This is a genomic window from Pseudomonas sp. Sample_20, assembly GCF_004307585.1.
GTDB classification, from domain to species: Bacteria; Pseudomonadota; Gammaproteobacteria; order Pseudomonadales; family Pseudomonadaceae; genus Aquipseudomonas; species Aquipseudomonas atacamensis.
The window spans coordinates 1-53,834 of record NZ_RCOA01000071.1 but is presented as its reverse complement, the minus strand read 5'-3'; the positions used below and the strand labels follow the sequence as shown (position 1 = coordinate 53,834).

Below are 53,834 nucleotides of genomic sequence, written 5' to 3'. Positions count from 1 at the left end.
CCGGCGTCAGCTTCAACGCCATTTGCAGCATCCCCACCACATCCGGGCCGTCTTCATTGATCCACGTTCCGTAGTGCTGACGGATCATGTTGCCGTTGGTATGTCCCATCTGCTCGGCGATCCAGTCGATTGATGCCACGCCGGTGGTCAGCAGCTGACTGGCGTAGGTGTGCCGGCATTGACCAGGTCCCCGATACCGTACGCCGGCGGCGAGCAAGTGCGCCTTGAAAAAGCGATCGCGCACGACAAAATCGTTGGCGTGCGGCAAGCCGGTTTTGGTGTTGAGGAACACAAAGTGCAGTTTGTGTTTTCGCACCGTCTTGTTGTCTCGCTCGACCACCTCCACGGTTTCCGCTTTTCGGTTGCGGTTCAGCGCATCGATTTTGCGCAGGGCATCCCATGCCGGTGCCAGCAGGCGCACCCGCCGCGTCGATCGACGGGTCTTGGTCACGCGGTAAGCCCCGCGCACTTTGGACCGCCGGAAGGTCACCGTGCCTTGCGCCAGGTCGACGTCCTCCCAGGCCAGGGCGATCGTTTCCGAGACCCGAGGGCCTGCCCATAACATGAACTGCACCATCAACAGTTCCTGCGTGCGCTGGGTCGGGGTGCTGAGGATCTGGCTGATTTCCGCGCGGGTGAACGGATCCGGTGCTTCCGGATCGGGCAGGCGCACCATCAACCCCTCGGTCGGGTCATGCGCGACTTTCATCCGCGTGCGGTACAAGCGGAACACCTGGCGCACATTGCTGATGATGTCGCGGATGGTCTTGTTCTTCAGGGTTTTGGACAGCGTGTCTTGAATCCACTCCTGCAGGTCCAAGTGATCGATGTGGTTGATCTGCACCTTGCCCCAGCGCGGGCGCACATGCACTTCGGCCTTGTTGGCGTAACCGCGGTAGCTGGAGGCGGCGACGCTGTTGGCCTTGATCTTCAGCCACAGGTCCAGGTAATGGCCAAAGGTGTTTTCCACCAGCCTGGAGGAATGCGGAAAGTGTCGCGCATAGTCAAAAGTGCCGGTCTGTATTTCGTATTCGATGATGTCGACCAGGCGTCGGGCCTGCGCCACGTTCGCCGGTGTGTTGCCGCCCGGGATCGCTTCCCGGCACTTTACCCCGTTGTATTGAAAATAGATTCTCACGGACTTTCCGCGAGCTTCGACCCCACTCATGTAAACCCCTAACGCTGTACTCGTATGTCGACAGTCTGACGATCGGAAACAAAAAGGCCCGTTTCCGGGCCAAGTATCTGCGGGTGCGTCTTCTGGTGGACGCGGCCTATGCCTTGGGCTTGGGATGGCGCAGATGAGCATTCAGCCGCTGACGCCGGCGGCTGCATTTATCGTGATTGCCCTGGGCGCGCCACTTGCCGCACTGATCGCACACGCTGGTGTAATCGATGTTCCAGGGAAAGCGGCGCACCGGTGTTACGACTGGGTCACTGGACATGGCGCGAGTCTCCCTGTGTGGCGGGGCGGGCGAGTAGCTGACTGATCACGGCGGCATCCGTCGCGCTCAGATCGCCCAAGCGGCTGGCCATCTGGCTCAGGCTTTCCAGGCGCGTACGGGCCTCGGGGGTTTTGTGCACCAGGTAGCCGATAACGGCGGCGCCGATAATCGCGGTGGCCACCAGGTGCCGCGCCGGTGTGGTAGCCTTCGCGCCGCTGCTGCTGTGGTTCTGTGCTTGCATGGTTAGGGTCCTCAGTTGTAGTCGGGTGTCGAGGAGCTGCAACTCCTCGACACTGTTTTTTTCCTCAGTCCTTACGTGCCAGGTGGATCACCAGGCCGTCGAAACGCGGCTCATGTTCAACACATGACTGCCATTCCAACACCCGCAAAATCTGTTGCCGGCTGCACTCGTCCACGAGGATTTCGCGCTGGCCAGCGGCGGCTCGAACTTCCAGCATCTGCAACAAACCGTCCTCTGCGTAAGCACCGGCCTGAATGATCGGCGCGCGTTGTCCCGCCAAATCCAAACGGTCTTGCACCGACTGGAGCTTGTTGGTGTGGCCGTTGCCGGTATGGCCCATAAACACTTGGATCTGCATCGGTCTTGCTCTCCTTTACGCCTTGAATGTCCAGCACTTGACCGTGGTCGGCCGGGGTTGGGAAACAGGGTTGCGGTGATTGAAGGCGGCGCGCACGGCGCTGTGCACGGCCTTGTTGCTGTCGAGAAATTTGCGCGAGCGCGACTCCTTAAGCAGGTCGCGCAACGTGGCCACGTCCGCCAGCTTCTGTTTGTGTTCGGCGGCGCGCTCGCAGAATTCGTTGAGGTTGATGGCAATCACCGTCGGGTCACTGCTGTGGTCGACCACCGGGTCTTCGCTCAAGGATTCGAGGTAGTCGTAGACCTCCCAAAATTCGGCGACGGCCGGATGGTCGGAACTGATCGAGGCCTGGCGCTCAATGGCCATCCGCACGATCTGCCGCTGCGTGGCGGCGACCTGCGGATCACTGAGTTTCAGCACCAGGCGCAGGCCATCCAGCAGCGCCAACAATTGCGCGTGGTTCTTGCTGATGCGCTCGACGCGGATGTAACCGCGCAGGTCGTAGCCGCAACTGCTGCAGTTGCCTTGCTCGCTCGCATAGGCCGTACCGCAGGCAAAACAGTGCGTGTGCAGGCGGCGCAGCTTGGCTTCGTGTTCGGGCATGCGCTGGGCGAACAGCTCAAGCACAGCGGACTCTTTGCCCACGGCGCGCAACAGGAAGTGACTGAGGGTGGCGCCGTCCAACGCATTCAACTGATCGGCGGCCGCACGGCTTTCCGGCGTAACGATCGGACGCACAAAGTGCAATTTAACGATGCGCGTCATGATCGCTTCGTGCGCCACCACCGCCGCGTTCTGGCTGATCGCGATCGTTCCGCGAAAGGGCGGTTCATACGTCTCGTTGCCCGCTGTCTTGACGCCTTTGGTGGCCAGCGTGCCGCCGCCGTAGAAGTCTTTCAGCTCGTCCCATTCGAAGGTTTTGGCGTGCGCCCGATCGTCGCTGTGGCGATCGGCTTCAAGAAACACCACCGGCATGCCGGACACCTGACCCATCAGGCGCGAACGCCCGGCCTTGGTCGATTTCATCGGGTCGAAACCCTCATAACCTTCGCGGCCGAGCAGTTTCCACAGCAGGTTGAGCAGGGTGGTTTTACCCGCGCCCGCTTCACCGGTGGCTTCCAAAAAAGGGAAAGACTGGTACCGCGCGCGGATCTGCTCGCAGAACAGTGAGCCGAAAAAGAACACCAGTGCGACGAAGCCCTGGGCGCCGAAACAGGTCCACAGCAACTGTACCCACTTCTCGTTGAAGTCTTTGCCATCGCGCTGCAGCTTGATTGGTACGCCTTTCTGCAGCGTTTTCAGGCGCAGCTTGCCGAACTCGAAATAGTCTTCGCTGTTGACCTTGTAAGTGGTGCCGTCCTTGATCGCGAGGTCGCCGTAGACGTAGCAGGCGTACTCCTTGCTGTAGCCGACGTAGTCGATGGTCGACACGGTTTTGATGCCAAACAGCTGATCCTTCATCAGCTTGTCGAGCTGCTGGCCGCTGCCGGTGAACATGGCGCCGGCCGCCATGCCGAGCAGGCGTTTCTTGAATTCACTCGCGGCGGACAACTGACCGCTGGTGAAGGTGTTTTTCACACTCTCGGAGTCGTGGGGGAAGTCCACACGCAGGTAGTACCAGGACTCGTCGGTGACTTCGTTGCGCTGGAAATACAGGGCTTGCGGGTAGCAGTTGGCAATCTCCACGACGCTGCCGGACTGCTGCAGTGCCTTTTCGCGCTGTTGCGCCTGGTTAAGCAATTGGTCGTCATGGTTCTCGCTGTCCTCGATGTCGGACATGGCGCGGTTGAATTTCTCCATGTCCAACTTGAACCAGTACAAACGGTTGCCAAAGCCCAGGTGAAATTCGCCGCGTTTGTTCCAGTCGTACATCAGCAAGGCTTTTTCCGCTGCGCTCTCAGCCAGCAGCAGCGCACCCTGGTGGCGAGCCTGTTTGAGATCCGTAGCAATCTGCTCGGCGCGCTTGGCGTCGTCCTGAATAAAGCTCCAGCGCTGGTGCATGTCGTTCCAATCAGCCTTGCGGCCGTCGCGTTGCGGAATCAGTGCTGATTCGCAGACGAAACCCAACGCGCGGGCATCGCGGACCCAACGTCGGGTGTAGGCGTTGGCGCTCGGTTCGTTGTCCAGCGCCCATACCAACTTGGGCAGCTTGCCGCCCTCGCGGGTCTTGATGAGGGCTTTGAGCGAGTCCGCAGGGAACGCGTTGGACGACATAGCCGACACCGCCGCGATGTCGTTATGCACCAGGGCGATGGCATCGAAGATGCCTTCGACAATCCACAGCTCCTTGACCTCAAGCAGGTCGACGCAGGGCGGGCACCACCAGACGCCGCGATAGCTGTCCTTGGATTTGAAACGCGCCTTCATCTTGCCGAAACGGTGCGGCTGATCGATCAGGCGTTCCCACCAGCCGCCTTTTTCCAGAGCAAAACGCACCGTGGCGCTGCCGGCGTTGTGTTCAGGCGAATAGAAGCTTTCTTGTGTGAACCAACCTTGGACCAGTTCGAACCGAAAGCCTCGAGCGAACTCCAGATAAGCCCGGGCAGTGGCGTTAGGGTGCTGGTCCGTCGCCGGCGCACGCTTACTCCAGTCTTCAAACAGATCGTCGTACAGCTCTTTCACGTGCAAGGTGTGGCCGCACTTTTCAGGGCGTCCACAAATCACCATCCATGGCGTATCGAACCGTGAATACAACTCCTTTTTCTTGCACTTGGGGCAGGTGCCCCCGCGCATGTAATCGGTGCCCACTCGGTGCTTGAGTCCGAAGTCGAACTGGAGGCGTTGCAGCACATCGTGGCGGAGATCTTCTTTCATGGTTACTTCACTGCTTTGAGGCTGAGGGAGAGGGCGGCCATCAGGCGTTTCTGCGCCGCCATCACCGGAGTTCTTTCGAGAATCGAGCTGTGCCGTTTTTCTTGCGGGACGTACCGGTATTCATCCGCGTACCAGTAGTCGTTGAGGCTCAAGCGGTACTGCTCGCGCATCGCAGCCAGCAGTGCTTCGGCTTCTGCGGGTGGCAGCTGGGTGGTCAGAATTACGGCGTTTCCCATCTTGAAACCTCGATTTCGGGCGCAGCTCACCCAAACCCACGGAGTGCGGGATAGGCGTTTGTTTGAGGGTTGGTGTTACGAGTTGGCTAAGCGAAAGCGGCCGATGTCTGGCGCGTTGATGATTCGCTCATAGATGACGCTGACCGGTACGGCCCACTGTCTGCCGGTGGCCGGATCAACGATTACGGTGTGCGTCGACGTGCTGTTCTGGATGTTCAAGCGTTGCCGATCGCGTACAGCGACCATCGTGGTGCCCGCCAGATGGACGATCTTTTCGGCGACCTGCGTTTTCACGTCGTAGTCTGCAACCAGGAACTGAACAGCCCGGCTGAACAGTTGCTGGTCGTCGCTCAGGTGTTCGCAGTGGTGACGCTCAAGGAACGACAGGGCAGCGTTCTGCAGAACATCTTGGTATTCCGGTACTGCAGACAAATTATTCATTGAGCTTTTCCTGCACGGTAGAGAGCGATTGCGGCCAGCACTTCTGCGTGCCTGGCTGCTACGTGGAGGTTATGCGCGTCCATGATGAATTCGGCTTCTTCATCACTGATCGATCCGTCTTCAAGAGCGGCGGCGATTGCTTGATCAACGCAACCTCGTTTTGCAGAAACTTGAACGGAGCGTGCGTAAAGTTCGACGTTGTCCAGCGTTTCAGGATCAGCCATTGGCACGAACAGTCCCCCATACATCGAGGCAATGTAGTTGGGGAAGTGGTTCGTTCCACAGTCCTGCTCGAGCATGAAAACTTGGGTATCACTCAGAGGACTGCAACCCGCATTTTCGTAGGCATGGTTGTCGAACTTTTTGAGCTTCAGACCTAAGCGTGCTGCTGCAGCTTCGCGGCCGCCGTTATAGCTGCGAATGATCTCGCTCATGACTTCTTTGCGTGTGTCTAGGATTGGAGTTTTCAACTTCTACTTTTCCCTGTTTGCCCCTGCCGTTACTGTTCGATCACACCTTGTTTAACGCCTAGTAAAACGGCGGCTCGGTGTGCCTCCCCACGGCGACATTGGCTCTGTCCACTCAGCACCGCATAGACGGTGCTGGGACTCAGGTTGTGCATAGCAGCGAAATCTTTTGCGGACTGACCGCGCTTCTCTAACGCTTCCCGTGCTTTCTTGCGGGCTTGCTCGGTGATGCTTGTGTTCGGCATAGTGCAAATCTCTGCGTTTTCGTGTGATGACAAGCGCAGGATGTGGCAAAAAACTGCCAATGTAAATATGCGAGTGGAAAAATATTGACTCTCTCCGAAGAGATCGGCGCTAGGCTGCGTGAACTTCGCGCCGGTGCTGGCCTGACTCAAGATCAACTGGCTGAAAAACTTGGCGTGTCTAAAAGAACCCAAGGTAACTATGAATCGGGCGCCAGTGATGCGCCTGCGTCCTATCTGAGTCTTGCAAACTCGCTGCTCGATTTTGACGTTGCGTACATCGTTCACGGAACGCGTAAGACCTTGCCCAACGAGGCTCTGACGGAAGTTGAAGACTGCTTGATAAACCAGTTTCGAAGCATTCCAGAAGATGACCAAAAAGCGATCCGCCGCATCCTCGAAGCCATGGCCGACGATGCCGCCAGGCATCGGTCTTAATTTGCAATGAACCGACGCCGTCATTGGGGTCGCCCTGATTCCAATGAGCCTGCTCACCCCCCATAAAGTCATTTCTGCAATGCACTTTATGGAGTAGTTAGCATGTTGGATCGCAAGAAGAACGATCAAATCAACCTCGAACAAGCCGGGTCGGAAATCGCCGTACTCACGGACATCGAGCGTCGACTGATCGATCTGTATCGCCGGCTGAGCCGCGTAGAACAGCAGCAAGTTCGCCGCGTGGCCGAGATACTGGCAATCAACCCAAAGGAGAGCGCAGAGGGCTGACCGTCATTCTTTGAATGATCCCGATCGCCGGCGCTCGTACGTCGGCGGTTTGTAACTAGGCTACCGCCTGCGATCCCAACTGTTCGAAAAGCTCCCGCTGCTTCGCTCTGGGCATCTCGCGTAAGCGATCCATCAGCATCCGTTCGAACGTCTGAGATGACGGGCTGAGCGTGTGTGAAAACGTCAGATTTGCCACCCATGTGTGCCCGCACTTTGCGTCCAGGCATTGGCAGTACAGTTTTACAAAGGCTCTGGTTACCTCTTCTCGCGAGGCAATCCGGCCCTTGTGTCCGCAATTGCATACAACTCTCATTATGTCCCTCCCCAGGGGCAGCTGATCGCCACCATTTTGCCACAGCTTGTAGTGGATTTTCTTTCTGTGGGAACTTCATGTAGTTATATCCGCTGCTTCTGACGTAGCTTTCCAGCTAAAACGCCTGTCTTCGCGAAGCGTGTCATTCAATTGGTTGAACAGCTGACAGATCGGCCGGATCTCATTGCTCGTGTACACCCGATCAATCTTTTCGATGTCCCCGAAACCACCGGTGTTTTCCGGAATGATGCCGGCCAGTGCCGGGTTCATACGCCAGGCGGCGATGACGTCGTTTCGGGTGATGTTTTTCACTTTCTCCAGCTCGTCTTTCGCCTGAAAGTCCCCGACGGGGATGATCTGAATCGCGTTTTCCTTGCCGTTAGGGATGTTCACGAACATCGAGCGGAAGTTGCCCACGCCCTTGCTGGCACTGATCTGTGCGCGCAGTTCGTCTTCGTCTTCTTCCGTCAGGTCGGGGTCGTTGGTGTAGAAGATGTAACCGGCGTGCGCGCCGTTGCTGTAGTACCGGCGACGGAACAGGGTCGCCGCCTCGTTGAGCAGCAGCGCCTGCAGACCGCCCAAGTAGTCGGGGATCCCGTAAATGTTCTGTTCCACGTCGTAATCCAGAACGTGGGAGATCTCGTGCTGTTCGAACTCCATTTCCTTGTTGTCCGGCAGCAGCATCACAAACCCGCCGTCGACCTTTACCCGCATGTTGATGGCGGGTAGGTGCTGCAGCTCCAGCACCTGGCCGAATGCGTTGGTGTCGTTGTAGAAGTACGCTTCGCCAAACACCATGTAGTCCAGCCCGGCGCGCCCCATCGTCTCAGTGCTGCAGCCTGCCGAGGGGATGAACTCACGCAGCAGCAGGTTTCGTTTGAACTTGGGAATGGCGCCGTGGTGGGCATTGGCGCGCAACAGCTTGGCCAAGCCAACCCGGGAAACCGGAGGCTTGTAGATTTTGCCGTCGTCGCTGGGGAACACGCCCACGTATTCGCCGATGTTCCCGGACAGCACTTGTTCCGGCTCTCCGAACGTAAACGAGCGCATTGGCTGTTGCTGTCGTTGGGCTACGTGTTGCTTGCTGCGTTTGCGGTTGGCCATGGCTGGTCTGATTACTCGTGACGTAGCGGCTGCGACGCCGCTTGTTGGTGTTCAAAGGTTCGTTGGCCAGAGCGTGCATCACCGCCCAGGCAATGTCGGCGTGCCCGGTGGCATCGGTGCGCGAAGCGCTGTAGGTGATCTGGCCGCTGTTGGTGGCGCCGCGCTTGATGGTCAAGAACGCCTGCGCGATGTCCGTCCACCCGGCGTCCCACTCGATTCGACTGCCTTGGATCGTGTCTTGGGCTTTGAGCACCAAGGCGTTTTTCGCCTCAAGGCTGTAGTGAATGGGCGTTGCCTTGGCGTAGAAGTCGCGCACCAGGTCGAACACGCCGTAACCCACGCCAGTGACGTCGATGCCGATGTGCTGGACGTTGAAGCGTTCGGTCAGTTTCTTGACCTGTGCAGCCTGGTAGGTGAACGAGTGGCCACGCCAGCTGTGCTTCTCCAGAATGCGGAACTTCGCGCCGGGTTCAAGCGGCGGTGCGATGACCACGCAGGTGGCGTCGTCGCGTGTGCGGCTCGGGTCGTAGCCCAGCCAGACCGGGCTGTTGCCAAACGGTCGATCAAGGTCCGGGTTGTAGTCCTCCCACAACGACAGATCCGAATAGCAGCGCTCCAGATCCTTGAGGCTGAATGCGCTTTGGGTGCTGTCGATGAATTTGCAGTAGAACAGCTGCTGAAATTTGTCTTCGTCGTACTCCAGCTGCAGCTGCTCCAGGTCGAACAGATCGCAACCGCCGGCGATCGCATCGTCCAGGGTGATCGTCTTGCGCCACTGGCCGTCTGGACACAGCGCGCCCTGCGTGTAGGCCGCTTCGCTGGGCCACACACCGCCGGCCTTCTTGCCGCGTTTGCTGTTGCGAAATTCTTCGCCCGACCAGAACGGATACGCTTGATGCGACACCGCGCTGGGCGTCGAGAAATAGGTTTTGCGCCATTTCTTGTGGGTCCCCATGGCGCTGGCGACGGTGCTGAGTTTTTCGAAGTCGCGAATCCAGAAATACTCGTCCACATAGACGTGGCCGTGATAGCCCTGGGCGGTGCTGCTGTTGGTGCTGAGAAAGCGCAGTTCGGCGCCATTACTGAGCGTGATCGGGTTGCCGGTCAGTTCGATATCAAACCACTGCTTGGCAAACTGGATGATGTAGCTGCGAAAGATCTCGGACTGCGATCGGCTGGCAGACAAAAAGACCTGGTTGTCACCGCTCAGCACGGCGTCCATGAACGCTTCGCCGGCGAAGTAGTAGGTCAGGCCAACCTGCCGGCTTTTGAGGATGTTCCGGACACGGCGTGTCAGTGGGTTCTGCTTCGCCTCGAAAAGCTCTTTCTGATAGCCGTACATCTTCGAGATGAATTTATCGAGGAAATCTACTTCGGTCAGGCCGCTGATGTCGTTCTTCGCTTTCTTTTCACGCTTCTTGGCGCCGCCTTCGCCTCGTTCACGACGTTGACCAGGCTGGCGTTCGCGAGGCTCGTCCGGACGATCTGAGGGCAGCGCCGGCGAAGGTTTCGCGGACAGCTTTTTCAGGCGTTCAAGCAGGCCGGTCAGTCGCTCCAGTTCGTCCAGTTCTGCCTTCGTCAGCGGATCGATCTTTTCCAGGATCAGGGTTATTCGCCTGTTGACCGCGCTCAACGGTTCTTCATCCGTCAGCATCTCGTCCCAGCCGCCTTGGCGGATCCAGTAATAGACGATTCGGATGTTGGGCAGCTTCAAATGCGCCTGTATTTCCTTCACCGAACAGCGGCGCAGGTAGAGGCGTTTTGCGGCTTCTTTAACTTCAGTCGGGTAGTTCATGGGCCGCAGTCTATGCGGCGAAACTGCCGGAAACGCGGGGTGAAATGCTGCGATTCGCCTATCTGGCGGAAATAGGAGAACCCTGAGTTTCAACCGTTTGTTTGACGGCAAACGGCTCCCTATCGTGGCGGCTCATTCAACGATTGAGCGCAGTCACCACTCATGCCCCGTTCCCTTGTCTCCTACTGGAAACGTGTTGCCACCAGCGGCCCGACCGTCGATGGCCGCGAGATCCTTCCCCAGGAACTGCGCGATATCGCCGAGACCTACACACCGGCCAAGTACACCGCTGTGATCTGGTGCGACCACGAGCGCTGGCCTGGTTCACACGGCACCGTATTCGCTGTGCGCCTGGTTGAAGAGGGCGAGGATCTGGAGCCCGGACAAATTGCTCTGGAAGCCCAGCTAAAACCGAACGATCGCCTGCTGTACCTCAACGATCAGGGCCAGAAGCTGTTCTCCAGCATCGAAATCACTCCGAATTTTGCCGGCAGCGGCAAGGCCTATCTGACAGGGCTTGCGGTGACCGATTCGCCCGCCAGCCTCGGCACTCAGGAGCTGTATTTCTCCAACCGAACCAGCCGGGCCGCGTATTACGCCGCGTCGCTGGAACTCGGCCCACTGCGCGAAACCGGGACGCAGGGCGAGATCGGCCGTCTGGCCGCCATGTTCACCCGCCTGTTCAAGCGTTTCGGCATTGAAGACACACCCACCGAAACCACTCCGCAAACCCCAACCGAGAGCAAACCCCCAATGGATGAAGCTACCGCAACGGCTTTGAAAGCCCTGCTGGCCCAGCTGCTGGTTGTCGCCGCTGGCATTCAAGCCGTGATCGAGCCTGCCGCCGAAGACGCACCAGAACCCGATCAAGCCCCGATCGATGATGTCACTGAGGCGGTGGACGAGATCGTCACCACGGCCGAAGAAGAGCGCGAATTCAAGCGCAACGGCGGCGGAAACAAAGCTGTGCTGGCAGCGTTGACCAGCTTGCAGAAGCAGTTCACCGAACTGAAAAATACCAGCAACGGCCGTCAGTTGCCGCGCACTGCTGGCCCCGCTGATAAATCCAAAGTGCGGGTGCTCTGATCATGGCCCGTTCCCTGAGCGCTTACGGCGCCAAGATGTACGCCGAAATGCAGCTGGCGATCGCCGAAACTTACGGTGTCCCGCTGTCCAGCAAGATGTTTTCCGTTGAACCGTCGATCGCCCAAGAGCTGAACGACGCCATCACCGCAAAAGCCGACTTCCTGCAGCGCATCAACGTCATTCCAGTGACCGAGATCAAAGGCGAGAAAGTGTTCATCGGCGTGTCCGGCCCGGTCACCGGTCGCACCAATACCAAGACCACCGATCGCGAAGCGAAGGACGCGTCGGAGCTGGATAACAGCACCTATGAGCTGTCGTCGACTGAATCTGACGTGGGCCTGCCGTACGCGAAAATCGACGCCTGGGCCAAGTTTCCGGACTTCCACCAGCGTTACTCGGCGGCCGTCCAGAAACAGATCGCCTTGGATCGCATCATGGTCGGTTTCCACGGTTTGAAAGCGGCTGCGCAGACCGACATCGAAGCCTATCCAATGCTGCAGGACGTCAACAAAGGCTGGCTGCAGCAGTTGCGCGAGCAAGCGCCGCAACAGGTTCTCAAGGAAGGCAAGGAAGCGGGCAAGGTGACACTGGGGCCGGATGGCGATTACGCCAACCTGGACGCCCTGGTACATGACACCAAGCAGATGGTGGACGAACGTCTGCGCGACGGCGGCGACCTGATCGCCATCATCGGCACCGACCTGTTGGCGGCGGACAAAGCGAAGCTGTACGCCAAGCAAGGCGACGTGCCGACCGAGAAAGAGCGCATCGAAGATGCCCAGGTGATTGCCACCTATGGCGGTCTGCCGAGCTTCAGCGTCCCGTTCTTTCCGGTCAACGGTGTGCTGGTCACCAGTTGGGACAACCTGTCGATCTATTTCCAGGACTCCAGCTGGCGCAAGCAAACCGTGGACAACCCGAAACGCTCCCGCGTCGAGGATTACAACAGCCGCAATGAAGGCTATGTGATCGAGCAGCTGGAGAAAATCGCGCTGACCGAGAACGTGGAGCTGGTGAAGTGAGCCTGGCTCTCGCACACAAGCGCCGCACTTTGGCTCAGGGAACCGCTGCAGTGATTGCTGCTGCAGCGGCACCGCTGGCGTATTCGCCGGCGGAAGCCCTGAGCAGCCCGGCCAACGCGAAAAAGCACCTGCTGCTGATGGAAGCCTCGCTGGATCAGGATCTGCAACGCCTGAGCGATATCAAGGGTCTTGCCGGGCGTCAGGCGCTCAAGCGTGAGGAACTGCTGCCCAAGTATCAGGACTTCATTCAGCGCTACATGGACTCGGGCCTGGTGATGCCGAACCGCGTCCTGGTCCAGGTGATGGTCTGGCTGTTCGACACCGAGCAGTTCGAAGATGGCCTGGCACTGGCTGACTTTGCGATCGGGCAGGGGCAGGAGATGCCCGAGCGGTTCAAGCGGCGCGACGTGCAGACCTTCGTTGCCGACGCGGTAATCGATTGGGCTTACGCGGAATACAACGCCCAGCGCAGCCCGGAGCCATACCTGTCTGACCTGCTGCCCCGCGTCGACGGTGAGTGGGAGCTGACCGAGCAAATTCCGAGCAAGTACCACAAGTTGATCGGCATGCGCGCCATGGAGGCCGAGCAGTGGGAAACCGCGCTCCAGCATCTGGAGCGCTCGACCGAGCTGTACGCGAAAGCCGGCAACGAGACGCGCATTGCGAAGTGCCGCAAAGCGATCGCCAAACAAACACCCGCCGTCACCGGCGCCCAATAACCGACTACCCCCCCAGCGGGGAACTGTGGACGTGTGTCTGCCATTTATGGCCAGCCCCACGGAAAACAGTCTCCCCGCCCTATTTGAGCGGTCAGCAATGAGCTTTTCCGGTAAACCCACCACGTTTGTGGAACAGATGATCGAGAACGACGGCTTTTGGCCGGATCTGTCTGTTGCCGAATTCCAGAAAGGATACCGCCTGCCGGCGGAGTACCTGGTGGACATGCTGGCCGCTGACCTGACCATGGCAATGGTCGAGGTCAATGCCGATCTGGCGGAGCTGAAACAACGCTGGCGAGCCCTTGGCGTAAACAGTGTCGAGGTTCCCGATCCGCTCAACCTCCCGCCGAAGCAGATCAAGGAATGGCCATTCATCCAAACTGATCAGAACCTTCTGCCTGATAACGCGTTGAAGCTGAAAATCTACCGTCGAGCCGTGTACTGCCGGGCCAAGGCGAGCGCGTTACAACAGTTCGCCACGGTGACCCGCCGCGAAAGCGCAGAGAACACGGGCAAGGAAGCGCCGGAACGCGAAAGCACGTTCCTGGCATTCAGCCAAGCGGCAGTGCGCGCCTTGCAAGGCCGTGGCCGCGTCACGGCGGGGCTGCTATGACCAAGCTCCAGGGGCTGACCGCCTACCTGCAGGAACGCCGTCTGGTCGAACCCGAACAGCTCGACAGTTTCACCGAGCAGGTGAAGCTTGCACTGATCTGGAAGCCCGACGTCGACGGGATGCATCTGGGCGACATGCATTATCGCGCCGTGATCGTCCTGGAGCGCTTCGCCGACCATCCGGCGCGGCTGATGGCTCTGGTGGGCAGTTGGCTGGAAAGCCACGACGCCAACCGTGACCGTCACGAGCTGCCGGCGCCGGAATTTCTTGTCGAGCCTGTCGACAACGACCTGTTCGACGTGGAAATCACGCTGGAGTTTGTCGAGCCGCAGTATCTGGCCGAGGACGACGCCGGCGAGATCAAGGCCTTTGGCAAAACGTGGGCGTTTGTCCCGTTTGACCTTTGGGTCGCCGAGCGCGGCGAGGTGGCCACCGATGGCCCGTAGCACGTTCGAACTCGACATTCGCGGTCGTTTGGGCGTTCGCGAGCAGTTGGCATTGCTGAGCCTTCCGCCGCAATTGCGCCGCCGCTTGCTGAACCAGGTCACCAAACGCGTGCGCACGATGAGCCGCAAGCGCGTGCGTGAGCAGAAGAACCTGGACGGCACACCGTTCGCTCCACGCAAAGGCGACGGCAAGGCCAAAAGGAAGATGGAAGCCGGTCTGGCCAAGTTGATGGTGGTCACCCGGGTAAGCCCTGATGAAGCGGAACTGGGCTGGAAAAACGCCCTGACCCGATGGGTCGCCGCGCAGCAACACAACGGCGTGAGCGAACGCCGTACCGCTCAACAGATGCGCCGCTGGAACAAAACCCCACCGGGTTTAGCAGCAACTGACAAGCAGGCCAAGCGCCTGCGCCGGTTGGGCTTCCGCGTGCGCCAAGCGGGCAAAAAGACGCTGGTCCGGCCGTCGGTGGCGTGGATTCAGGAGCATGTGAACTACGCCAAAGCCGGTTTGCTGATCCGGATCCTCGACGACCAGCGCAGCGAAAGCACCGGCGCGCAGAGCTGGGAAATCACGCTTCCGAAACGCCAGTTCATCGGCGCCGAAACCGAACGCGAAACCAATCTCCTGATTAACCAGGTGTTGCAACAAATCCTAAATTCACCCCGCTAACGAGGCACTGCATGGCACTCGGTCAAGTCACCGTCGACAATCTCAATCTAGGCCAGGGCGCCGTGACTGAGGTTGAGCGTTACTTTCTTTTCATCGGCCCGGCCGCCAAGAACGTCGGCCAGTTCATCCCGCTGAACACCGATAGCGACTTGGACGCCGCGCTGGGCGTTCCAGCGAGCGACCTCAAAACCCAAATCGCTGCCGCGCGGCAGAACGGTGGTCAGCGCTGGGCCTGCATCGCGGCCCCGATCGCCGCCGAAGGTGACTGGGCCACTGCGCTGGAGAAGACCCAGCAACAGGGCGTGTCCGTCGAAGCGGTGATCATCACCAAGCCTGTAGTGAAGGCTGACGAGCTGTCAGCGATGCATGACGCAGCCGTCGCCCTGAACAACACCTACGGCCGCCGAGTGTTCTTTCTGGCGAGCAGTGTCGGCATCGCCGTCGACCAGACCTGGGCGCAGTACCTCACTGAGCAAAAGGCCTTGGTGGCAAACCTCGCCGCGCCGCGCGTAGCTGTAGTGCCTCAGTTGCACGGCAACGATTTGGGCGTGCTGGCTGGCCGCTTGGCCAATGCGGCGGTGAGCATTGCTGATAGCCCGATGCGCGTAGCCACCGGTGCCGTGCTGGGACTTGGCGAGGTGCCTGTTGATAGCGAGCTGACCCCGCTGCCGTCCGCCGTGCGCACTGAGCTGGACCGCGCGCGGCTATCCGTTACGCAAACCTACCCGGATTACCCAGGCGTGTACTGGGGTGACTGCAACATGCTGGACACACCCGGCAGTGACTTTCAGGTCGTGGAATACCTGCGCATCACCGATAAGGCCGCTCGCCTGATTCGCCCCCTGCTGATCCGCCGCGTCGCCGATCGCCGATTGAACAACACGCCCAACAGCATGGCGGTGAATACCAACCAACTGATGGCGCCGCTGCGTGCCATGGCCAAGTCCATCAAGTTTGCCGGCGAAGTGTTCCCCGGCGACATCGAGCCGCCGAAGGACGGCGACCTGGTGCTGGAATGGCTCAGCAAAACCAAGGTAGCGGCCTACATCAAGCTCAAACCCCTCAACTGCCCGAAAGACCTCACGGCGAACATCGCCCTCGATCTTTCCACCGACAAAACGGAGTAACGCCCCATGGCAAAGATTGGCGGCAAGAACTTTGACGTGAGCCTAGGCGACATCGCGCTGCACGTTGAGAACTGCACCCTGGACATTACCGACAACTCGGCAGTGGCTCAGACCCGAGGTGTTCCAGACGGCTACGTGGACGGCGACGTGGCCGCTGCCGGCGAACTGGAGCTGGATACCACCAACTTTCAACTGCTGATCGATGCAGCGCGCTCGGCCGGTAGCTTTCGCGAGCTCAAGCCGTTCGACGCGGTGTTCTTCGCCAAAGCCGGTGGGGATGAGGAACTGCGCGTGGAAGCCTTCGGTTGCAAGGTGAAGGTGTCCAGTCTCCTGGCGATCGACCCGAAGGGCGGCGAAAAGACCAAGCACAAGGTGCCATTCGACGTCACCAGTCCGGACTTTATCCACACCAACGGCGTGCCGTACCTCGCTGCCGTTGAGATCGAAGGTATTCGCTGATGGTGGACTGGTTCGATCGCGCCCAGGAACTGGAACAGCGCCAGCGTGACCAGGCCATCAAGGCCCAGCTGCTGAAGCCTGTGCCGCTCGGGCCAAGCCTGACCCATTGTCAGGACTGCGACAAAGAGATCCCGCCGGCGCGCCAGGCGCTGGGCGGAAAAACGCGGTGCGTCCCGTGCCAAACGGGGTTTGAGCAGAGTAATCGCCGATGACTACTGACGCCGTGCGCCTCGGAGCGCTGGAACAGAAGTTCGCTGTCTTTGAACACCGCTTGGGCGAGCTGGAAGACCGGCATGAAACCGTGCCGACCCGGGTCACCAAGTTGGAGCAGGGTTTCGAGCACATGGCGGGGCAGCTGTCTGAGCTGAACGCTGGCCAGCAGACCCTGACGGTAGCGGTGAACGACATCGGCGCGAAGGTTGGCCGCTTGCTGACCATCCTCACGGTGGTCGCTTCCGTGCTGCAAATGGTTGTGCCGGCACTGCTGCGGGTGTGGTTTCCATGAGCCTGCGCGGCCGGATTCAAGCTGGCGCGCTCGCGCTGGCCAGCGCTCCGCTGGTGATCTTCCTGGGCACCTGGGAAGGCCGTGGTCAGAACACCGTTTACGCCGATCAGCTGGCCGGCGGTCTGCCGACCGTATGCATGGGCATCACCCGACACACCAGTCCGTTTCCGATAGTGGTCGGTGACTACTGGTCGCCAGGACGTTGCGCCGAGGTGGAGCAATTGGTGATCAGCAAAACCCAGCTGCAGCTCGCCGACTGCATCACCAACCCGGATGTGGGCCAGAACACCTTCGACGCTCTGACAAGCCACGGCCACAACGTTGGAGTGCCCAGCACGTGCGCCAGTCGTGCAGTGGCATTGATCAATGCCGGCCGGATCGCCGACGGCTGCAAAGCATTGGCCTGGGCGCCAGATGGCAAGACGCCGGTATGGGCGTATGTGACCGACGCGCACGGGCGCAAGCGCTTCGTTCCAGGCCTGCACAACCGTCGTCTGGCGGAAATGAAATTGTGCCTGCGATGAGTTTTTCCTCGTTGCGCCTGGCGCCGCTCGTCCTGCTGCTGACCTTGCTGTTGTGGCTGGCCTTCGATCGGGTAACCGATCAGCGCGATGACGCCAGGCGCGAGCGCGACAGCGCGCAGTGGGAAATGAACGGCCTACGTGAAGCGGCCCGAATCAGCGGCGAAATGCTGGCCGAGCGGGACGCGATCGACCAACGAAACACCCAGGAATTGACCGATGCACTCACTGAAAACGAGCGCCTGCGCCGCGCTGTTAGCGACGGCTCTGGCCGGTTGTTCGTCCGCGCCACCTGTCCCGCCACCGGATCTGTGCCCGCCACCGCCGGCACCGCCCGCATGGCTGATGCAGGACGCCCCGAACTCGCAGCAGACGCTCGACCGGATTATTTCACCCTCCGGGATCAGCTCGCCGTAAGCCGGCAAATGATCCTCGGACTGCAGCAATACGTCCGTGGCGTGTGCCAGCGATCGCCAGCGCAGCAGGACACCACTTTTCCCAACGTCAACAAGAGAGCACCCCAATGAGTCAAAACACCGAAATCACCCTGGAAGTCGGCGAAGCGGAATTCACCTTCACCCTCACGCCGGCGGACGTCACCAAGTACTTCAACGCTCTGACCCAAACCAACAAGGTCGCCCCGGGCAACAACCTGTTGATGACCACCGTCAAGCAAGAGGAAAAGGCCACGCTGAAACCGCTGCTGGGCAACCCGGTGATGGTGATGCAGATCGCCGGTGCGCTGCTTGAGGAGTACGCACCGAACGTTGAGGTGATCGTAAAAAAGCGCACGAGCACGCTGAGCGCTTAAGCGAAAACGGCCTGGGCCAGTTAATGGCCCTGACGAACCGCTGGCTTCCTGGTACCGAACCCACGCCCGAAGCGATGGGAACCGCCAAGTGGCTGGAGGACGAATACTGGAAACGCATGGAGTTTGCCGTGGCTAACGGCATCGCCCTTGCGCTGAACGGGTAACGACATTGGCAGATCGTAGCGCCAGCCTGGCTTTCATTCTGAGCTTGCAAGACAAGGTCACCGCGCCTCTGGGCAAGGTGAAAATGGGCTTCTCCGAGCTTGCCGATCAGAGTGAAAAACACATCAAGACGATCGGCATGGGCATCGGCGGCGTGACGGCGGCCGTTGTCGGGATCCGTGAGTCCATGGAACCAGCGCTGGAGGTCAATCGCGCCTTGGGCGACGTCCGATCGCTCGGCGTCGCCGAGGATGCGTTGTCAGCGCTTAATGCCAAGTCGCTGCAGTTCGCGGTGAGCTACGGCGAGAACGCAAAGGATTTTGTGGCCTCGGCGTATCTGATTGAAGGCGCCATCAAAGGCCTTGCCGGCAACCAGCTCGCGATCTTCACCAACACCAGCAACCTGCTGGCCAAGGCCACCAAAACCGACGCTGAAACGATGGGTGAATACGTCGGCACGCTCTACAACCTGCAGAAGTCCCAAGCGGATGCGATGGGGAAGGGCGCGTGGGTGGAAAAACTCGGCGGGCAGACGGCGCTGGCCGTGCAGCTGTTTCGCACCAGCGGCGCGGCGATGAAGGACGCTTTCAAAGAAGCCGGCGCGATCGCCACCACATCCGGCGTCGACCTGGCTGAGCAGATGGCAGTGATCGGCACGCTCAGCAGCACCATGGAAGGCGGCGATGCCGGCGGACGCTACAAGGCGTTTTTCGAAAACATCGGCGCGGCGTCGGACAAACTCGGGATGAAGTTCACCGACCAGCAGGGCAAGGTGCTGCCGATGATGGCGATCCTGGACAAGCTGCAGGGCAAGTTCGGTGATCTGACCAGCGCATCGGCCGGCGCCAAGTTGATGGAGGCTTTCGGCGGTGAGGGCGCCCAGGTGATCGGCGCGCTGGCCAAAGACACCGATCGGTTGCGCAACGGCATCGAGCAGTTGGGCAAGGTGCGCGGGTTGGAGAACGCCGAGCAGATGGCCCGGGCCATGGTGGACCCTTGGCAGCAGTGGGCCTCCCTGGTCGAGGTCATGCGTGTGGTGTTTGGCCAAGTGTTGATCCCGGTGCTGACGCCGTTCATGAACAAGATGGTGGATATCGGCAAAACCCTGGTGCGCTGGTCGCAGCTGTTTCCCAACATCACGCGCCTGATCGGCATCACCGCACTGACGATTATGGGCATCGTTGGCGCCATGTCGCTGCTGACATTGGTCGTTGGGATTTCGCGGATGACCTGGCTGGGTCTGGTGTCGGTGTGGAAAGTCGTCCAGTTGCTAAACCTGCGCACCGTTGCCGGCTTCGTGCTGCAGAAGCTCGCGATCCTGGCTTACATGGCCGTGATCTACACCCTCAGCGCGGGCCTAGCGTTGGTGCGCGGCGCCATGCTGCTTTGGCAGGGCGCTATCTGGCTGGTCAACGCGGCGCTGCTGGCCAACCCGATGGTATGGATCGTGGTCGGTGTTCTCGCCCTGGTGGCGGTCATTGTTGCGGCCGTCCACTACTGGGACGAATGGACGTCCGCTCTGATGAATACGGCCGCGTTCCAGTTCGTTGCCGACAAGCTCCAGAAACTGGCCGACTGGTTTAACTCTATGGGCGGTTGGTCAGGCATGGCCAAGGCGGCTTGGGACAGCATCGTCGGCATTTTCACCAAGGCCGTTAACGGGGTGATCGAGCTGCTCAACAGCATCCCGGGCGTGAACATCGAAGCGCGTTTCGGCGGCATGCCAGAGGTGCCTGGTGTTGATGCTGCCACCAATGCCGCCGACACCGCCAACGCCGCGCAGAAAGCCCAGCAGACCATCAACGCGGCCATCCCCAGCCTTTCACCGGCGCGCCCTGCAGCGGTGCCACCTGGTGGGTTGCTGACCAGCATCCAGAACAACAACAGCAGCCAGAACAAGGGCACGCATGTGGAGAACGTGAACATTCACACCAGCAAACCGATGAATCCGCTGGAGGTGGAAAACATGGTCGCTATGGCGGTGGGCGGATGAGCGAGTACGTAGACCTGTTGATCGTCAATAACGACCTGGCACTGGATCCGTCCAGCCAGCCGCTGCTGATCAATGACCGAGCCTGCATCGCCCAGGACATCGCTCACATGATCCGCGACAGCGGGCTGCTGGTGACGTTGGTCGCAGAACGCGACCGGCTCCGTCAGCGCGACTGCATCCAGCAGCTGGAGCTGTTGGTGGAGGATGACCAGCGCCTGGTGCCGGGTACGGCGCGCATCACCCAGCAGGAACCAGGCGTCTACCTGGTCACTGCGAAAACTCTGAAATTTGGTTCGATTGAGGTAAGTCTGTGAGCCAGGTCGACTTTAAAAAAGTGATCGCCGACGCCGGCATCCCGACCACCGAGGCCGCTCTGAAAGCTGCGTGGGAGAAGGAGGTCGAAGCCCAGGGCGCCAAAGTGGCCAACACCAGCAGCTATTCGCCGTTCTGGCGAGTAATGACCGCACTGGTGACCAAGCCGGTGCTGTGGCTGTTGGATTTTATGTGCCTGACGGTGCTGCCCAATTTCTTCGTGAAAACAGCGGTAGACGCTTGGCTGGACACGCTCGCGTGGGCGGTCAACGTCGAGCGCAAAGGCGCTACCAAGGCACGGGGGAAATTGCTGTTTACCCGGGCTTTACCGGACGGTGTCCTGGAGCTGGAAAAAGGCATTGTGGTCCAGTCTGCCGCGATCAACGGCAACGTCTACCAGTTGATTACCACGGCGCCGGCGACATTCGTTGCGGGTCAGCTGCAACTGGACGTACCGGTGGAGGCGGTCGATTCCGGCAGTGGTTTCAACCTTGCCCCGGGCTACTACGCGATCTTGCCGGTGCCGGTACCGGGCATCATCCAGGTCGTGAACAAGGACGGTTGGCTGGAGTCACCAGGTGCGGATCCGGAGCCGAACGACCAGCTGCGCTTGCGCGTGCGCAACCAGTTCTCGGCGGTAAACCAATGGCACACCGACGCCGTGTATCGCGCCATGATTTCAGCCTTCCCGGGCGTGCGTCCGGATGGCGTCTATTTCGAGCACGGCGCCCCGCGTGGGCCAGGCAGTGCCAATGCCTTCGTGCTTTTCGATGCGGGTGTGCCGGCGGCGACTTATCTGGAGCAGATCAATTCGCATATCCGCGACCAGGGTAATCACGGCCACGGCGATGATCTGCTCGCCATGATCATGCCCGAAGTCCCTGTAGACGTCGAAATGACGCTTTGGCCGCAGCCCAACCTGAGCGCCGAGCAGGTCGACACGCTCAAAACTGAGGTCGAGCTGTTCATTCGTGCAGCGTTTCGAGAAAGCACGCCCCGCGACTATCAACCCACGTTGACTTATCCACAGTCGCGTTTCAGCTTCAGTCGACTCGCGGAAGAACTGCACCAGCAGTTCGCCGATATCGCATCACTGCGGTTCACCCCTGGCGTCGACATCACCAGCGGATTGGATATTCCGCGCCTGGCGTCGCTGAAGGTGGATGTGCAATGAACAAACTGAAACTGCCGTTCTGGCTCGGCGGCACCGAGCTGTCGAAGTTGGTGGCCGCTGCCCAGGCATGGTGGGAAACCGTGACCGGCTGGCTGCGCTGGCCTTATTCGCAGATCGACCCCGACACCTGCCACCTGAACATTCTTGAGTTGTGGGCCTGGCAGCGAGACGTGACGCGGTTCAAAGGCGAACCCGAATCCCTGTTTCGGCTGCGCGTGAAATACGCGTTTATCAACTCGGTCGACGCCGGCAGCACCGCTGGCTTGAAACGCATATTCCAGCGCCTCGGTGTGGGTTACGTCGAGATCGAGGAGCGTCAGCCCGATCGGGATTGGGACGTCGTGCTGCTCAAATTCAGCAACGCTCAGCTGTCTCTGAACCCCGAGCTGCTGCGTGTGTTGATCCAGCAATACGGCCGAACGTGCCGGCGCTATGACTTCGTAACCATCACCCCCGTAGGGCTGCAAATCGCCCTGATTGACTTCAACGACGACCAGCAAACGCTGGTCGCCAGCCTGTAGGAGCGCACCGTGAGCGCCAGTATTACCTTGGCCGGCGAAAGCCAAATCGCCCTGAAACAAAGCCTGCAACAGCCGCTGATTGTTACCCAGTTCATCTTTGCCAACGTGCCGGGGCTTGACCCGACCAAGCCGCTCGATCGCGCTGCCGGCAAGCCACCCGCTGAACAGATCGTCCACGTCTATACGATCCCGGAAAAAAATGCCGGCTACGTGAATCCGAACCAGGTGGTGTACAGCGCCCAGTTGGGATCGGATATTGGTGACTGGGATTTCAACTGGGTCGGCCTCGAAGATGCCGATGGCATCTTGTTCGCCGCGTCTTCGGTGCCCCTGCAGCAAAAGCGCAGAAACATTCCGCCGGAGCAGATCGGCAACAACGTCACTCGCAACTTTCTGGTGGCCTTTGACGGTGCGATGCAGCTCACCGGTGTGAAGATCGATGCCAGCACTTGGCAGCATGATTTCACGGTACGCCTTGCCGGCATCGACGAGCGCGAGCGGCTGAGCAATCGCAATCTCTACGGACGAGCGTTCTTTTTCAGTGACTCGTTGATGTTCGAAAAAGCGGAGACCGGTTACCAGATCAACGGTGGCACGGCCTACGTCGAGGGCATTCGCGTGGCGATCGCGAAGGCAGAGGCCGTCCAAGAAGTTATCCCAGTAGGCAAGATCTGTTTAGACGTTTGCCTGGAGCGCCAGTTGAACGACCGGGTGGCTGTGTGGAAAGTGGTGTTTGGTGAACAAACCGACTATACCGACGCCGCTGGTGTGCGCCATTACTGTGTACCAATCGCCGATTTCGTATCGCCAACCAACATCGTGGACTTGCGCGATGCCGAGCCCGTCGGCGGTGCGTTGATCAAATATCTCGCTTCTCGTACCGGCGACTATCCGTTACTGCGCGCCCGGGCCACGACCAAGGCAGACGTCGGACTCGGCAACCTGCCCAACGCAATCAGCGACGACCCGGCCACCAACAGCAGCGAGATCTTGGCGTCTACGGCCGCGCTGAACAAACTGCAGAAACAAGTCGGGGATTCTATGACCGGCATGGTGGCGGGTTTCGCCATCTCTTGGGCGCCCGAAGGATGGCTGAAGTGCAACGGTGCGGCGGTATCACGCACAACCTATGCGCGACTGTTTGCATTGCTCGGCGCGCACTACGGCGCTGGCGATGGATCAACGACTTTCAATCTGCCCGACATGCGCGGCTTGTTCCCAAGAGGTTGGGACGACGGTCGCGGTCTCGATGCAGGACGAGCCTTCGGCTCTTATCAGGACATGTTGATTCAATCTCACAACCACGGTGCGTCAGCGGGTGCCGTTGGCGACCACGCCCACTCCGCATGGACGGATGCGCAAGGCGAACACATTCACTCCGCCTGGACCGATGTGCAGGGCAATCACCAACACACCGCCCCCCGCGCGCAAAACAACAATGTCGGTGGCGGTAGTCCTAACTTCACGACAGCAAACCTGCAGAACGGCACCACGGCACCGACCGACTGGGCGGGTGCTCACGCCCACAACATTGGTATGGGCGCTGCCGGCGCCCACGGCCACAACGTGGGGGTAGGCGGGGCGGGGAGTCACAGCCACGCCATCACTGTTGCCGCAGCCGGCGGCGCCGAGACACGTCCACGAAACCTGTCTCTCCTTTTCTGCATCAAGTACTGAGGTCGAGCATGACTGAAAAAATTGTGTACCAAACTGACCACCTTGGCATTTTCATTGGAGCCGTAACGGCCGATGAATCGCCGCTGGAGCCGGGCGTATATCTGGTTCCTGGTGGTTGCGTCGAAGTGACGCCGCCTGCAGTACCGGAGCAAAAAGCTGCGTGGTGGAACGGCAAGGCCTGGCAGTTGGTGGATTACTTCGGCGGCGTCGTGGTGTACAGCATCGTTACCGGTGAGGCGCGAACGTTGGAAGGCTTCGAAGCCGTGCCAACGGGTTACACCATGAAAAAGCCCGGACCGAATCAGGTCTGGAAAAATGGCGGCTGGGTAGACGATATCGAAGCGGTTCTGGCGACCCTGCGTGACGAGAAGCTGCAAGCGATCGCGACGGGCTGCGCTGGCTACATCGCTGGCGGTTTTACTTCCCAGGCATTGGGCGAGCCATACCGCTACAGCAGCGCCATCGATGACCAGGTGAATCTCAACGGCCAGGTGCTGTTGGGGCTCGACGACGTCTACCCCTGCTATGACATCGACCAGGTGCTGGCCTTCCGGCCGCACACCATCGCCCAGTTGCAGCAAGTCAGCCTTGATCTGGTTCGGTTCCGACGAGCCGCGCAGCAGCATGCCGAGGCGTTACGCCTGGCTGTGGAAAAGGCGCAAAAAGACAAAAACCTGAAAGCGATGAAAGCCATCCGCTGGACTGCGCCGGCATGACCTGGGCACCGGTGACCATGCGCTGGCCAGAGCAGGCCACTCAGTGGCTGGGCGGGCTGTCAGCAGCCAAGGATCTGGCCGGCGGCGAACTGGCCAGCACCGCCGAGCGCCTGGCGAGTCTGAGCGGGCTGGCCAACACCAACCCGGGGCCAGTAGGTGATATGGCCAAAAGCGCGATCGCGGCCGGACGCAAGGCGCTGGCCGAGCAAATGGACCAAGTGCCTGCGTGCCTGGTGGTAACGCCGTTTCAAAACGGTGTGGGGCAGGGCGCGGGGTATCAGCGATTTCTGTCAGCGCCGAATGCGCTGGAACATCTCGCCAAAAAACTTGAGGACGCCAGCGACAGCGGGCGCCCGAGTGGGCCGCAGTACGCACTATCGATCCTGTTTTTGGCGACACGCCTTGAGCAGCTGGCCAGCAGCTTGGCGCGGTTCAATGCTTTGCTGCCGATCCCTGACCTGGTGCGAACCGAGCGCCGTGCGCAACACCTGGTGAAACTGGAAATCGAAAAGTGGGAGATCCCCGGCGCCGGCACGCTTCCGCGCTGGCAGGGTTTGCCGCTTGAACGTTGCACGGTGGTGAAAGCTGCCAAGCAGTCCATGGCGGGGCAGTTGGCGATGCTGGAAGGCTACGCGGCCGACAGCTCGCCGTTGGCCGATCTGGCAACGCTGGCGGCACGCAAGAGCGCTCAGCAACAGGGACGGGACAAGCAACTGGCTGACCTGAAAGACTTGCTGATCGGTGGCAACCCAGACGTCAGCATGCGCGCGCGAATGATCGGCCCAGGCACCGCTGGCGAATTGCGCCGCGAACTGCTGGCCGGCGATGCGCCTGGCCACGAATGGATTCAATGCGCCGCCCTGCTGTTGGTGGGTAGCAAAGAAGGGCTGAGCTTCGTACAGGAGCTGGTCGGCCTATGACGCTGCTACTCGACGGGCAAAAAGTCCAGGGCAAGAATCTCAAGGTCACGGCCAATCTGCGTATCGAAAGCGGCGACATGTCCGGCCAAACGAGCAACACCGACAAGGCTCACAAAGGTTTCAAGCCCAAGACGCTGGCCGTTTCGCTGATGATCCCCTTCGCGGATAAAACCCAGCTTACCGATCTGCTGCGCATGGCGGAATCTACCGCCGGCGGTGGCCAGCTCCATCTGTATCGGATTGTGAACGACACGGCCGAGGCCTTCGGTGTGCGCCAGGTGGAGTTCTCCGACGGTGTCAGCGCTCGGGAGGCGGACACGCTGAAAGCCTGGCTTGTGCAGTTCACGCTGAGCGAGCGTGAATCGAACCCGGAGAAAGTCGAAGGCCGGCGCGCCGGCAACAAGGTCACCGCGCAAGGCGCTCCCGGAAGCTCAGTCGGTGACGCCGGTGCCGGCAACGGCGAATCAACCGGCAACGATCCCTCGCTGAGCGGCTTCGAAAAAGTGCTCGGGCGTGTGGACAAGTGGCTGGGCGGGAGTGAGCCGGCGTGAAACTGCACAAGATACTTTCGATCAATGGCGCGCCGATCGCACTGGTCAAGGAGGACGTGCGGTTAGACGCCACCAGTCCCGGCCGGGCGAACTTCACGGTTCAATCCTCGGCGCCGCTCAAAGGGCTCGTGACGCTGGATATCGGCTACAACGAAGGTACGCTGCAACGGCACTTCATCGGCTACGTAGAGCGCTGCACCGCTGCCAACGCTGTCGAGCAGGTCCTATTTTGCCGTGAGCTGGCAGCCGTGCTGGCCAACCCGCTGCCGCTGAATCTTCGCCATGTTGACCTGCGCGCCGTGCTGGCCGAGGTGAGCATACAAACCGGCTTGCGGTTTCGTGTTCCTGACCGCCCTTATGCCAGCGTGAAGGCGCCGTATTTCTATAGTCTCGCGGTCGGTTACCAGGCTATGGACAGTTTGGCCCGAGTGTTCAGCATCCCCGACTTCACCTGGCACCAGCTGGGCAACGGGGAAGTGTTCGCCGGCAGTTGGGCCGATAGTTTTTTCGGCGCACGTGCGCCGCTGCAAATCCCTACGGAGCTGTTTGACGGCTACCAGGGCAACCAGAGCGCGATGGTCGCGGCCCTTCCAGGGTTGCGACCAGGTGCAACGATCAACAACGGCGAGCGCATCACCACGGTGGCGCTCGCCAATGACCAGATGGCCATCCGATGGACGACGCAATCCGCCGCGCTGTAGAGCGCCAATTCCCCGAACTCACCGGTGGATATCACTTGCCACGATTTGCCCGAGTTGTCGCCGTGGCCGATGCGCCGGCGGACGCCGGACTGTGCGACGACTTCCGCCCGCGCTATGCCGTGGATATTGAAGTGCTCGGCGCCGACGACGAACCAGACCCAGCCATGCCGCCGCTCACTGGCGTCCCATTGCCGCTGCCCACCGGTGGCGAAGAAATGGGCATCTATGCATTCCCGGAGGAGGGCACGCGGGTCGTCGTGTGCTTTGCGTATGGACTGCCGAACAAACCCTACATCCAATCGATCTTGCCGCACGGCCTGAGCATGCCGAAGGTGCCGAAAGGTGATCAGGTGTGGCAGCACAGCGATGCAGCCCAGCAGCGCGTCGACGCCGACGGTAACTGGCTACGCCAGACCGATGGCAAGATCCGCGACCAGTCGATCGAGCGCGAGGTTGAGGCCCTGGACAATCGCGAGCAGTTCCAGAGCCACACGCAGACGATCGAAAACCATTCAATCGAGTCAGTGGGTGGAGTGAAGAACATCGAGGCGCTGGGCGCGCTCAAGCTGCTGTCAGGCGGATCTGCAAGCCTGGCGGCGGTGGACGATCTGCACCAGGCTACTGGTCGGGATCTGAATTTGGTTGTAGGTAAAAAGCATAACGCGACAGTTGGCGGTGATATGCAGGAGCGAATTGAAGGATTACGACAGAGCGTAGCGGGAGTAGGCCAAGTTTTCAGAGCGCCTAAAACTTGGCTGGGCTCGGAAAAGTTGAACGTCCTGCAGGTCCTATGCGATTTACTGGATCTAGTTGAAATAATGAATATTCAGCTGGCAACCCATACGCATGCTTCCGGGCCTCAGCCAAGCCCAGCAGACATTTCTGCCCTAAAGGAGAAAGCGGTAATTGCTGCCCACCTAAGTATGCAAGTGAAAGCTATCAAGGCGTAACGTGAAAATATCAGTTATAACCCGTCGATGTTGCGCAGTCAGCTCTGTGCGCTTGTGAAAAAGCCGGGTACAAAGTTCATTACCAAGCGTGGAGAGTCGTAATCATCGATTATTTTCGAGATTTCCTGTTCTAGAGTTTTCAAATCTACGCCCGCCTCGAACATGGTTCTGTAAAACGAATTTCTCGATGTTGGTGTAAAGTTGTATTGGTCGTCCTGACCTTTCTCTGCGTTCCCTGCAAAAAGAGCTAGTTCTAAAAATACATATCGGCCAACTTGAAATGAAAGAATGTGAAAGCACTCTAGTTCTGTTGAGCTGTTGATTTCGGTTTCTGACGAAAAATTCAGCCTAAATATTTCTGGCGCGCCTTCAACTATATGTATTAGTTTTTTCAATTTATTGCGAGCGTTATTAATATCTGTTGAGCTAAAGTGAAGGGGCGTGTCGACCTCAAAGTATTGTTTTATTTTTACTATCTTTTCCAAAGCTTCTATCGCATGAGACTGCTCAGGAAAACCTTCGCCCGAATTCAAACGAGCCGTTGTTGAGGAGCCTTGAAACTCGAATGTTAGATCGATATTTTGTGGTCTAGCTAGCATATGAGTTAGCTTGAATAATCTAACAGACTCCTCTACTTCGAATGTCTCAAGCAGATGAATGTTCATGGAGATATTGAAAGATTTTGCTTGGTCTAGAATATTGAAATCAAAGAGCTTGCCGTCCATTCTTATTTTTCTGAGGTGTTTTGGAATCCAAGAGTTGAGCGGGCTGCTATAAACGTCCACAGGGAACTTCAAAGTGCGCCCATTCGACTTGTCTTTGAACGATACAAAACCTCTGTCTGTCGGAGTAACATCCGGCATAGTAAGTATGGCCGTGTCGCTAGTAAGATCCTTCCTTTCTGACAAGATGCCAAATCGAAGTGATGATCCATGGATTTCTTGAACCTCAATCGAGTTCTTTTTTCCTAAAGAAATGTCGATCAGTTTACTTAATTTCTCGTCTCCGACTATTGTGAATTTGATTCGATGAGTGCCATCTTCAAATCCTACTGTCTTTAGGTATTCACTTTTTTTCTCGATATAATCCAAGTACGAAGAACCAATGTGTTGCGTTAACATCTCTTTTACTGTTGAGGCTGAGAGAGGTTTGATTTCGTCTTGAAAGTTTAGTCGCATCTTCTTTTTGTTAAGTTTTACCTTTGGGTCTTTTGCGTATTCATCAGAGATTCGGTGAAGTGTTTTATTTATTAGGTCGTTGTCAAAGTGACGTAAGTAACCTTTTAAAGGAACGTCTCCGCCTCCAAACTCGAGAAGGACGTAAAAGCAAGGTAGCGAGCTGGTGGCCATTTTTTTTAGATTCGATAGTTCCACATCCACCGACTTGCTGTCACCATCGGTAGACTTTACTTGGACTTTCGTTTCGATTAATCCTTCATGCATAGAAAGCCGGTCGAATGCATTTGATGATTTATCGATCTCTACGAACAGATCCCAACCATTGATGTCGGTTTCTGATTTGTTAGCAGCCATTCCAGCCCCGGCGCAAAGCACACCGAAATATTTCTCCCCAGCCGTACCCAAGTCCCTCATTTTCGTGCTCCATTTTCTGTCCCGATACACGATGCCATGGGGTCAATCAAAAACACATCCTCGACGCAAAAAAAACCTCCGAAAAAGCACTTATCCCCCTCCCGCCGGCGGGCTACAGGACGCGCTTTTTTGAAATACAGGTGAGTGTGCAAACGATGTATAGCGTAAAGCGCGTATGAGGGCCTACGGGAAACTCCCCATCTCCACATTTGCGGACTTTTGCAAAGTAGTGAAACCCCGCGTACTGATCTTGCGACGGCGCATAGTCATGCCCCAGTGCAACCAGATCCCCGAATTCATTGCACTAGCCGCGAGAAATTTGCCCATTCGGTGCTTTTTTTTCGAAGGAGGGTGACAATTTTCGCTTTGGTTAAAATCTCTGAGCCGCAGAAATCATAGGCTAAAGCCTGTGTTTTGTATGGCCACCGCCTTTAAAAGATTTCAAGAAGCTTCAGACGACGATTCGCGACAACCGCTCACAAAATCTCTGAGAAAAAACTTTACCTAGGCTAAGAACCAAGGTAGTAAATGCCATCACAACGCCACCTCTGACCCTCCAGTCAATAGGGTTAGCTGAATACAAGGATTAGGTATGAGTATCTGGATAGAAAAAATCGCGGATCATGCAGTATTTAGCATATTAGATGCTTTGAATAGAACCCTCGAAGCTCTTAGCGCTAACGACAAGGAAGACCTAGAGGTAATAGAGGCTATCGAAAAAGCAAAAGCAATAGTTCACTTTATCAAGCTTCGCATTGCCCAAGCCGACCCGTTATTAACTTCGCTGACAGTGCTTAACAATATTCATAACTCACTGCAAACGGCGCATCACAATATCACTAACTACGCACAGAACCTAAATTTCGGGCACTGGATTAATGCTATAAATGAACTCGAAACCTGCTGTGTATTAACGACACAAATACCGCTACTAACCCACGACGGTATTGACAGCATGATTCAGTCAGCGACTGAATTCCGATCATCCATTTCGAAACTGTTAAAATCAGTACGATCTGAAAGCACCGAACTGCACAAAATACAGGAAGATTTACAGCAAAAAATTTCTGACGCCGCAGTAGATATCAATACTCAAAAACAGCGCTTAGACATAGCAATTACTACCTACCAACAGCAATTTTCCGAATCTCAACAAGCAAGACAGAATGAATTTTCTTCGTCAGAGCAGGCAAGACTGGTAGCTGGGGCTGCAAGTGAGGAAGGTCGACAGCAGGCATTTGAGTCACTCAAAAACCAAAATAATGAGGAGTTTTCACAGATTATAGCATCGGCCAAAAAAAAACACGCTGATGCGATTGATGAATTAACGGGCGCTGCACAGTCTGCGTTAGATCTCATAAAGTCTCAAAAGGAGCACTGCCAAAAACTCGTTGGCATAATAACCAATACTGGCATGGCGTACGGATTTCAAAAAACAGCTAACGAAGAACAAAAAAGAGCATTCATTTGGAGCATCGTCGCGGTAGTTGCGATGTCTATCTGGATAATAACTGGCTGCGTGTTTTTTGGCTTTACCTACGATAAAGAACTCACATTACCGTCTGTCATTAGACAATTCCTAATATCTACTCCTTTCGTATTGTTATCCGGATTCGCCGCACTTCGAGTTAGCCAGCATCAAAAAACAGAAAGAAATATGCGTAAAGCGGAATTAGAAATTGCCTCGATCGACCCATTCCTGGCCACCCTGTCTGATCAAGACCGGAACGACGTGAAACGTGAGTTTGCTACACGATATTTTGGACAGAATGACGTGCCAGAGAAGCATGAGCCTGTCCCGTCGAATCTAGTGGAGCTGGCTGGCTCGCTGGTGAAGCTCGTTCAAGATCTGACAAAGAAGCCGTAACTGAACATGCTGGGATCCTTTGAATGGGGATGAAGGACGAACCGATGAGCGCGTATTTCTGATACGCGCGCTGGAACACATGGGACACCTCACGCATCGAGCTTCCGGGTAAAGCATCTTCTCTTAACATTGGTACTGCTCCATTTGAAAAAAACCAGCATAGCAGCGAGAGTGCTCCTAGTTGGACCCGAGCGGCTGCTTGGGATTTGCCGTATGGATATTTTCAAACGTGGGGTGGGAAAAGGGTAATTTTGGTAAGCGAGGGGTGAAAGAGGACTTCAGCCCTTATGATGCTTGGCTTTCAGTCATTACCTCAAAGGGTAATTTTAGGTAAGAGTGAGGGTAATATTTTCTGAAGTGCCCGATTTTACTGGGTTTAAGGGCTATCAGGGATTACTCATAGAAAAGGTAATTTTCTAACCTCATACTTACCAAATTATTACCTATACGGAATTCTCTCAACGTCTCGATTTTCAAGGCTTCCAGAGGTCGCCTCATGCTGCGTTACCAAAATTACCTTTTTCCCATGGCTCAACATGAAACGTCGAAACGGCCTTCGCGACCCTGTTCTGCTACCTGGTGCGCAAAACTCCTGGGACTGGCATGGGACTGAGTTTGAAAGTCTCGCTCCTCTACAGCCCTTATAAACCGGGCGGCTTGGTTCCGAAAATCGCGAACGGGTAGTTTCGAATCTCTCCTTCACCGCCAAATTTGAAACGACAAAACCCCTGAAAACGTTAAAGTTTTCAGGGGTTTTGCGTTTCTGGAAGCCAAAAAACGACTAATAAAACGAACCCGACTCAGTGTCGGTTTTTTTGTGTCTTGGATGGTGCGCCAAGAGCACAGCTCCCTCACCTTTTTCTCGCCAAAATATCTGTGCTATATCGCGGTTCCCCAATTCTGGTACTCGGAAAAGAACTCTGCCTGTCGGAAACGGAAAAGTCGCTCTTCCTCACACAACTCCGAGAATTTGCCTACAACCGCGCATTGAGTCTCTCGTTATCCTGATGCCGTACCAGTCTGCAGCGGCTTCATCAGGAAATACGTTTCCCGCAGAAAGCAGGCTTTCTCCTCGTAATTGCGGTTTGCCCCAGTTGCCCTACCATCGCGGTATCATGATCTAATACCATGAACAACAAACAGCGCGGCACGCTCAAAGCTATTTTTTCAAGGCCGGTCCCGAATAACTTGGAGTGGGTGCGTATGGAATCGCTCTTCGGCGCAGTGGGCGCCCAGACCATTGAAGGCAATGGTTCAAGAGTGCGCTTTGAATTGAACGGTGTGGTCGTGACTTTTCACCGGCCCCACCCAGACAAAGAAGCAAAGCCCTATCAGGTGCGCGACGCTCGGGCTTTTCTTGAGCAAGCAGGAGTCATCCCGTGAACGTAATGAACTACAACGGCTATGCCGCCCGTATTGAATACAGTGACGAAGACGGCCTCTTCGTCGGCCATATCGCCGGTATCAAGGACGTCGTCGGATTCCATGGTGAGTCGGTCGCAGAGCTGCGGAACGCGTTCCAGGAGGCCGTGACTGATTATCTCGATACCTGCGCCAGGCTCGGTCGCGCACCGCAGAAACCCTATTCGGGGAATCTCAGCCTGCGCTTGGCGCCAGCGCTGCATGCGACGGTCGCTGTAAAGGCGCAGCTAGCCCATAAGAGCATCAATCAATGGGTTGCAGACGTGCTCGATCGTGAGGTCCACGCGTAGTGGCGAAATCTGGCTCTCAGTAGAAGCTATACAAAACCCTGTCACCCGTCGAAATCTCCTACACGCCTCATTGACCCTCCGAACCGTCCCGAGTTTACTGTATGCGCATACAGTAAATTCACTATCAGGTTCGTATCATGAGCGTCACCATCCTCGGCCCTTTGTCAGGCGCGGGCGAAAAGCTTGCGCTGTATTCGTTTCGGATTCCCGCCGGTTTTCCTTCGCCTGCGGCTGATCACATTGAAAAGCACATCTCTCTGGACGAGGTTTTTGATATTCGTGCGCCGCACGTTTATCTGGCGAAGATCGAAGGCGAAAGCATGCAGGACGCCGGGATATTTTGCGGTGATCTGGTGATCGTCGATCGCAGCCTGAATGCCGAGCACGGCGATATCGTCATCGCCGGTCTCAACTCCGAACCCATCTGCAAGCGCCTGCACATGCGCGACAACACCGTCATCCTTCTTTCGGCCAACAGCAAATACCCGCCTCGCTACGTGATGGAAGGGGATGAGTTGGTGATCTGGGGCGTGGTCACTTACAGCGTGCGCGACCATGGCAAACCGTGAGCAGGTCTTCGCGCTGATCGATTGCAACAGCTTCTATGCCAGCTGTGAGCGAGTGTTCCGGCCCGATCTGGCGAAGACGCCGATTGTCGTGCTGAGCAATAACGATGGCTGCGTGATTGCGCGCAGTTATGACGCCAAGCCCTTTGTGAAAATGGGCGCGCCGTATTTCCAGATTCGCGATGATTTGCGCCGCCATGGCATTCAGGTGTTCAGCAGTAATTACGCCTTGTACGGCGACATGAGCGAGCGGGTGATGACGATCATCGAATCCATGGTGCCGGCCGTCGAGGTGTACAGCATTGATGAGGCGTTCGCCGATCTCAGCGGCATCCCTGGGGACCTGACCGCGTTTGGCCGCACCATCCGCTCTGCTGTTTATAAGCGCACCGGCATCCCGGTCGGCGTCGGCATTGCCCCCACGAAAACGCTGGCCAAGCTCGCCAACCACACTGCCAAACGCTTGCAAGCGCATACCGGCGGCGTGGTCGACATCTGCGATCCGTCCAAACGCGACTGGGTGCTGCGCAATACCGATGTCGGTGAAGTGTGGGGCGTCGGGCGGCGGATGAAAGCTCATCTGGAAAGCATGCAGATCAGAAGCGCGATGGACCTGGCGAAGGCCGATCCGTGGACACTGCGGCGCAAGTTCAGCGTGGTGATCGAGAAGACCGCGCGCGAACTGGGTGGCACATCCTGTCTGGAACTGTCGGAAACAGAACCGCCGAAGCAGGAAATTTGCAGCAGCCGCATGTTTGGTAACCGTTTGACTACCATCGAACCGATCAAGGAAGCCGTGGCGACTTATGTGCACCGAGCGGCGGAAAAGCTGCGCGCGCAGAATTCGCTGTGCAAGAAGATCCGCGTGAGTATCCGCACCGGCATGTTCAATCCCGAGGAGGCCAAGTACGCCAACGGCGCGCTGATCGAGTTGCCTTATCCGACCAATGATGTGCGATTGCTGAGCAAGGTGGCGAGCGAGGCGGTTGATCGATTGTTCCGGCCGGGCTTCAAGTACAGCAAGGCTGAAGTGTTATTGATGGATCTTCGGCAGCCCGGAGAGTTTACCGACGACTTGTTTGCCCAGTCGCAACCGCAGACGGCGGAGAAGGTGATGGGGGTGCTGGACCAGATTAATCGACGCTGGGGGCATGGAACGTTGCGAGCGGGGAGTGTGCCGGCTGATCCGGCCTGGGGCATGCGGCGGGAGATGATGAGCTCGAGTTTTACGACGAAGCTGGATCAATTGTGGGTCGTTAAATCCAATTGAGGCACGGGTGCCAGGCCTGGTGCCGCGCTACAATCGCCGCCTTCACTTTTGCAGTAAAAGGACGACTTTCATGATCATTTCCACCACTCATTCCGTCGAGGGGCGGCAGATCACGGCCTATCTGGACATTGTCAGCGCCGAGTCTGTGCAAGGGGTCAACGTGATCCGCGATATGTTCGCCGGCATGCGCGACTTCTTTGGCGGGCGCTCGCAGACGTTGGAGCGGGCTCTTAAAGAAGCACGCATTCAGGCCACCGACGAACTGAAAGATCGAGCGCGGGCATTGCAGGCTGACGCGGTGGTCGGCGTGGACTTCGAGATCAGCATGCCGGCAGGCAAGGGTGGCATGGTCGTGGTGTTTGTCACCGGAACGGCGGTGAAGCTGCGCTGATTATTGCTATGAAGACAAAGCCCACTCGCACGAGGAATGGGCTTTTTTCGCGTCAATCAGCCTTGTGGCTTGAGCAACACAGCGCCTCTTGAGTCATAGGTCAGCGGTGTATCGATGGCAACGAGGGGCGGTGTCCCGTCAGGCTGCGCCGATGGTGCGGGCTCGCTGGGATGGTAGACGACGCCCGGCTGCAGAAGCGGTTTGTCCGGGTATTTGATGGTGATTTCACCCGAGGCGATCTTTTCCTTGAGTTTTTCCGCACCGGCCTTGCCGGCAGCGATCTGCTCGTCCGTGAGTTTTACGACTGGCATGTTCGGGAATCCATTGATCTGCATGATCTCTCCTTGAGATTCATTGGTAGGAGTCAGGGCAGCGGCCGTTCGATGGAAATCTTTAGCGAATGATCGTTTGCGACACTCTTTTCCATTCGTCGGTGATCAGCCTTTCTGGACGGCAAGTCCAGTAGTGACCAGCTAGTCTCAAAAACGCTGAGGGACGATATTTTCCAGGCAAAACTGTTTTGCCGGTGTCGGCCCGGTTGCGTAGGGGAGAGTCTATGTCAGGTCCATTTATCGAAGATGATGGCGCTGAGTTTTCATTCAACAACTGTGTGCGCTGCGGTCAGTCGGAGTATCAGTCGGGGTTTGGCGAGGATCCGGTCAGCATCGGCAAAATCAAATCCACAGCCCCCAAAGGGCCGAAAGCGAAATTCCTGCCCAAGGTCACGACAAGGACCAGAAAGTGATTTCATCCCGCACCCCGTCACTGAACGGGGTTTTTTATGTGCGCAAGAATGAGGGGGCGGGCGTTGACATTAATGTCGGTTTTTTTTCACAAACTTTTCACGTTGGCCAACGTAGTGTGAAGCCATCCGTTAGAAAGCAAGTCTCCAGCCCGTCTCCCCAGCGGGCTTTTTTTTGCCCGGCATAAAACCTTTTCCCTGATCGCGGTCCAATCGACGCTGTCGCCGGCGTCTGGACTTTCCTGCGCCGAGGGCATTAAATCCCGCTCCTTTTCGTCATCCCGTTTATTTGAGGTTTTCGTCATGCGTTTAACACTGCCTGCTCTGGTTCTTGGCCTTCTGGTTGCTCAAGGTGCGATGGCTGCCGGTGACGGCACCGCGGCGCTGGGCGGTGGCCTGGGCGGCGCGCTGGGTAACGTGGTCGGTCAGAAAATGGGCGGCAGCACCGGTGCCGCCATTGGCGCTGGCGTCGCGGGCGCAGCAGGCAGTGCCGTCGCGGCACGCAAGGGCAGCCGCACCAAGGCAGCAATCGGTGGCGGCGTCGGTGCGGCCGGTGGTTCGGTGATCGGCAACAGCTTGGGCGGCCGCAACGGCGCCACTATCGGTGCAGGTCTGGGCGGCGCGGCCGGCGGTGCCGTCGGCAGCAATCTGGGCAAAGGTCACAAGCGCCACTGAGGCTGATGGCCTGTCAGAAAAAGCCCGACTCGATGTCGGGCTTTTTCATGGCTGAACGTTTCGTGCGAAATCATCTCCAATCTGCATACGCCCCGCTTGGGCGGACTGTCCCGATTCGGGAACTGCGAGGTTCATATGCGATTGTCATTATCTGCACTGTTTTTTGGATTGGTCGTGGCGCAGGGCGCGATGGCGGCCGGAGACGGCACCGCTGCCGTAGGCGGTGGTCTCGGCGGTGCGCTGGGTAATGTGGTTGGCGGACAACTTGGCGGCAGCACGGGCGCAGCGGTCGGCGCTGGTGTTGGCGGCGCGGCGGGCAGTGCCGTCGGCGCGAACAAACGCAACCGCACCGAAGCCGCGATCGGCGGCGGTCTTGGCGCAGCAGGCGGCTCGGTCGTCGGCAACAGCCTCGGCGGCTCCACCGGCTCCGCCATTGGCGCAGGCCTGGGCGGCGCAGCAGGCGGCGCGGTAGGTAACAATCTTGGCGACGACGACGGCGGATCTCATTCCGGCGGCCACAAGCACAAGAACAAACACAAAAATAAACATCGCTGATAGATCAACGAAAAACCCGGCCTGGCGCCGGGTTTTTCGTGTCTGGCCGTCAGGCGGAGGAACGATTGGCGATAGGGCTTTTCGAACGTCATATATCCCACACGAGCAAGAGGTGCGCCATGACTCCTGAAACCGAAGGCAAAGAAGAGAAGGGCCCGAGTGGATTGCCATTTATCAATGATCCGGGAAATGAGGATCCGGGGTCGCTGATGGATGATGCTACGGTGCCGTTGAATGATGCGGATGAGGCGGATATGGAGTATGAGGAGGATGGGGATGAGCAGTGAGGTGGGGTTGAGGTGTTGAATGATGGTTTAAGGGCCTGACTCAGCAGGCCCTACAGAAAAATCTGTTCCTCAGAATGATACGTCGATTCTTTGTGCTCTGATTTTTACAAACTGACCATTGAGGTGCGGAAAATCGAAGTGGATATCTTGATCCGCAAATTCGACGAACGACTTGAGCGTATCGCCTTCTAAGCGCCCCTGGATCTCGCATGAGAAACCGTCGTCAAGCATCTCGACATATGTTTCGCTGTTTTCACATTTTGCGATGTCAATTTCGTCCGGCAGCACCATTTCGAACTCGGCTGAGTAGGTCTCACCTACTTCGATGACTGACGGGCAGTGGCCTGCGAAACATCTCACAGTCACACCGTTGATGCTGAGCAGTAGCATTTCCTCAATGATTGGGTCGATCTTCACAATATGCGCGGGATATTTCTTAGTCATTTGCGAGCCATGCTGTTCTTTTCTTTCAGAGGATTGAGATGAACAGTGAGGTTTTTAAGAGGTGAACTTTGGCATAAAGGCCTGAGTCAGTAGGTGCCTAAGTCTAGTTTTCAGAGTTTTCATGCGGGTCGATTAATACATAGAGGTCATCGGAGGGCGACATTTTTTTGATTCTGCCTGCATCTATATAGGTCTTGAATTCACGCTCAAGAAATTTCATGTTAGTGTATTTTTTATATCTTAAAGGCCTGTCGGTGGCGTATATGTAAAGGCGCCACTCATCAAAACCATCGATCCTGTTATTCGAACCGTAATCGAAGTCCACTGAGTCAGTGGGAAAATGAATAGCACAGCCTATGCCGTGTAGTTCATATTCAACACCATCGATGATTTCTCCGCAACGTTCTATTTTGCCGCTCCTCCAAAGTCTTAGGATGTTTCGAGTACCAAATTTTTCTTGTAATAGCGTTGTTCCTTCTTCAACTTTGCTGAGGAAGCCTTTGATCAAGTCTTCGAGACGTATCATGTTGTTGCTCATGTTTTTCTATTATTATCCAGTCGATCGGTATCGAGTCTTTTTAGGATGACATGTTTCATTCGCTCTTGTCTCGAAAATGGTTTTTCCAATATTTCTAATGATTTTTACATTGTGAATTTTGGTGTTTGTCTCACAAGTAGATGCCGAAGTCAGGGTGATTTTTTATGCGTTTTGGTCTTTTCGGTTTCTTTTTAGTTGGTCCATATATATAAGTTGCTAATTAAAGAGATTTTCTTGATTTTTTTTAGGTCTATGTATTCGGCGAATTCTTTTTCGATTATTTTTTTGTCGCAGTATTTTCTATATTTAGATGGTCTTTCGCAAGCAAAGAAGTATAAGCGGCAAATGTCAAACCCATTGATTTCACCATTAGGCCCATAGTCAAAATCTACAGTTCCTGTCGATAAATTAATGCGGCAGCCAATGCCGTGCAATTCATATTTAACTCCTCGAGTGACTCTCCCGCGACGCTTTATCGCCTTGGTATGCCAAAGCCTTCGAATGTCTCGAGTACCAAATTTTTCTTCAAATATCAGCGTGCTTGTCTCTACCATAGCAATAAAGTCATTTATCAGGGCATCCAAGGTTTGATCACTCATCCTTTTCTCCTAATTTGCAAAATATCTAGTCCGATGAATTGGCTGGCTGGATTGCATTTTTTATTGTTTAAAAATTGCGGTATGCTCTTTGGGGCGGTAATAGCTTTAGCGTTGGTGATATTGCTTTTGGTCTTGCAGGCGCTGCGCGTGGAGTGTTAAGTGCGTGATTTTAGACAGGTGACACTGTTAAATAGACGCTAGGTTCTCTTAATCTCAACGATGACGTAATGAATTTTATCTCGGAAGTCTCTGATGCAATGCAAACCAAGTGCCCGCTCTCAAAATTTTTAATGGATAATTGAAGTATTTCCCGTGTGGGGAGATTGGATGTCGTCAAGCTTGTAACTTCACTGCACGTTATCCCTATGCGACAAGCATTGTATCCTATGGATTCCCACTTCTTCGGAGGCGTGTCTGGAATTTCTCTGATGTCAAATGCCAGAGTCAGTGTTGAAAGATTATTGTCTATGTTTAGAGTGAAGAGCTTAATCTCTCCGATAGGTACATTTCGGCTGAAGACCATGTTGAAGAGTTTACTGCCATGTATCTCATTCCAGTAATTCATATTTTTCTTTTAGTCTGTCGATCTACCTAAAAAGCGTCTTTACGTAGTGTTGGTTAAGGCTCGGCTTGCGTCTTTCTTAAAATTCACTTGGGCGCCATTTATCATTTCTGTCGTCAAAAAAATATATCTTTCTGCCCCTAGGTCCCCATCCACTGTAAGAAAAATTCTCTTTGTAGTTCTGGTGAGTTTGTTAGGTTTTCATTTTCGTAGTCAAATATCGACACCACATCTTTCAGTGATGGTTCTGCTCCATTTGTCAATTCATAAGCTTTTAAACCAAGAGACATTTGTGATGATAAGCTCGAGGGGTGAACATTTAACTTTGAGCCTTTGCAAAAGAAAGTTACTAGGGGGTTGTCCTTGCGGATTAAGCCGAAACAGTGATAAAAATTTTTGCCGGTGTATGTTTTTGGCGATAGTTCGTCCAGGCTTAGGGTTATGCTTATTTCCTCGCTGTCGCAAATCAGAATTACATCTTTGATTGCGTATTTTTTTTCTACGATAATTTTGAACTCCGAAATCATTTGTCAATTTTCCTATATGGATTCGGGATGGAGTAACCAAAGTCACGCCCATCATCAATAATTATCGTGGCGCCTAGAATATCTTCATTTTTGATGACTTTTGGAACGGCGAATTCCTGTTCTCGGGAAAATTTGTATCGGTTTCCTAATTCTTGCTTCAAATCATAGCCCTCGACTCTCTTCAAAGTATAAAGAAACCCGGTTTTTGTAAAAAAGCTGGTAGCAAACTCTTTTCCCACATCTCTAGAGGGGGAGGTGCTGATAAAGCCGCTTGGAGGAAAATCGCTATCAATGGAGTGGAGGAATAAGTCCTCGCTGTCTCCCTTGCTTTTGAATCCGTTCACAAAAACATCGGACGGGTCTCTTGAGTCTCCTCGGTACAGATATTCCTGTTTTTTCTTAGGCGCTGGTGCATCAGGCTCCCCATCATCAACCTTAACCCCATCACTTGCCCCCGGAACCTCACACCCAGGCTTATTCGGCGGTGGGCAATTGGACGTCAACCCCAACGGATCCACCCACCCCGTCGGATTCGGCACGTACTGATACTGATTCAACCCACCCGCGAGCTTCACCGGATCCGGCGTCAGATACCGCCCTAACCTAGGGTCGTAATACCGATGACGGTTGTAATGCAGCCCACTTTCAACGTCGAAGTACTGCCCCTGAAACCGCAGCGGTTGGTCGAGGTAATCCTCGCCAGCGAGGGTGACGGCGGCGACTTTGCCGTAGGCGTCGTATTGCGCGGACCAGACGATTTCGCCGCTGTAGTCGGTGAGTTCCTGCGGGGTGCCGAGGTGGTCGAGTTGGTAGTAGAAGGGGCAGGCCTTTTTCGGGCCTTTGCCATCGAGCATCGCGAGTGGGCGGAAGGTGCCGGGTTCGTAGAGGAAGCTGCGGTATTGCGTGGCGCTGCTTTCGGCGACGAGGTGTTCGCCTTGCCAGAAGAATTCGGTGACGGCGCCATCCACTGTTTTGCGGATGCGCCGGCCGAAGGCGTCGTAGTGATAAGTGGCGGTCTGGCCGTCGGGGCGGGTCAGGCCGATCAGGCGGTGCTGGCAGTCGTAGCGGTATTCGGTGACCAGGGTCTGGCCGTGGCCTCGGCGTTCGCGGATCAGGTTGCCGAAGGCGTCGTAGTCGTAATGACGGTCGCCCTGCATCAGCAGGCGATTGCCCTTGATCTGCGCAGGGCCGGGGCGGTCCTGCATCAGCAGGTTGCCGGCCGGGTCGTGGGCGAAGGATTCGGGCAGTTCGTCGCGCGAGTGACGTACGCGGATCAACCGGTCGAGGGCGTCGTAGCCGTAGGTGCGCTGGCCGTGGCGGCTGTCGGCAATGTGCTCGAGATTGCCGTTGGCGCTGTAGGCATAATCGCGGCGGTACAGCGAGGCGTGGCGATGGCCTACAGCGTGGGCGAGCAAACGGCCCTGATCGTCGTAGGAGTATTCGCTGAGCAGCAGACCTTGCTGGCGTTGCTGCTCGCGACCGGACTGATACACATGCCGGGTCAGCGGCGTGCCATTCAGGTCGATGGCCGACAGCGCACCGCCCTTGGCGTAGTGATAATCGAGCTTGCTGTTGTCCGGCAGGCGCAGGCGTTTGAGCTGGCCGCAGGCGTCATAGGCGTAGCGCAAGGTGCCCCAGCCCTGATGCTCGGTGATCAGCCGGTCCTGACGGTCGTACTCGAAGGCCAGCGGATGGTTCTGGCCGTCATCTACACCGATCAATCGTCCGAGGCGGTCGTAGTCGTAGTGGACCTTGATCCCATCGGGCAGGGTTTTGACTCGCAACCTTCCAGCCGCGTCGCGCTCGTAGCGGGTGACCAGACTGGGACCGAAATCACCAAACTCGGTTTTTTCCAGCAGGTGCCCATTGAGGTCATAGGCATACGCAGTCCGGCGCCCATCAAACCCGGTTTCCTGTCGGATCAATCCGGTCGGCGTGTAATCCAGTCGGTACTTTTCGCCCGATTCGTTTTCAATCTCGGTCAGCAGCAACCGCGCATGGTCGTAGCGGTACTGCACGCGGGTGCCGTCGGGGTTGATGCGCCGCGAGACCAGGTGCAGATCATCGTCATATTCATAGCGGGTGATGCGCCCCAGTTCATCGCGTTCGGCGGTGATCTGGCCGTAGGCGCCGTAGCTGTAGGCGCGCGTGCTGCCCGTAGGAGAAGTCGTCAGGATCAGTCGGCCGGCGGCGTCCCACTGCTGACGACTGACAACACCGAATTCGTCCTGGGTGGTAATCCGCCGTCCCAGCGCATCGTAGGAAAAACGCCGCACGCCGCCATCGGGCAGGGTTTCTTCGATGAGCTGGCCGAGCTCGTTCCACACCCAGCGGTGGCGGCTGCTGTCCGGATAACGCAGCGACAGCAATTGCCCGCGCAGGTTGTAGTAGTAATGGGTGACCTGGCCGTCGGGATCGACCGCTTCGGTAACGGCACCTTCAGCGTTGCGCCGATAGATCCACACCGCGTCGCCTCGGCAACGCTTGTAGAGAAAACCGTTGCGGTACTCGTAGGACGTTGGTGCATCGTCCGGTGGAATCAGCGCGATCAGCCGTCCGACTTCGTCGTAGCGGTATTCGGTAACCGCGCCCAACGCATCCTGCTCGGCGATCAAGCGCCCCTGCTGGTCATAGGCCTTGAGCTGCTCGCCGCCATCGGCCGCGACCTGACGCACCAGCCGCGCGCGCTCGTCGTGGACGTAGACTTCTTCGGTGCCGTCGACGTAATGCACGGTCACGCTGGCGTCGTCATCGTTCCAGACGTAACGGGTATTCATCTGCGAGAACGACGCCCAGTGCCGCACGCAGCGGGCGGCTTTGCCCTCGCGCTGCCACTCCCAGAAGAAGCTCGCGCCGCCGGTTAGCTGGCGCTGGAGGATGACGTGGTGATCGTCGTAGTCGTAGCGTTCGCTGTCGCCCACCGCGTTGGTCGCGACCAGCAGGCGTTGCCGCGCATCGAAGCTGTAGGTGGCAAGGTTTTGTTCGGTGGTCCACTCGCCCTGAACAAAAACTTGGTAATCGACCGCCACCAGTTGCGCGCGGTCATAACGCAACAGCAATGAGCGGCCGGCGCCGTTGTCCAGACGCTGAATGCGGTCGGAGCGATCGCGTTGCAGGGTCAGACGATTACCGTAGACATCGCTGATTGCGGTCAGTCGTCCGGCGCGAAAGTGATAGAACCGCGCGCTGTCACCGGCCAGGGCGAGGATCAGTTCTTCCGGCTCATCGCCGAGAAAGATCGCCGCCCGCGACAGGCTGTTGTGAATCGCTGGGCGCGCGACGTTGGGCAGGGGAAAGCGGGTGCGGCGGTTCTCGTGGTCGATCCAGATCACGCCATCGCCGTCGAAGGACAGGCGATGGGCCAGCGTATGGCTCCAGCCGAAACCCAGGCCGATGTCGATCTCGACCGCGCTGCTGCGGTACAAACGGGTGAACTCGAAGGGCAGCACGCCATCGAGCACCGCGTCGGTCAGGGTCAGCAGTTCTTCGCCGGTGACCATCGACACCGGGCAGCCATTGGTACAGGTTTTGGGCACGCAATCGGCGGCATCGCCGTTGGGGTTTTTCGCTTGGTCGGGGACGTCGTCGTGTGGCTCGTGGCGCTCAAGGCGCGCCATGCCTTGGGATTTTTCCCGCGCGAGCGGCGCCGGATTCGGCACGTTGAGCACCACCGCGTCGGCCTGGCGAATGTTCAGCGGAATCGATGGCGTCGGCTTCAGCTCCACTTCGCGGGCATGAAACATCAGCGGCTTCAGCGTGCTCGCGTGCTGTTTGAGTTCCGGTGTCGAAGTCAGCTCAGCCAGACGCAAGGCTGAGGCGGCCAGCCATTCCCGCGCCCGAGGCGACTTGATTTTGGCCAAGACCTTGCTGCTCAAACGCAGCGATACGCCGGCACCGCCCGCCACGCGCATCAACAGGAAACTGATGAGCAACTCGGTGCGAACTTCGGCCACCACTTCGGCGAGGTATTGCGGCGGCAGCATCTTCAGCCAACTGGTGAACGCGGCCAGATGAATGAACAGCAACGGCTCGTCGCTGAGCATCAACAAGGCGTTGGCAATCGCCTCGCTGGAAGCCGCCAGCAGCGCCTCAAGTTCGACTTCGCTCAGGTATTCGAGGAGCTTTGCGCTGTGTTCCTGGAGGTCGGCGAGGAGGGCAAACAGCTGCTGAATGTCATCCCAGACGCCATTCAGGGCTTTTTCCAGGCCGCGCCAATCGGCCCGTTGCAACTGTCCGTAACGATCAAGAAAGCCGGCGCTGGAAAACTCCGTCCATTGCGGTTGGAAGCCTGTCCATTCGCTGCGCAGCCAGCCTTCAAGACCGGCAATGACGCCTTCATATGAGGCATACAGGGCGCGGACATGGTCGGTAGAAACATCGGGAAAGAAGGTGACGCGGTAGCGCTGGCTCCGCACGCAATCGGTCACCTCGAGGATCCCGCTCGGGCCGATGGTGTGGCGCAGTGGTTCGCCGAAGGTCTGTACGCCGTCGACTTCGCTGAGCAGCGGTTCGAGGGTCACCGGGGTGTCGCCGATCGGCACGAAGCGCGCGGTTTCGAACAAATGCACCAGGGTCAGCGGACCGCTGGCCGGACACATGACCACCGATGAGCTGACAGGTGCGTGCGAGGTGATCGGCGCGCTCAGTTGTACGTCATTGCCAACCTTGAACACCTGCTCGATGTCCAGCGCGGTCCCGGTCCAGAACTGCTCGGCCCAGGCATCGTAGTTGTTCAGGCACAGGCGGAACTCGTCGATCAGCGCTTCGAAATCTGGCTGCTTCGGATTCAGGGCGGCCACCACCAGCAGTCCGATGCTGTTGTTCAGGGCCAGGAGCCGATCGGGTTGAAACATTCGCAGTCGCTCGCGCATGTGAAAAAACGGGAGCGCGGACTTTGCGGGGGATCAAAAAGGAAAGAAGTCGGGGAAGTAGGCAGTGTCTGTAGGAGTTTTCGCTAAATGCGAAAAGGCGTCGATGGCATTGCCCGTTGCTCAATGTCCACCGGCCTCGCTATGCTGCTGAACCCATTAATCAGATCCGCGTTGCGGCACGCTGCCTGTCGCCCGGGATGTCTTTGTTAACGGATCCGATGATGAATGCACCGCTGAAGACGTTCGGCCCGATCAAGGCCGTGATTTTCGATATGGACGGTTTGCTGCTCGACACCGAAGGCATTTACACCGAGGTCACCTCGCTGATTGCGGGGCGCTACGGGAAAACCTTCGACTGGAGCGTCAAACAAAACATCATTGGTCGCGGCGCCAATGACCTGGCCAATTACGTGGTGCAGGCGCTGGAACTACCGATCACTCCGGAAGAATTCCTGCAGATTCGCGAGCCGCTGATGCGCGAGCGTTTCCCCAAGGCGCAGGCGATGCCGGGGGCCGAAGCGCTGGTGCGTCACCTCAAGGCGCACAACATCCCGATCGCGGTGGGCACCAGTTCGTCGCGCCAGTCGTTCGGGCAGAAAACCACCTTGCACCGTGAGTGGTTTGCGCTGTTCGATTTCATCGTCACGGCGGACGATCCGGAAGTCGGCGCGGCCAAACCGGCGCCGGATATTTTCCTCACCGCCGCCCGGCGTTTGGGCGTTGCGCCCAAGGATTGTCTGGTGTTCGAGGATTCGCCGTTTGGCGTCACCGCAGCGAAAGCGGCAGGCATGACCGCAATCGCCATCCCCGACGCAGCAATGGCAGACGAGAAATATGCTCACGCTGACGGCATTATCCGCTCGCTGAAAGACTTCAGGCCCAGCGCCTTTGGCTTACCGATGCTGGAACTGGCTTGACCGTCCACGCAAAAACGCCGCCCTTGCTATAAAGAAGGGCGGCGTTTTTTCTTGCCGGTCTGTCAGGCGCCGAAACCACCGTCGATGGTCAGGCTGGCACCGGTGATGTAACCGGCTTCCGGTCCGGCCAGGTAGGCGACGAAGCTGGCGATTTCTTCGGCGGTGCCGTAACGACCGACGGCCATCAGCGGGATCAGGCTGTCGGCGAATTCGCCATGGGCCGGGTTCATGTCGGTGTCGACCGGGCCAGGTTGCACGTTGTTGATGGTGATGCCTCGTGGGCCGAGGTCGCGGGCCAGGCCTTTGGTCAGGCCGACCAGTGCCGATTTGCTCATCGCGTACACGCCGCCACCGCCGAAGGGCATGCGGTCGGCGTTGGTGCTGCCGATGTTGATGATCCGCGAGCCTTCGCCCATGTGTTTCGCCGCTTCCTGGGACGCAATGAACACGCTGCGCACGTTGATGGCCAGGGTCTGATCGAAGTCTTCCAGTTTGAAGTCTTCCAGCGGCGCGATGGCCAGCACGCCGGCGTTGTTGACCAGAATGTCCAGGCGCCCAAACGCTTCGACGGTGGCGCTGACGGCGTGGCGAATCGCGCTGGCGTCGGCGCTGTCAGCCTTGATCGCCAAGGCTTTGCCGCCGTTGCCGGTGATGCTGTTCTGTAGTTCTTCGGCTTTGGCGGCGGAGCTGACGTAAGTGAAAGCGACGGCGGCGCCTTCAGCGGCCAGACGTTTGACGATGGCTGCGCCGATGCCGCGCGAACCGCCTTGAATCAGAGCGACCTTGCCGCTGAGGTGTTGAGTGGTCATGTTCGATCTCCAAGTGTTCAAGGCGGAATGCCTTGGTGTTGGTGCCGAGTATCGGCCTGGCATCGACAACCGGGTAGACCATGATTGCTATAGTCTGTGTAAACCAGAAGTTTATAGTGGCGATCATGGAAACATTCAGCAGTATCGAATGCTTTGTGCGCAGCGCCGAAGTCGGCAGCTTCGCCGAAGCCGCGCGACGCTTGAGCCTGACCCCGGCGGCGGTCGGCAAAAGCGTGGCGAAACTGGAGGCGCGGCTTGGCGTGCGGCTGTTCCAGCGTAGTACACGCAGCCTGACCCTGACCGAAGCGGGGCAGCTGTTTTTGAGTGAAGTCAGCGCCAGCCTGACCACCATCCAGAATGCCGTGGCCAATCTGGCCAGTGCCGGCGGGCAACCCGCCGGCACGCTGAAAGTCAGCATGGGTACGGTGTTCGGTCGTCTCTATATCGTGCCGCTGCTCGGTGAGTTCTTGCGGCGCTATCCGGCGATCAACCCGGACTGGCATTTCGATAACCGCCAGGTCGACCTGATCGGACAGGGCTTCGACGCAGCGATTGGTGGCGGCTTTGAACTGCCACAAGGCGTGGTTGCGCGCAGGCTGACACCGGCGCATCGGGTGTTGGTGGCATCGGAGGACTATCTGCAAAAACATGCGCCGATCAGCCATCCCGATGACCTCAGGCAACACGACGGCATTCTGATTCGCTCACCGCAGACCGGGCGCGTGCGTTCCTGGCAACTGACTCACCGCGATCAGCAACACAGTCCGCTGACATTGCGGGCGCGGATGACCATGAGTGATTCCGAGGCGGCGTGCGCGACGGCGATGCAAGGTTTGGGCATTGCGCTGGTGAGCATGCCCTTTGCGGTGCCGTATCTTCAGGCGGGGACACTGCAGCGGGTGCTGCCGGACTGGTTTGTCGATGACGGCAACATTTCGATCTATTACGCCGAGCACAAATTGTTGCCGGGCAAGACCCGGGCGTTCGTGGATTTTGTGATTGAGCAGTTTGCTGAGCAGGGACTAGGGCGGCGGTTTAGTGCCATCTAAGTAAGGCTTGGAACCGAGTCGTTTGCATTCGCGAGCAGGCTCGCTCCCACAGGGGAACGCATTCCAAATGTAGGAGTGAGCCTGCTCGCGATAAACGCAACTCGGTCTATCGAGCAAAGCGCTGCGCCCAGCCAATAATATTCTTCGGCCGTGGCGTCGCATAAGTGCGCACCTTGGACGTCGACAACTTCAAGCGCACCAGCGATTCGGCAATCGTCACCGCCGCCGTCACGCCATCCACCACCGGCACGCCGGTGCGCCGGCGGATCTGCTCGTCCAGCCCGGCCATGCCGCCGCAGCCCAGGCAAATCACCTCGGCCTTGTCCCGGGTCACCGCCAGTTCGGCCTGATGCACAATCGCTTCCAGTGCGCGCTGCGGTTCATGTTCCAGCTCCAGAACCGCCAGACCACTGGCGCGCACCGAGGCACAGCGATCCCACAGGCCGGACAATTTCAGCCGATCCTCGATCAGCGGCACGGTGCGATCCAGTGTGGTCACCACCGAGTAGGCATGGCCGAGAAACATCGCGGTGCTGGCCGCCGCATCAGTGATATCTACCACTGGCACGTTGAGCAGTTCCTGCAAGCCTTCGCGGCCATGTTCGCCGTAGCCGGCCTGAATCACCGCATCGAAGGGTTGGTCATAGGCCATCACTCGGTCCATCACGGCGATGGCCGCCAGGTAACTTTCGAAATTGCCTTCAATCGATTCGGCGCCGAAGTACGGCGTCAGGCCGACGATTTCGGTGCCGGGTGAAGCGACGGCCTGCGCCGAGCGGGCGATGGCGTCGGTGATGGATTCGGTGGTGTTGACGTTGACCACGAGAATACGCATGGAAAATCCTTATTGCGGGCAGTGGTGCGGCCCGAAAACCGGGCCGCGAAGGGATCAGTGGCTGACGTTATCCACAGCGATGCACTCGCCGCTGACTTCGGCGTAATGCGTCTGGCGTTTGGCGATGATCAGGTAAAGCATGCCGGCGATACCGGCACCGATGAGCCAGGAGAACGGCGAAACACTGTGGAAACCGGGCACCAGCGCCAGGACGATGGCGATCAGCGCTGCCGGAATAAACGCCGCCACCGCGCGGAAATTGATGCCACGGCTGTAGTAATAAGCGCCGTTGGGGTGTTCGCTGTAGAGCTGCGGCACGTTGATCCGGCCTTTGCGGATCAGCCAGTAGTCGACCATGATCACCCCGTACAACGGGCCGAGCAGGGCGCCGAGGCCCGACAGGAAATACACGATCACCAGCGGGCTGTTGTAGAGGTTCCACGGCAGGATCAGCACGGCGATGGTCGCGCTGATCAATCCGGCGCGGCGGAAGGTCAGGTACTTCGGCGCCAGGTTGCTGAGGACGAACGCCGGGGCGACGAAGTTGGCCATGATGTTCACCGCGACGGTGACGATCAGAAAAGCCAGGCAGCCGAGCACCAGAAAGAATGTGTTGGGGATCGAGGCGATGATTTCGGTCGGGCTTTCGATGATTCGCCCGTTGATCTGAAACTGCGCGCCACACAGCAGCACGGTAATCGCGGCGAATACCAGAATGTTCACCGGCAAACCCCAGAAATTTCCCACCTTGATAGTCTTGCGGCACGGCGAAGAACGGGCGAAGTCGCAGAAATTGAGAATCAGCGTGCCGTAGATCGCCAGCCACAACGCGCCGCCGGCAAAGATGTTGCGCCACATCTCGCCACCGGTCAGCGGCTCGCGGATCGACCAGGCAATGGTCGCGTTGGCCTGGAAGTACATCCACCCGGCGAGGGCAGCAACGGTCAGCAGAATCACCGGCCCGGCAAATGCCTCGTAACGGCGCACCATCTCCATGCCGTAGGCAAGGATCGCCAGTTGCACCAGCCAGATGGCAACGAAGCACACCCAGCCCAGAGTCGACAGGCCGAGAATCGAGTTGTGATCGTATTCGGCAAAGCCCGGATGCACGGCAGTCAGCAAGACGCGGAATACCACTGAGGCGAGATACGTCTGAATACCGAACCAGGCGATGGCGATAACCGCCCTGATCAATGCAGGAATTTGCGCACCGTGAATGCCGAAACTGATCCGGCTGATCACCGGAAACGGCACCCCGGTTTTCTGCCCCATGTACCCGGACAGGTTCATGAAGAAGTACACCAGCGCCGCGCCAATCCCCAGCGACAACAGAATCTGCCAGCCGCCCAGGCCCAACGCATACAGGCCGATGGCGAACGAGTAGTTGGCGATGTTGTGCACATCATTCGTCCACAGGGCGAAGATGCTGTACTGGCCCCAGCGCCGGCCTTCGGCTTTGGTCGGCGCCAGATCGCTGTTGTGCAGACGCGGGCTCAGTTGCAGCGGCTCGCTCAGTCCGTCATCGGGCAACGGTTGATCGAGCGTGGCGGAGGGCAGATTCAGCGCGATGTTATTTGAAAGACTTGTACGCATTCCGGCAGGCTCCTGACGTTCGCCACCGCGATGACTGTGCATGAGCGCTCAGGCTCGACAAATCTTCGTCGCGGCGGTGAAAACATCACTGGTTACGGGGCATCTGCAGCCTGTACGGGATAGGGCGCTTCAGGCTTGCGGATCGAAAGTGTGCATGTTTTGCAGTTTTGTATACAAAACATGTATGCGATAAAGCCAGATTTGTGCCAGTTGCCAATCTATAAGCGGCAGGGCTCATTTCGAATAGTTATCAATGCGGCATAAGTGGCTGAAAAACCGGCGATATAAATTGATCGATTGGACAGGAATTTTTTTCAGGGGAGGGAGTTGCAGAGGGGCAAGCAGATGGGGATTCTGCTGGGGAGTGTAACTTTTCAGGGCGTAAGAACTGAAAGTGCACACATAAATGGCACCGATGGTGACAACCTTGTGTACACCTTTTGTGTGCCTGACACATATCAATGTGGGAGCGAGCCTGCTCGCGAATGCGGTGGATCAGGCAACTGAAACGTTGACTGGAAGTGCGCTTTCGCGAGCAGGCTCGCTCCCACAGGGGAACTCATTTCAGCAAATGATCAAACCTTGCTCTTGCTGATGATATTCCCCGCATGCAACCCGCATTCTTTCTGCGTGGCTTCTTCCCACCACCAGCGGCCTTCACGCTCGTGCTGGTTCGGCAGCACTGGGCGGGTGCAGGGTTCGCAGCCGATGCTGATGAAACCGCGCTCGTGCAGGCTGTTGTAGGGCAGTTCGAGCATGCGGATGTAACCCCAGATCTCCTCGCTGGTCATCTGCGCCAACGGGTTGAACTTGTACAGTGTGCGTTCCGGTGTCGAGAACGCCGTGTCGATTTCCAGCACCGCCACAGCGCTGCGGGTGCCCGGGCTCTGGTCGCGGCGCTGGCCGGTGGCCCAGGCTTTGACGTCGGACAGCTTACGGCGCAGCGGCTCGATCTTGCGGATGCCGCAGCATTCGCCGTGGCCGTCCTTGTAGAAACTGAACAGGCCTTTTTCCTTCACGAACGGTTCGAGTTTCGTGTAGTCCGGCGAGACGATTTCAATATCGATCTTGTAGTGCTCGCGCACCTGCTCGATGAAACGGTAGGTCTCCGGATGCAGGCGGCCGGTGTCGAGGCTGAACACTTTGACGTTCTTGTTCAGCTTCCACGCCATGTCCACCAGCACCACGTCCTCGGCGCCGCTGAAAGATATCCACAAGTCATCGCCGAACTCGGCGAAGGCGAGTTTGAGAATGTCCTGGGCGGATTTGTTGGCATAGGTCGTGGCGAGTTCCACGACGTCAAACGTTGGGCTCATCAGGGCGGCTTCCTACAGGTCAATGGCGCTCGGGCGCTCTATAGGGGGCCGATGGTAACAAAAAGCTGCCGGGGCCGGGGCGTCCTCTGCGTTGCGCGCGTCTGGTGCAGACGCTAGAGTTCGGCCTCGCTTGACTCAAATAATCACTACAAACGGGAGTGTCTTGTGGAAATTGCTTGCCTGGATCTTGAAGGGGTACTGGTACCGGAAATCTGGATCGCCTTCGCCGAAAAAACCGGAATCGACTCCCTCAAGGCCACCACCCGGGACATTCCCGATTACGACGTATTGATGAAGCAGCGTTTGCGCATCCTCGACGAGCACGGCCTCAAGCTCTCGGACATTCAGGAAGTGATCGCCACGCTGAAACCGCTGGATGGTGCGGTGGAGTTCGTCAACTGGCTGCGCGAGCGTTTCCAGGTGGTGATTCTCTCGGACACCTTTTATGAATTCTCGCAGCCGTTGATGCGCCAGCTGGGCTTCCCGACTCTGCTTTGCCACCGCTTGATCACTGACGAAAGCGGTCGGGTGACGGGCTATCAACTGCGCCAGAAAGATCCCAAGCGCCAGTCGGTGCTGGCGTTCAAGAGCCTGTACTACCGGGTGATCGCGGCGGGTGATTCGTACAACGACACGACCATGCTCGGCGAGGCGGACGCAGGGATTCTGTTTCACGCGCCGGACAACGTGATTCGCGAGTTTCCGCAGTTCCCGGCGGTGCATACGTTTGAAGAGCTGAAGCAGGAATTCCTCAAAGCCTCAAACCGCGATCTCAGCCTGTAAGCCTGGCTACCTGATGATCGTTCCCACGCTCTGCGTGGGAATGCCTCAACGGACGCTCCGCGTTCGGCTTTGGATGGGACGCGGAGCGTCCCGGGCTGCATTCCCACGCAGGAGCGTGGGAACGATCGGTGTGGGAGGCTGCTCGCGGTGCTTCAGAGGTTTTGCAGGGTATCGAGCAGGATCCGCACTTTGGTCATCGACTCCTGATACTCCGCCTGCCAGTCCGAATCGGCGACGATCCCGCCGCCGCCCCAGCAGCACACCTGACCATCCTTGACCAGCAGACTGCGAATGGCGATGGAGCTGTCCATCTCGCCGCGCACGTCCAGATACAGTAACGAGCCGCAATACAGACCGCGCCGCGTCGGTTCCAGCTCGTCGATGATCTGCATCGCCCGAATCTTTGGTGCGCCGGTGATCGAGCCGCCGGGGAAGCTGCCAGCGATCAGGTCCAGCGCATCACGATCCGCCGCCAGTTCACCGGTCACGCTGCTGACCAGGTGATGCACATTCGGATAGCTTTCCAGACTGAACAACTCCGGCACCCGCACCGAGCCGATGCGGCAGGTGCGCCCGAGGTCGTTGCGCAGCAGGTCGACGATCATCAGGTTTTCTGCGCGGTCCTTGGGGCTCGCCAAGAGTTCGGCGGCGTTGGCCGCGTCCTCGGCTGGGGTCAGGCCGCGAGGGCGGGTGCCCTTGATCGGACGGGTTTCAACCTGACGCTGGCTGACTCTGACGAAACGTTCCGGTGACAGGCTCAGCACCGCGCCGCCATCGGGCAGGCTCTGGAACCCGGAGAACGGCGTCGGGCAGGCCTGACGCAAAGCGCAGTAAGCCAGCCACGGATCGCCCTGGCATTCAGCACGAAAGCGTTGCGCGAAGTTGACCTGATAGCAGTCGCCGGCCTGGATGTAGTCCTGAATACGCTCGAAGGCCTGACGGTAGTCGTCGGCCGAGAGGTCAGCGGCCATCGGGGCGTTCAGTTTGAAGGGCGCCAGCGCGTCAACTTGAGGCTGAGTGAACAGCGCGACCAATCGCTGCCGTTCACTGTCGACAAGCGATGGATGAAAGACCAATTGGCTGGTTTGCGCGTGGTGATCACTGATCAGCGCCCAGTCGTACAGGCCAAAACGCGCATCGGGCAGTTGCAGGTCATCCAGCGCCTGACTCGGCAGGTTTTCCAGATGCCGGCCGAAGTCGTAGCTCAGATAACCGATCAGTCCGCCGGCGAACGGCAATTCGTACCCGGCGGGCAACTGCGCTTCGCCCAAGCGGCTGAGGTGGTCACGCAGGCGCTGGAGGAAATGCGCGCCGCTCTCGTCCGGCAACACCGCCAGTTGTTCCAGCGGCCAGGCGCTGAGCAAGTCATAACGGCCGCGTTCAGCGCTCGGCCGGCCGCTGTCGAGCAGCACGGCGCCGGGTGCGTTGCGAATGGCCGCGAAATAGTCGGCGGGGTTGGCGCGGTAGGGCAGTGGGTGTACGGAGCAGGTCAACAT

At 57.7% G+C, this 53,834-nt stretch carries 63 protein-coding genes (1 of these 63 running past the window's edge); 39 read left to right on the top strand and 24 right to left on the bottom strand.

Going from position 1 to position 53,834, the window contains the following annotated elements; translation table 11 throughout:
* From D8U70_RS15555 to D8U70_RS15520, 9 genes are all read right to left on the bottom strand, one after another.
* Positions 1-1,168: the 5' portion of a DUF3596 domain-containing protein gene (locus tag D8U70_RS15555; RefSeq protein ID WP_130929248.1), read on the bottom strand. 17 nt of this gene lie to the left of the window's left edge; the window shows 1,168 of its 1,185 coding nt (coding positions 1-1,168); its start codon is at positions 1,166-1,168; its stop codon lies off the left edge, out of view.
* A 106-nt stretch (positions 1,169-1,274) separates the two neighbouring features.
* A complete protein-coding gene (locus tag D8U70_RS27745) occupies positions 1,275-1,445 on the bottom strand; it encodes a hypothetical protein (protein ID WP_177433973.1) in 171 nt (56 codons plus the stop codon).
* Positions 1,435-1,686 (bottom strand): hypothetical protein, encoded by a 252-nt coding sequence (locus D8U70_RS15550; RefSeq protein ID WP_122699007.1) that lies wholly within the window; start codon positions 1,684-1,686, stop codon positions 1,435-1,437. The genes D8U70_RS27745 and D8U70_RS15550 overlap by 11 nt, the downstream gene beginning before the upstream one ends.
* A gap of 64 nt (positions 1,687-1,750) precedes the next feature.
* Entirely contained in the window at positions 1,751-2,044 is a 294-nt protein-coding gene (locus D8U70_RS15545; RefSeq protein ID WP_130929247.1) for a hypothetical protein, read from the bottom strand.
* A 15-nt stretch (positions 2,045-2,059) separates the two neighbouring features.
* Positions 2,060-4,858, bottom strand: coding sequence for a toprim domain-containing protein (locus tag D8U70_RS15540; protein WP_130929246.1), 2,799 nt, complete (start codon positions 4,856-4,858; stop codon positions 2,060-2,062).
* Positions 4,859-4,860: 2 nt separating this feature from the next.
* On the bottom strand, positions 4,861-5,094 hold the full coding sequence (locus D8U70_RS15535) for a hypothetical protein (RefSeq protein WP_064392761.1): 234 nt from the start codon (positions 5,092-5,094) through the stop codon (positions 4,861-4,863).
* Positions 5,095-5,169: 75 nt separating this feature from the next.
* Positions 5,170-5,535 carry a hypothetical protein gene (locus D8U70_RS15530; RefSeq protein ID WP_130929245.1) on the bottom strand — a complete coding sequence of 122 codons (366 nt, stop codon included), beginning with the start codon at positions 5,533-5,535 and terminating at the stop codon, positions 5,170-5,172.
* Positions 5,532-6,005, bottom strand: a complete 474-nt coding sequence (locus D8U70_RS15525) for a YmfL family putative regulatory protein (RefSeq protein WP_110645150.1) — start codon at positions 6,003-6,005, stop codon at positions 5,532-5,534. Before D8U70_RS15525 ends, D8U70_RS15530 begins: the two co-directional genes overlap by 4 nt.
* Before the next feature lie 29 nt (positions 6,006-6,034).
* On the bottom strand, positions 6,035-6,247 hold the full coding sequence (locus D8U70_RS15520; RefSeq protein ID WP_130929244.1) for a DNA-binding protein: 213 nt from the start codon (positions 6,245-6,247) through the stop codon (positions 6,035-6,037).
* Positions 6,248-6,331: 84 nt separating this feature from the next.
* On the opposite strand from D8U70_RS15520, the gene D8U70_RS15515 reads away from it, so the two are divergent.
* Together D8U70_RS15515 and D8U70_RS15510 are read left to right on the top strand one after the other, a co-directional pair.
* Positions 6,332-6,682: a helix-turn-helix transcriptional regulator gene (locus tag D8U70_RS15515; RefSeq protein WP_130929243.1), complete on the top strand. Its 351-nt coding sequence runs from the start codon at positions 6,332-6,334 to the stop codon at positions 6,680-6,682.
* A gap of 102 nt (positions 6,683-6,784) precedes the next feature.
* Positions 6,785-6,970 (top strand): hypothetical protein, encoded by a 186-nt coding sequence (locus D8U70_RS15510; RefSeq protein ID WP_130929242.1) that lies wholly within the window; start codon positions 6,785-6,787, stop codon positions 6,968-6,970.
* A 55-nt stretch (positions 6,971-7,025) separates the two neighbouring features.
* Here D8U70_RS15510 and D8U70_RS15505 read toward each other — a convergent pair whose 3' ends face one another.
* The 3 genes from D8U70_RS15505 to D8U70_RS28040 all read right to left on the bottom strand — a co-directional run bounded on the left by D8U70_RS15505 (position 7,026) and on the right by D8U70_RS28040 (position 10,182).
* A complete protein-coding gene (locus D8U70_RS15505; protein ID WP_130929241.1) occupies positions 7,026-7,283 on the bottom strand; it encodes an ogr/Delta-like zinc finger family protein in 258 nt (85 codons plus the stop codon).
* A 75-nt stretch (positions 7,284-7,358) separates the two neighbouring features.
* Positions 7,359-8,213 carry a phage portal protein gene (locus D8U70_RS15500; protein ID WP_241664668.1) on the bottom strand — a complete coding sequence of 285 codons (855 nt, stop codon included), beginning with the start codon at positions 8,211-8,213 and terminating at the stop codon, positions 7,359-7,361.
* Complete coding sequence (locus D8U70_RS28040) at positions 8,140-10,182, bottom strand: terminase family protein (protein ID WP_130929239.1); 2,043 nt, start codon at positions 10,180-10,182, stop codon at positions 8,140-8,142. The genes D8U70_RS15500 and D8U70_RS28040 overlap by 74 nt, the downstream gene beginning before the upstream one ends.
* Positions 10,183-10,344: 162 nt before the next feature.
* Between D8U70_RS28040 and D8U70_RS15490 the strand changes: the two genes are divergently transcribed.
* The 24 genes from D8U70_RS15490 (at position 10,345) to D8U70_RS15380 (ending at position 27,838) form a co-directional block, all read left to right on the top strand.
* The gene (locus tag D8U70_RS15490; protein ID WP_130929238.1) at positions 10,345-11,268 is read left to right on the top strand and encodes a GPO family capsid scaffolding protein; all 924 of its coding nucleotides are present in this window, start codon (positions 10,345-10,347) and stop codon (positions 11,266-11,268) included.
* 2 nt (positions 11,269-11,270) lie between these two features.
* Positions 11,271-12,290, top strand: a complete 1,020-nt coding sequence (locus D8U70_RS15485; protein ID WP_110645156.1) for a phage major capsid protein, P2 family — start codon at positions 11,271-11,273, stop codon at positions 12,288-12,290.
* Positions 12,287-13,009: a phage terminase small subunit gene (gene gpM / locus D8U70_RS15480; protein ID WP_110645157.1), complete on the top strand. Its 723-nt coding sequence runs from the start codon at positions 12,287-12,289 to the stop codon at positions 13,007-13,009. Before D8U70_RS15485 ends, gpM begins: the two co-directional genes overlap by 4 nt.
* 97 nt (positions 13,010-13,106) lie before the next feature.
* Positions 13,107-13,622: a head completion/stabilization protein gene (locus D8U70_RS15475; RefSeq protein WP_130929237.1), complete on the top strand. Its 516-nt coding sequence runs from the start codon at positions 13,107-13,109 to the stop codon at positions 13,620-13,622.
* Entirely contained in the window at positions 13,619-14,068 is a 450-nt protein-coding gene (locus D8U70_RS15470; protein ID WP_130929236.1) for a phage tail protein, read from the top strand. Before D8U70_RS15475 ends, D8U70_RS15470 begins: the two co-directional genes overlap by 4 nt.
* Positions 14,058-14,738: a phage virion morphogenesis protein gene (locus D8U70_RS15465; protein WP_130929235.1), complete on the top strand. Its 681-nt coding sequence runs from the start codon at positions 14,058-14,060 to the stop codon at positions 14,736-14,738. The genes D8U70_RS15470 and D8U70_RS15465 overlap by 11 nt, the downstream gene beginning before the upstream one ends.
* 11 nt (positions 14,739-14,749) lie before the next feature.
* On the top strand, positions 14,750-15,865 hold the full coding sequence (locus tag D8U70_RS15460) for a DUF2586 domain-containing protein (protein WP_130929234.1): 1,116 nt from the start codon (positions 14,750-14,752) through the stop codon (positions 15,863-15,865).
* A gap of 6 nt (positions 15,866-15,871) precedes the next feature.
* On the top strand, positions 15,872-16,324 hold the full coding sequence (locus D8U70_RS15455) for a phage protein (RefSeq protein WP_130929233.1): 453 nt from the start codon (positions 15,872-15,874) through the stop codon (positions 16,322-16,324).
* The gene (locus D8U70_RS15450) at positions 16,324-16,536 is read left to right on the top strand and encodes a TraR/DksA family transcriptional regulator (RefSeq protein WP_130929232.1); all 213 of its coding nucleotides are present in this window, start codon (positions 16,324-16,326) and stop codon (positions 16,534-16,536) included. The genes D8U70_RS15455 and D8U70_RS15450 overlap by 1 nt, the downstream gene beginning before the upstream one ends.
* Complete coding sequence (locus D8U70_RS15445) at positions 16,533-16,829, top strand: hypothetical protein (protein WP_110645164.1); 297 nt, start codon at positions 16,533-16,535, stop codon at positions 16,827-16,829. Before D8U70_RS15450 ends, D8U70_RS15445 begins: the two co-directional genes overlap by 4 nt.
* Positions 16,826-17,353, top strand: a complete 528-nt coding sequence (locus D8U70_RS15440) for a lysozyme (RefSeq protein WP_130929231.1) — start codon at positions 16,826-16,828, stop codon at positions 17,351-17,353. Before D8U70_RS15445 ends, D8U70_RS15440 begins: the two co-directional genes overlap by 4 nt.
* Positions 17,350-17,877 carry a lysis system i-spanin subunit Rz gene (locus D8U70_RS15435; RefSeq protein ID WP_130929230.1) on the top strand — a complete coding sequence of 176 codons (528 nt, stop codon included), beginning with the start codon at positions 17,350-17,352 and terminating at the stop codon, positions 17,875-17,877. The genes D8U70_RS15440 and D8U70_RS15435 overlap by 4 nt, the downstream gene beginning before the upstream one ends.
* Positions 17,874-18,161, top strand: coding sequence for a putative phage tail assembly chaperone (locus D8U70_RS15430; protein WP_130929229.1), 288 nt, complete (start codon positions 17,874-17,876; stop codon positions 18,159-18,161). Before D8U70_RS15435 ends, D8U70_RS15430 begins: the two co-directional genes overlap by 4 nt.
* 23 nt (positions 18,162-18,184) lie before the next feature.
* On the top strand, positions 18,185-18,325 hold the full coding sequence (locus D8U70_RS27740; RefSeq protein ID WP_177433972.1) for a hypothetical protein: 141 nt from the start codon (positions 18,185-18,187) through the stop codon (positions 18,323-18,325).
* Positions 18,326-18,330: 5 nt separating this feature from the next.
* A complete protein-coding gene (locus D8U70_RS15425; RefSeq protein WP_130929228.1) occupies positions 18,331-20,316 on the top strand; it encodes a phage tail tape measure protein in 1,986 nt (661 codons plus the stop codon).
* Positions 20,313-20,630: a DUF2590 family protein gene (locus D8U70_RS15420; protein WP_130929227.1), complete on the top strand. Its 318-nt coding sequence runs from the start codon at positions 20,313-20,315 to the stop codon at positions 20,628-20,630. Before D8U70_RS15425 ends, D8U70_RS15420 begins: the two co-directional genes overlap by 4 nt.
* On the top strand, positions 20,627-21,802 hold the full coding sequence (locus D8U70_RS15415; protein WP_130929226.1) for a baseplate J/gp47 family protein: 1,176 nt from the start codon (positions 20,627-20,629) through the stop codon (positions 21,800-21,802). The genes D8U70_RS15420 and D8U70_RS15415 overlap by 4 nt, the downstream gene beginning before the upstream one ends.
* Positions 21,799-22,323, top strand: coding sequence for a phage tail protein (locus tag D8U70_RS15410; RefSeq protein WP_130929225.1), 525 nt, complete (start codon positions 21,799-21,801; stop codon positions 22,321-22,323). The genes D8U70_RS15415 and D8U70_RS15410 overlap by 4 nt, the downstream gene beginning before the upstream one ends.
* A gap of 9 nt (positions 22,324-22,332) precedes the next feature.
* The gene (locus tag D8U70_RS15405) at positions 22,333-24,000 is read left to right on the top strand and encodes a phage tail protein (RefSeq protein WP_130929224.1); all 1,668 of its coding nucleotides are present in this window, start codon (positions 22,333-22,335) and stop codon (positions 23,998-24,000) included.
* Positions 24,001-24,008: 8 nt separating this feature from the next.
* On the top strand, positions 24,009-24,716 hold the full coding sequence (locus D8U70_RS15400) for a hypothetical protein (RefSeq protein WP_130929223.1): 708 nt from the start codon (positions 24,009-24,011) through the stop codon (positions 24,714-24,716).
* A complete protein-coding gene (locus tag D8U70_RS15395; protein WP_130929222.1) occupies positions 24,713-25,636 on the top strand; it encodes a hypothetical protein in 924 nt (307 codons plus the stop codon). The genes D8U70_RS15400 and D8U70_RS15395 overlap by 4 nt, the downstream gene beginning before the upstream one ends.
* Positions 25,633-26,187: a DNA-binding protein gene (locus D8U70_RS15390; protein WP_130929221.1), complete on the top strand. Its 555-nt coding sequence runs from the start codon at positions 25,633-25,635 to the stop codon at positions 26,185-26,187. The genes D8U70_RS15395 and D8U70_RS15390 overlap by 4 nt, the downstream gene beginning before the upstream one ends.
* A complete protein-coding gene (locus D8U70_RS15385) occupies positions 26,184-26,888 on the top strand; it encodes a hypothetical protein (RefSeq protein ID WP_130929220.1) in 705 nt (234 codons plus the stop codon). The genes D8U70_RS15390 and D8U70_RS15385 overlap by 4 nt, the downstream gene beginning before the upstream one ends.
* Positions 26,861-27,838 (top strand): hypothetical protein, encoded by a 978-nt coding sequence (locus D8U70_RS15380; RefSeq protein ID WP_130929219.1) that lies wholly within the window; start codon positions 26,861-26,863, stop codon positions 27,836-27,838. Before D8U70_RS15385 ends, D8U70_RS15380 begins: the two co-directional genes overlap by 28 nt.
* A 38-nt stretch (positions 27,839-27,876) precedes the next feature.
* Here D8U70_RS15380 and D8U70_RS15375 read toward each other — a convergent pair whose 3' ends face one another.
* Entirely contained in the window at positions 27,877-29,430 is a 1,554-nt protein-coding gene (locus tag D8U70_RS15375) for a hypothetical protein (protein WP_130929218.1), read from the bottom strand.
* A gap of 592 nt (positions 29,431-30,022) precedes the next feature.
* Between D8U70_RS15375 and D8U70_RS15370 the strand changes: the two genes are divergently transcribed.
* From D8U70_RS15370 to D8U70_RS15345, 6 genes are all read left to right on the top strand, one after another.
* Positions 30,023-31,297, top strand: a complete 1,275-nt coding sequence (locus tag D8U70_RS15370) for a hypothetical protein (RefSeq protein ID WP_130929217.1) — start codon at positions 30,023-30,025, stop codon at positions 31,295-31,297.
* Positions 31,298-32,425: 1,128 nt separating this feature from the next.
* A complete protein-coding gene (locus D8U70_RS15365) occupies positions 32,426-32,680 on the top strand; it encodes a type II toxin-antitoxin system HicA family toxin (protein WP_071171559.1) in 255 nt (84 codons plus the stop codon).
* Complete coding sequence (locus tag D8U70_RS15360; RefSeq protein WP_071171560.1) at positions 32,677-33,009, top strand: type II toxin-antitoxin system HicB family antitoxin; 333 nt, start codon at positions 32,677-32,679, stop codon at positions 33,007-33,009. The genes D8U70_RS15365 and D8U70_RS15360 overlap by 4 nt, the downstream gene beginning before the upstream one ends.
* A 137-nt stretch (positions 33,010-33,146) precedes the next feature.
* On the top strand, positions 33,147-33,578 hold the full coding sequence (umuD, locus tag D8U70_RS15355; RefSeq protein ID WP_071171561.1) for a translesion error-prone DNA polymerase V autoproteolytic subunit: 432 nt from the start codon (positions 33,147-33,149) through the stop codon (positions 33,576-33,578).
* On the top strand, positions 33,565-34,845 hold the full coding sequence (locus tag D8U70_RS15350) for a Y-family DNA polymerase (protein WP_122612029.1): 1,281 nt from the start codon (positions 33,565-33,567) through the stop codon (positions 34,843-34,845). Before umuD ends, D8U70_RS15350 begins: the two co-directional genes overlap by 14 nt.
* 70 nt (positions 34,846-34,915) lie before the next feature.
* Positions 34,916-35,236: a YbjQ family protein gene (locus D8U70_RS15345; RefSeq protein WP_016773801.1), complete on the top strand. Its 321-nt coding sequence runs from the start codon at positions 34,916-34,918 to the stop codon at positions 35,234-35,236.
* A 56-nt stretch (positions 35,237-35,292) separates the two neighbouring features.
* Here the strand turns inward: D8U70_RS15345 and D8U70_RS15340 are convergent, their stop codons facing one another.
* The gene (locus D8U70_RS15340) at positions 35,293-35,571 is read right to left on the bottom strand and encodes a hypothetical protein (protein ID WP_056784095.1); all 279 of its coding nucleotides are present in this window, start codon (positions 35,569-35,571) and stop codon (positions 35,293-35,295) included.
* 221 nt (positions 35,572-35,792) lie between these two features.
* On the opposite strand from D8U70_RS15340, the gene D8U70_RS15335 reads away from it, so the two are divergent.
* From D8U70_RS15335 to D8U70_RS27735, 4 genes are all read left to right on the top strand, one after another.
* A complete protein-coding gene (locus tag D8U70_RS15335; RefSeq protein WP_122698972.1) occupies positions 35,793-35,981 on the top strand; it encodes a hypothetical protein in 189 nt (62 codons plus the stop codon).
* Between the two features lie 300 nt (positions 35,982-36,281).
* Positions 36,282-36,653 carry a hypothetical protein gene (locus D8U70_RS15330; RefSeq protein ID WP_016773803.1) on the top strand — a complete coding sequence of 124 codons (372 nt, stop codon included), beginning with the start codon at positions 36,282-36,284 and terminating at the stop codon, positions 36,651-36,653.
* Between the two features lie 135 nt (positions 36,654-36,788).
* Complete coding sequence (locus D8U70_RS15325; RefSeq protein WP_024012287.1) at positions 36,789-37,208, top strand: YMGG-like glycine zipper-containing protein; 420 nt, start codon at positions 36,789-36,791, stop codon at positions 37,206-37,208.
* A gap of 119 nt (positions 37,209-37,327) precedes the next feature.
* The gene (locus tag D8U70_RS27735; RefSeq protein WP_016773805.1) at positions 37,328-37,495 is read left to right on the top strand and encodes a hypothetical protein; all 168 of its coding nucleotides are present in this window, start codon (positions 37,328-37,330) and stop codon (positions 37,493-37,495) included.
* Positions 37,496-37,564: 69 nt separating this feature from the next.
* Here D8U70_RS27735 and D8U70_RS15320 read toward each other — a convergent pair whose 3' ends face one another.
* The 5 genes from D8U70_RS15320 to D8U70_RS15295 all read right to left on the bottom strand — a co-directional run bounded on the left by D8U70_RS15320 (position 37,565) and on the right by D8U70_RS15295 (position 45,018).
* The gene (locus D8U70_RS15320; protein WP_016773806.1) at positions 37,565-37,939 is read right to left on the bottom strand and encodes a hypothetical protein; all 375 of its coding nucleotides are present in this window, start codon (positions 37,937-37,939) and stop codon (positions 37,565-37,567) included.
* A gap of 103 nt (positions 37,940-38,042) precedes the next feature.
* Entirely contained in the window at positions 38,043-38,465 is a 423-nt protein-coding gene (locus D8U70_RS15315) for a hypothetical protein (RefSeq protein ID WP_232245580.1), read from the bottom strand.
* 203 nt (positions 38,466-38,668) lie between these two features.
* On the bottom strand, positions 38,669-39,076 hold the full coding sequence (locus D8U70_RS15310) for a hypothetical protein (protein WP_073473934.1): 408 nt from the start codon (positions 39,074-39,076) through the stop codon (positions 38,669-38,671).
* 702 nt (positions 39,077-39,778) lie between these two features.
* Complete coding sequence (locus D8U70_RS15300) at positions 39,779-40,165, bottom strand: hypothetical protein (RefSeq protein ID WP_073473938.1); 387 nt, start codon at positions 40,163-40,165, stop codon at positions 39,779-39,781.
* Positions 40,162-45,018: an RHS repeat-associated core domain-containing protein gene (locus D8U70_RS15295; protein WP_130929216.1), complete on the bottom strand. Its 4,857-nt coding sequence runs from the start codon at positions 45,016-45,018 to the stop codon at positions 40,162-40,164. Before D8U70_RS15295 ends, D8U70_RS15300 begins: the two co-directional genes overlap by 4 nt.
* A gap of 239 nt (positions 45,019-45,257) precedes the next feature.
* Between D8U70_RS15295 and D8U70_RS15290 the strand changes: the two genes are divergently transcribed.
* The gene (locus tag D8U70_RS15290) at positions 45,258-45,953 is read left to right on the top strand and encodes an HAD-IA family hydrolase (RefSeq protein WP_024012290.1); all 696 of its coding nucleotides are present in this window, start codon (positions 45,258-45,260) and stop codon (positions 45,951-45,953) included.
* Positions 45,954-46,015: 62 nt separating this feature from the next.
* Here D8U70_RS15290 and D8U70_RS15285 read toward each other — a convergent pair whose 3' ends face one another.
* Positions 46,016-46,762 carry a 3-oxoacyl-ACP reductase family protein gene (locus tag D8U70_RS15285; RefSeq protein WP_073473945.1) on the bottom strand — a complete coding sequence of 249 codons (747 nt, stop codon included), beginning with the start codon at positions 46,760-46,762 and terminating at the stop codon, positions 46,016-46,018.
* A gap of 125 nt (positions 46,763-46,887) precedes the next feature.
* Here D8U70_RS15285 and D8U70_RS15280 point away from each other — a divergent pair, with 125 nt between their 5' ends.
* Positions 46,888-47,811 (top strand): LysR family transcriptional regulator, encoded by a 924-nt coding sequence (locus tag D8U70_RS15280; RefSeq protein ID WP_073473947.1) that lies wholly within the window; start codon positions 46,888-46,890, stop codon positions 47,809-47,811.
* A gap of 106 nt (positions 47,812-47,917) precedes the next feature.
* On the opposite strand, the gene D8U70_RS15275 is transcribed toward D8U70_RS15280, so the two are convergent.
* From D8U70_RS15275 to D8U70_RS15260, 3 genes are all read right to left on the bottom strand, one after another.
* Entirely contained in the window at positions 47,918-48,646 is a 729-nt protein-coding gene (locus D8U70_RS15275; protein WP_130929215.1) for an aspartate/glutamate racemase family protein, read from the bottom strand.
* Between the two features lie 54 nt (positions 48,647-48,700).
* Complete coding sequence (locus tag D8U70_RS15270; protein ID WP_130929214.1) at positions 48,701-50,239, bottom strand: NCS1 family nucleobase:cation symporter-1; 1,539 nt, start codon at positions 50,237-50,239, stop codon at positions 48,701-48,703.
* A 575-nt stretch (positions 50,240-50,814) separates the two neighbouring features.
* Positions 50,815-51,555 (bottom strand): phosphoadenylyl-sulfate reductase, encoded by a 741-nt coding sequence (locus D8U70_RS15260; protein ID WP_041479156.1) that lies wholly within the window; start codon positions 51,553-51,555, stop codon positions 50,815-50,817.
* A 165-nt stretch (positions 51,556-51,720) separates the two neighbouring features.
* Here D8U70_RS15260 and thrH point away from each other — a divergent pair, with 165 nt between their 5' ends.
* Positions 51,721-52,338 (top strand): bifunctional phosphoserine phosphatase/homoserine phosphotransferase ThrH, encoded by a 618-nt coding sequence (gene thrH / locus D8U70_RS15255; protein ID WP_122747089.1) that lies wholly within the window; start codon positions 51,721-51,723, stop codon positions 52,336-52,338.
* 152 nt (positions 52,339-52,490) lie between these two features.
* Here the strand turns inward: thrH and pabB are convergent.
* Positions 52,491-53,834, bottom strand: a 1,344-nt coding sequence (gene pabB / locus D8U70_RS15250) for an aminodeoxychorismate synthase component I (RefSeq protein ID WP_130929213.1), incomplete at its 5' end; no start/stop codon positions are given.

What these genes read in the sequence shown, in the direction of transcription:
- D8U70_RS27745 (WP_177433973.1), bottom strand. Translation starts at nt 1,445, where the DNA reads ATGTCCAGTGACCCAGTCGTAACACCGGTGCGCCGCTTTCCCTGGAAC.
- D8U70_RS15550 (WP_122699007.1), bottom strand. Translation starts at nt 1,686, where the DNA reads ATGCAAGCACAGAACCACAGCAGCAGCGGCGCGAAGGCTACCACACCG.
- D8U70_RS15545 (WP_130929247.1), bottom strand. Translation starts at nt 2,044, where the DNA reads ATGCAGATCCAAGTGTTTATGGGCCATACCGGCAACGGCCACACCAAC.
- D8U70_RS15540 (WP_130929246.1), bottom strand. Translation starts at nt 4,858, where the DNA reads ATGAAAGAAGATCTCCGCCACGATGTGCTGCAACGCCTCCAGTTCGAC.
- D8U70_RS15535 (WP_064392761.1), bottom strand. Translation starts at nt 5,094, where the DNA reads ATGGGAAACGCCGTAATTCTGACCACCCAGCTGCCACCCGCAGAAGCC.
- D8U70_RS15530 (WP_130929245.1), bottom strand. Translation starts at nt 5,535, where the DNA reads ATGAATAATTTGTCTGCAGTACCGGAATACCAAGATGTTCTGCAGAAC.
- D8U70_RS15520 (WP_130929244.1), bottom strand. Translation starts at nt 6,247, where the DNA reads ATGCCGAACACAAGCATCACCGAGCAAGCCCGCAAGAAAGCACGGGAA.
- D8U70_RS15510 (WP_130929242.1), top strand. Translation starts at nt 6,785, where the DNA reads ATGTTGGATCGCAAGAAGAACGATCAAATCAACCTCGAACAAGCCGGG.
- D8U70_RS15505 (WP_130929241.1), bottom strand. Translation starts at nt 7,283, where the DNA reads ATGAGAGTTGTATGCAATTGCGGACACAAGGGCCGGATTGCCTCGCGA.
- D8U70_RS28040 (WP_130929239.1), bottom strand. Translation starts at nt 10,182, where the DNA reads ATGAACTACCCGACTGAAGTTAAAGAAGCCGCAAAACGCCTCTACCTG.
- D8U70_RS15490 (WP_130929238.1), top strand. Translation starts at nt 10,345, where the DNA reads ATGCCCCGTTCCCTTGTCTCCTACTGGAAACGTGTTGCCACCAGCGGC.
- D8U70_RS15485 (WP_110645156.1), top strand. Translation starts at nt 11,271, where the DNA reads ATGGCCCGTTCCCTGAGCGCTTACGGCGCCAAGATGTACGCCGAAATG.
- D8U70_RS15475 (WP_130929237.1), top strand. Translation starts at nt 13,107, where the DNA reads ATGAGCTTTTCCGGTAAACCCACCACGTTTGTGGAACAGATGATCGAG.
- D8U70_RS15470 (WP_130929236.1), top strand. Translation starts at nt 13,619, where the DNA reads ATGACCAAGCTCCAGGGGCTGACCGCCTACCTGCAGGAACGCCGTCTG.
- D8U70_RS15465 (WP_130929235.1), top strand. Translation starts at nt 14,058, where the DNA reads ATGGCCCGTAGCACGTTCGAACTCGACATTCGCGGTCGTTTGGGCGTT.
- D8U70_RS15460 (WP_130929234.1), top strand. Translation starts at nt 14,750, where the DNA reads ATGGCACTCGGTCAAGTCACCGTCGACAATCTCAATCTAGGCCAGGGC.
- D8U70_RS15455 (WP_130929233.1), top strand. Translation starts at nt 15,872, where the DNA reads ATGGCAAAGATTGGCGGCAAGAACTTTGACGTGAGCCTAGGCGACATC.
- D8U70_RS15450 (WP_130929232.1), top strand. Translation starts at nt 16,324, where the DNA reads ATGGTGGACTGGTTCGATCGCGCCCAGGAACTGGAACAGCGCCAGCGT.
- D8U70_RS15445 (WP_110645164.1), top strand. Translation starts at nt 16,533, where the DNA reads ATGACTACTGACGCCGTGCGCCTCGGAGCGCTGGAACAGAAGTTCGCT.
- D8U70_RS15440 (WP_130929231.1), top strand. Translation starts at nt 16,826, where the DNA reads ATGAGCCTGCGCGGCCGGATTCAAGCTGGCGCGCTCGCGCTGGCCAGC.
- D8U70_RS15435 (WP_130929230.1), top strand. Translation starts at nt 17,350, where the DNA reads ATGAGTTTTTCCTCGTTGCGCCTGGCGCCGCTCGTCCTGCTGCTGACC.
- D8U70_RS15430 (WP_130929229.1), top strand. Translation starts at nt 17,874, where the DNA reads ATGAGTCAAAACACCGAAATCACCCTGGAAGTCGGCGAAGCGGAATTC.
- D8U70_RS27740 (WP_177433972.1), top strand. Translation starts at nt 18,185, where the DNA reads ATGGCCCTGACGAACCGCTGGCTTCCTGGTACCGAACCCACGCCCGAA.
- D8U70_RS15420 (WP_130929227.1), top strand. Translation starts at nt 20,313, where the DNA reads ATGAGCGAGTACGTAGACCTGTTGATCGTCAATAACGACCTGGCACTG.
- D8U70_RS15410 (WP_130929225.1), top strand. Translation starts at nt 21,799, where the DNA reads ATGAACAAACTGAAACTGCCGTTCTGGCTCGGCGGCACCGAGCTGTCG.
- D8U70_RS15400 (WP_130929223.1), top strand. Translation starts at nt 24,009, where the DNA reads ATGACTGAAAAAATTGTGTACCAAACTGACCACCTTGGCATTTTCATT.
- D8U70_RS15395 (WP_130929222.1), top strand. Translation starts at nt 24,713, where the DNA reads ATGACCTGGGCACCGGTGACCATGCGCTGGCCAGAGCAGGCCACTCAG.
- D8U70_RS15390 (WP_130929221.1), top strand. Translation starts at nt 25,633, where the DNA reads ATGACGCTGCTACTCGACGGGCAAAAAGTCCAGGGCAAGAATCTCAAG.
- D8U70_RS15380 (WP_130929219.1), top strand. Translation starts at nt 26,861, where the DNA reads ATGGACGACGCAATCCGCCGCGCTGTAGAGCGCCAATTCCCCGAACTC.
- D8U70_RS15375 (WP_130929218.1), bottom strand. Translation starts at nt 29,430, where the DNA reads ATGAGGGACTTGGGTACGGCTGGGGAGAAATATTTCGGTGTGCTTTGC.
- D8U70_RS15370 (WP_130929217.1), top strand. Translation starts at nt 30,023, where the DNA reads ATGAGTATCTGGATAGAAAAAATCGCGGATCATGCAGTATTTAGCATA.
- D8U70_RS15365 (WP_071171559.1), top strand. Translation starts at nt 32,426, where the DNA reads ATGAACAACAAACAGCGCGGCACGCTCAAAGCTATTTTTTCAAGGCCG.
- umuD (WP_071171561.1), top strand. Translation starts at nt 33,147, where the DNA reads ATGAGCGTCACCATCCTCGGCCCTTTGTCAGGCGCGGGCGAAAAGCTT.
- D8U70_RS15350 (WP_122612029.1), top strand. Translation starts at nt 33,565, where the DNA reads ATGGCAAACCGTGAGCAGGTCTTCGCGCTGATCGATTGCAACAGCTTC.
- D8U70_RS15345 (WP_016773801.1), top strand. Translation starts at nt 34,916, where the DNA reads ATGATCATTTCCACCACTCATTCCGTCGAGGGGCGGCAGATCACGGCC.
- D8U70_RS15340 (WP_056784095.1), bottom strand. Translation starts at nt 35,571, where the DNA reads ATGCAGATCAATGGATTCCCGAACATGCCAGTCGTAAAACTCACGGAC.
- D8U70_RS15335 (WP_122698972.1), top strand. Translation starts at nt 35,793, where the DNA reads ATGTCAGGTCCATTTATCGAAGATGATGGCGCTGAGTTTTCATTCAAC.
- D8U70_RS15330 (WP_016773803.1), top strand. Translation starts at nt 36,282, where the DNA reads ATGCGTTTAACACTGCCTGCTCTGGTTCTTGGCCTTCTGGTTGCTCAA.
- D8U70_RS15325 (WP_024012287.1), top strand. Translation starts at nt 36,789, where the DNA reads ATGCGATTGTCATTATCTGCACTGTTTTTTGGATTGGTCGTGGCGCAG.
- D8U70_RS27735 (WP_016773805.1), top strand. Translation starts at nt 37,328, where the DNA reads ATGACTCCTGAAACCGAAGGCAAAGAAGAGAAGGGCCCGAGTGGATTG.
- D8U70_RS15320 (WP_016773806.1), bottom strand. Translation starts at nt 37,939, where the DNA reads ATGACTAAGAAATATCCCGCGCATATTGTGAAGATCGACCCAATCATT.
- D8U70_RS15315 (WP_232245580.1), bottom strand. Translation starts at nt 38,465, where the DNA reads ATGATACGTCTCGAAGACTTGATCAAAGGCTTCCTCAGCAAAGTTGAA.
- D8U70_RS15310 (WP_073473934.1), bottom strand. Translation starts at nt 39,076, where the DNA reads ATGAGTGATCAAACCTTGGATGCCCTGATAAATGACTTTATTGCTATG.
- D8U70_RS15300 (WP_073473938.1), bottom strand. Translation starts at nt 40,165, where the DNA reads ATGATTTCGGAGTTCAAAATTATCGTAGAAAAAAAATACGCAATCAAA.
- D8U70_RS15295 (WP_130929216.1), bottom strand. Translation starts at nt 45,018, where the DNA reads ATGTTTCAACCCGATCGGCTCCTGGCCCTGAACAACAGCATCGGACTG.
- D8U70_RS15290 (WP_024012290.1), top strand. Translation starts at nt 45,258, where the DNA reads ATGAATGCACCGCTGAAGACGTTCGGCCCGATCAAGGCCGTGATTTTC.
- D8U70_RS15285 (WP_073473945.1), bottom strand. Translation starts at nt 46,762, where the DNA reads ATGACCACTCAACACCTCAGCGGCAAGGTCGCTCTGATTCAAGGCGGT.
- D8U70_RS15280 (WP_073473947.1), top strand. Translation starts at nt 46,888, where the DNA reads ATGGAAACATTCAGCAGTATCGAATGCTTTGTGCGCAGCGCCGAAGTC.
- D8U70_RS15275 (WP_130929215.1), bottom strand. Translation starts at nt 48,646, where the DNA reads ATGCGTATTCTCGTGGTCAACGTCAACACCACCGAATCCATCACCGAC.
- D8U70_RS15270 (WP_130929214.1), bottom strand. Translation starts at nt 50,239, where the DNA reads ATGCGTACAAGTCTTTCAAATAACATCGCGCTGAATCTGCCCTCCGCC.
- D8U70_RS15260 (WP_041479156.1), bottom strand. Translation starts at nt 51,555, where the DNA reads ATGAGCCCAACGTTTGACGTCGTGGAACTCGCCACGACCTATGCCAAC.